At 70.7% G+C, this 46,619-nt stretch carries 40 protein-coding genes and 10 pseudogenes; 22 read left to right on the plus strand and 28 right to left on the minus strand.

The genetic code is table 11. The features are described 5' to 3' along the window. Nucleotides 1–106 precede the first annotated feature (106 nt). Nucleotides 107–509, minus strand: a pseudogene (locus ABTZ58_RS40330) (transposase). Nucleotides 510–546: 37 nt separating this feature from the next. Beyond that, nucleotides 547–1,131, minus strand: coding sequence for a DinB family protein (locus ABTZ58_RS34605; protein WP_351365689.1), 585 nt, complete (start codon nt 1,129–1,131; stop codon nt 547–549). Nucleotides 1,132–1,374: 243 nt separating this feature from the next. Here ABTZ58_RS34605 and ABTZ58_RS34610 point away from each other — a divergent pair, with 243 nt between their 5' ends. The 3 genes and pseudogenes from ABTZ58_RS34610 (at nt 1,375) to ABTZ58_RS34620 (ending at nt 3,723) form a co-directional block, all read left to right on the plus strand. After that, nucleotides 1,375–2,136, plus strand: a complete 762-nt coding sequence (locus tag ABTZ58_RS34610; protein WP_351365802.1) for a class I SAM-dependent methyltransferase — start codon at nt 1,375–1,377, stop codon at nt 2,134–2,136. 319 nt (nt 2,137–2,455) lie between these two features. Continuing rightward, nucleotides 2,456–2,572 (plus strand): annotated as a pseudogene (locus tag ABTZ58_RS34615) (ADP-ribosylglycohydrolase family protein); the annotation flags it as partial. A gap of 299 nt (nt 2,573–2,871) precedes the next feature. Then, complete coding sequence (locus ABTZ58_RS34620; protein WP_351365692.1) at nt 2,872–3,723, plus strand: alpha/beta fold hydrolase; 852 nt, start codon at nt 2,872–2,874, stop codon at nt 3,721–3,723. A gap of 127 nt (nt 3,724–3,850) precedes the next feature. Here ABTZ58_RS34620 and ABTZ58_RS34625 read toward each other — a convergent pair whose 3' ends face one another. From ABTZ58_RS34625 to ABTZ58_RS34695, 15 genes are all read right to left on the minus strand, one after another. Beyond that, nucleotides 3,851–4,429 carry a ScbR family autoregulator-binding transcription factor gene (locus ABTZ58_RS34625; protein ID WP_351365695.1) on the minus strand — a complete coding sequence of 193 codons (579 nt, stop codon included), beginning with the start codon at nt 4,427–4,429 and terminating at the stop codon, nt 3,851–3,853. A gap of 6 nt (nt 4,430–4,435) precedes the next feature. Further along, entirely contained in the window at nt 4,436–5,506 is a 1,071-nt protein-coding gene (locus ABTZ58_RS34630) for a DMT family transporter (protein ID WP_351365698.1), read from the minus strand. Nucleotides 5,507–5,646: 140 nt separating this feature from the next. Beyond that, complete coding sequence (locus ABTZ58_RS34635; protein WP_351365701.1) at nt 5,647–6,675, minus strand: GntG family PLP-dependent aldolase; 1,029 nt, start codon at nt 6,673–6,675, stop codon at nt 5,647–5,649. A gap of 41 nt (nt 6,676–6,716) precedes the next feature. Then, nucleotides 6,717–7,976, minus strand: a complete 1,260-nt coding sequence (locus ABTZ58_RS34640; RefSeq protein ID WP_351365704.1) for an MFS transporter — start codon at nt 7,974–7,976, stop codon at nt 6,717–6,719. A gap of 51 nt (nt 7,977–8,027) precedes the next feature. Next, nucleotides 8,028–9,320 carry an oxamate carbamoyltransferase subunit AllG family protein gene (locus ABTZ58_RS34645; RefSeq protein ID WP_351365707.1) on the minus strand — a complete coding sequence of 431 codons (1,293 nt, stop codon included), beginning with the start codon at nt 9,318–9,320 and terminating at the stop codon, nt 8,028–8,030. Then, a complete protein-coding gene (locus ABTZ58_RS34650) occupies nt 9,317–10,693 on the minus strand; it encodes an ATP-grasp domain-containing protein (protein ID WP_351365710.1) in 1,377 nt (458 codons plus the stop codon). The genes ABTZ58_RS34645 and ABTZ58_RS34650 overlap by 4 nt, the downstream gene beginning before the upstream one ends. A 56-nt stretch (nt 10,694–10,749) precedes the next feature. After that, the gene (locus ABTZ58_RS34655; RefSeq protein WP_351365713.1) at nt 10,750–11,748 is read right to left on the minus strand and encodes an aspartyl/asparaginyl beta-hydroxylase domain-containing protein; all 999 of its coding nucleotides are present in this window, start codon (nt 11,746–11,748) and stop codon (nt 10,750–10,752) included. A 64-nt stretch (nt 11,749–11,812) separates the two neighbouring features. After that, complete coding sequence (gene asnB / locus ABTZ58_RS34660) at nt 11,813–13,615, minus strand: asparagine synthase (glutamine-hydrolyzing) (RefSeq protein WP_351365716.1); 1,803 nt, start codon at nt 13,613–13,615, stop codon at nt 11,813–11,815. Nucleotides 13,616–13,618: 3 nt separating this feature from the next. Continuing rightward, nucleotides 13,619–14,881, minus strand: coding sequence for a phenylacetate--CoA ligase family protein (locus ABTZ58_RS34665; RefSeq protein ID WP_351365719.1), 1,263 nt, complete (start codon nt 14,879–14,881; stop codon nt 13,619–13,621). A 39-nt stretch (nt 14,882–14,920) separates the two neighbouring features. Further along, complete coding sequence (sbnB, locus tag ABTZ58_RS34670; RefSeq protein WP_351365722.1) at nt 14,921–15,928, minus strand: 2,3-diaminopropionate biosynthesis protein SbnB; 1,008 nt, start codon at nt 15,926–15,928, stop codon at nt 14,921–14,923. A gap of 53 nt (nt 15,929–15,981) precedes the next feature. Beyond that, on the minus strand, nt 15,982–16,962 hold the full coding sequence (gene sbnA / locus ABTZ58_RS34675; RefSeq protein ID WP_351365725.1) for a 2,3-diaminopropionate biosynthesis protein SbnA: 981 nt from the start codon (nt 16,960–16,962) through the stop codon (nt 15,982–15,984). Continuing rightward, nucleotides 16,959–18,407: a M20/M25/M40 family metallo-hydrolase gene (locus ABTZ58_RS34680; RefSeq protein ID WP_351365728.1), complete on the minus strand. Its 1,449-nt coding sequence runs from the start codon at nt 18,405–18,407 to the stop codon at nt 16,959–16,961. The genes sbnA and ABTZ58_RS34680 overlap by 4 nt, the downstream gene beginning before the upstream one ends. A gap of 29 nt (nt 18,408–18,436) precedes the next feature. Beyond that, nucleotides 18,437–19,369, minus strand: coding sequence for a hydroxyacid dehydrogenase (locus ABTZ58_RS34685; RefSeq protein ID WP_351365731.1), 933 nt, complete (start codon nt 19,367–19,369; stop codon nt 18,437–18,439). 306 nt (nt 19,370–19,675) lie between these two features. Beyond that, nucleotides 19,676–20,605 (minus strand): NAD-dependent epimerase/dehydratase family protein, encoded by a 930-nt coding sequence (locus ABTZ58_RS34690; protein ID WP_351365734.1) that lies wholly within the window; start codon nt 20,603–20,605, stop codon nt 19,676–19,678. Continuing rightward, nucleotides 20,602–21,612, minus strand: coding sequence for a ScbA/BarX family gamma-butyrolactone biosynthesis protein (locus tag ABTZ58_RS34695; RefSeq protein ID WP_351365737.1), 1,011 nt, complete (start codon nt 21,610–21,612; stop codon nt 20,602–20,604). Before ABTZ58_RS34695 ends, ABTZ58_RS34690 begins: the two co-directional genes overlap by 4 nt. A gap of 175 nt (nt 21,613–21,787) precedes the next feature. On the opposite strand from ABTZ58_RS34695, the gene ABTZ58_RS34700 reads away from it, so the two are divergent. From ABTZ58_RS34700 to ABTZ58_RS34720, 5 genes are all read left to right on the plus strand, one after another. Then, complete coding sequence (locus tag ABTZ58_RS34700; protein ID WP_351365740.1) at nt 21,788–22,423, plus strand: ScbR family autoregulator-binding transcription factor; 636 nt, start codon at nt 21,788–21,790, stop codon at nt 22,421–22,423. Nucleotides 22,424–23,261: 838 nt separating this feature from the next. Further along, nucleotides 23,262–24,308, plus strand: coding sequence for a YihY/virulence factor BrkB family protein (locus tag ABTZ58_RS34705; protein ID WP_351365743.1), 1,047 nt, complete (start codon nt 23,262–23,264; stop codon nt 24,306–24,308). A 61-nt stretch (nt 24,309–24,369) separates the two neighbouring features. Continuing rightward, on the plus strand, nt 24,370–24,681 hold the full coding sequence (locus tag ABTZ58_RS34710) for a hypothetical protein (protein ID WP_351365746.1): 312 nt from the start codon (nt 24,370–24,372) through the stop codon (nt 24,679–24,681). A gap of 878 nt (nt 24,682–25,559) precedes the next feature. Then, on the plus strand, nt 25,560–27,734 hold the full coding sequence (locus ABTZ58_RS34715; protein ID WP_351365749.1) for a DUF3289 family protein: 2,175 nt from the start codon (nt 25,560–25,562) through the stop codon (nt 27,732–27,734). Between the two features lie 13 nt (nt 27,735–27,747). Continuing rightward, nucleotides 27,748–28,320 (plus strand): hypothetical protein, encoded by a 573-nt coding sequence (locus ABTZ58_RS34720; RefSeq protein WP_351365752.1) that lies wholly within the window; start codon nt 27,748–27,750, stop codon nt 28,318–28,320. Between the two features lie 140 nt (nt 28,321–28,460). Here the strand turns inward: ABTZ58_RS34720 and ABTZ58_RS34725 are convergent. The 4 genes and pseudogenes from ABTZ58_RS34725 to ABTZ58_RS34740 form a co-directional block, all read right to left on the minus strand. Beyond that, nucleotides 28,461–28,871 (minus strand): annotated as a pseudogene (locus tag ABTZ58_RS34725) (transposase); the annotation flags it as partial. A 412-nt stretch (nt 28,872–29,283) separates the two neighbouring features. Then, nucleotides 29,284–29,991: pseudogene (locus ABTZ58_RS34730) on the minus strand (transposase); the annotation flags it as partial. Between the two features lie 115 nt (nt 29,992–30,106). Continuing rightward, nucleotides 30,107–30,937, minus strand: coding sequence for a nucleotidyltransferase domain-containing protein (locus ABTZ58_RS34735; protein ID WP_351365755.1), 831 nt, complete (start codon nt 30,935–30,937; stop codon nt 30,107–30,109). A gap of 140 nt (nt 30,938–31,077) precedes the next feature. Next, nucleotides 31,078–31,622: pseudogene (locus ABTZ58_RS34740) on the minus strand (transposase); the annotation flags it as partial. A 206-nt stretch (nt 31,623–31,828) separates the two neighbouring features. Here ABTZ58_RS34740 and ABTZ58_RS34745 point away from each other — a divergent pair. Beyond that, nucleotides 31,829–32,872: a hypothetical protein gene (locus ABTZ58_RS34745; RefSeq protein ID WP_351365758.1), complete on the plus strand. Its 1,044-nt coding sequence runs from the start codon at nt 31,829–31,831 to the stop codon at nt 32,870–32,872. Nucleotides 32,873–33,072: 200 nt separating this feature from the next. On the opposite strand, the pseudogene ABTZ58_RS34750 reads toward ABTZ58_RS34745, so the two are convergent. Continuing rightward, nucleotides 33,073–33,312 (minus strand): annotated as a pseudogene (locus tag ABTZ58_RS34750) (GvpL/GvpF family gas vesicle protein); the annotation flags it as partial. 51 nt (nt 33,313–33,363) lie between these two features. On the opposite strand from ABTZ58_RS34750, the gene ABTZ58_RS34755 reads away from it, so the two are divergent. Then, nucleotides 33,364–33,594, plus strand: a complete 231-nt coding sequence (locus ABTZ58_RS34755; protein WP_351365763.1) for a hypothetical protein — start codon at nt 33,364–33,366, stop codon at nt 33,592–33,594. Nucleotides 33,595–34,414: 820 nt separating this feature from the next. On the opposite strand, the gene ABTZ58_RS34760 is transcribed toward ABTZ58_RS34755, so the two are convergent. Together ABTZ58_RS34760 and ABTZ58_RS34765 are read right to left on the minus strand one after the other, a co-directional pair. Next, the gene (locus ABTZ58_RS34760) at nt 34,415–35,347 is read right to left on the minus strand and encodes an MBL fold metallo-hydrolase (protein WP_351365766.1); all 933 of its coding nucleotides are present in this window, start codon (nt 35,345–35,347) and stop codon (nt 34,415–34,417) included. Nucleotides 35,348–35,580: 233 nt separating this feature from the next. Beyond that, nucleotides 35,581–35,736, minus strand: coding sequence for a hypothetical protein (locus tag ABTZ58_RS34765; protein ID WP_351365769.1), 156 nt, complete (start codon nt 35,734–35,736; stop codon nt 35,581–35,583). 119 nt (nt 35,737–35,855) lie between these two features. On the opposite strand from ABTZ58_RS34765, the gene ABTZ58_RS34770 reads away from it, so the two are divergent. Then, nucleotides 35,856–36,074, plus strand: coding sequence for a hypothetical protein (locus ABTZ58_RS34770; protein WP_351365772.1), 219 nt, complete (start codon nt 35,856–35,858; stop codon nt 36,072–36,074). Next, nucleotides 36,061–37,455, plus strand: coding sequence for an amidase (locus tag ABTZ58_RS34775; protein WP_351365775.1), 1,395 nt, complete (start codon nt 36,061–36,063; stop codon nt 37,453–37,455). The genes ABTZ58_RS34770 and ABTZ58_RS34775 overlap by 14 nt, the downstream gene beginning before the upstream one ends. A 42-nt stretch (nt 37,456–37,497) precedes the next feature. Here ABTZ58_RS34775 and ABTZ58_RS34780 read toward each other — a convergent pair whose 3' ends face one another. After that, nucleotides 37,498–38,283: a creatininase family protein gene (locus tag ABTZ58_RS34780; protein WP_351365778.1), complete on the minus strand. Its 786-nt coding sequence runs from the start codon at nt 38,281–38,283 to the stop codon at nt 37,498–37,500. A 136-nt stretch (nt 38,284–38,419) separates the two neighbouring features. Here ABTZ58_RS34780 and ABTZ58_RS34785 point away from each other — a divergent pair, with 136 nt between their 5' ends. Further along, nucleotides 38,420–38,989, plus strand: coding sequence for a TetR/AcrR family transcriptional regulator (locus tag ABTZ58_RS34785; protein WP_351365781.1), 570 nt, complete (start codon nt 38,420–38,422; stop codon nt 38,987–38,989). 318 nt (nt 38,990–39,307) lie between these two features. On the opposite strand, the pseudogene ABTZ58_RS40335 reads toward ABTZ58_RS34785, so the two are convergent. Further along, nucleotides 39,308–39,568 (minus strand): annotated as a pseudogene (locus ABTZ58_RS40335) (hypothetical protein); the annotation flags it as partial. 235 nt (nt 39,569–39,803) lie between these two features. On the opposite strand from ABTZ58_RS40335, the gene ABTZ58_RS34790 reads away from it, so the two are divergent. Next, entirely contained in the window at nt 39,804–40,775 is a 972-nt protein-coding gene (locus ABTZ58_RS34790; protein ID WP_351365784.1) for an ADP-ribosylglycohydrolase family protein, read from the plus strand. Nucleotides 40,776–40,843: 68 nt separating this feature from the next. On the opposite strand, the gene ABTZ58_RS40340 is transcribed toward ABTZ58_RS34790, so the two are convergent. Together ABTZ58_RS40340 and ABTZ58_RS34800 are read right to left on the minus strand one after the other, a co-directional pair. Then, entirely contained in the window at nt 40,844–41,221 is a 378-nt protein-coding gene (locus ABTZ58_RS40340; protein ID WP_502996177.1) for a DUF6192 family protein, read from the minus strand. Further along, entirely contained in the window at nt 41,175–41,450 is a 276-nt protein-coding gene (locus ABTZ58_RS34800) for a hypothetical protein (RefSeq protein WP_351365787.1), read from the minus strand. The genes ABTZ58_RS40340 and ABTZ58_RS34800 overlap by 47 nt, the downstream gene beginning before the upstream one ends. Nucleotides 41,451–42,007: 557 nt before the next feature. Between ABTZ58_RS34800 and ABTZ58_RS34805 the strand changes: the two are divergent. The 8 genes and pseudogenes from ABTZ58_RS34805 to ABTZ58_RS34840 all read left to right on the plus strand — a co-directional run. Beyond that, a pseudogene (locus ABTZ58_RS34805) lies at nt 42,008–42,189 on the plus strand (IS481 family transposase); the annotation flags it as partial. A gap of 48 nt (nt 42,190–42,237) precedes the next feature. Continuing rightward, a complete protein-coding gene (locus tag ABTZ58_RS34810; protein ID WP_351365805.1) occupies nt 42,238–42,456 on the plus strand; it encodes a hypothetical protein in 219 nt (72 codons plus the stop codon). Between the two features lie 344 nt (nt 42,457–42,800). Further along, on the plus strand, nt 42,801–43,607 hold the full coding sequence (locus ABTZ58_RS34815) for an alpha/beta fold hydrolase (RefSeq protein WP_351365790.1): 807 nt from the start codon (nt 42,801–42,803) through the stop codon (nt 43,605–43,607). Nucleotides 43,608–43,644: 37 nt separating this feature from the next. Beyond that, nucleotides 43,645–44,400 carry an MBL fold metallo-hydrolase gene (locus ABTZ58_RS34820; RefSeq protein ID WP_351365793.1) on the plus strand — a complete coding sequence of 252 codons (756 nt, stop codon included), beginning with the start codon at nt 43,645–43,647 and terminating at the stop codon, nt 44,398–44,400. Nucleotides 44,401–44,520: 120 nt separating this feature from the next. Next, complete coding sequence (locus ABTZ58_RS34825) at nt 44,521–44,943, plus strand: MarR family winged helix-turn-helix transcriptional regulator (protein WP_351365796.1); 423 nt, start codon at nt 44,521–44,523, stop codon at nt 44,941–44,943. Nucleotides 44,944–45,031: 88 nt separating this feature from the next. After that, a pseudogene (locus tag ABTZ58_RS34830) lies at nt 45,032–45,266 on the plus strand (hypothetical protein); the annotation flags it as partial. A gap of 250 nt (nt 45,267–45,516) precedes the next feature. Next, nucleotides 45,517–46,371: an alpha/beta fold hydrolase gene (locus ABTZ58_RS34835; protein ID WP_351365799.1), complete on the plus strand. Its 855-nt coding sequence runs from the start codon at nt 45,517–45,519 to the stop codon at nt 46,369–46,371. A gap of 156 nt (nt 46,372–46,527) precedes the next feature. Continuing rightward, a pseudogene (locus ABTZ58_RS34840) lies at nt 46,528–46,619 on the plus strand (alpha/beta hydrolase); the annotation flags it as partial.

Here is a 46,619-nt window from a genome sequence, read left to right on the forward strand (position 1 = left end):
CGGACGACGAGCACTCACACCCCACCCAACGACCACCAACGCCAGCAGTCACAAAACCATCCCTAACTACCAACTACATAGATCAGATGCCCTCTAAGAGCGTGTCTCACGTGGTGAGTTTGGCGAGTCTCTTGTAGCAGGTGCGGGCTGCGGCGAGGCCGAGGAAGGCGAGGAAGTGGCTGCCTTTTCGCTCGTACCGGACAGTGAGGCGGCGGTAGCCGTTCGTCCCGCACCGCCCGGTGCAGTCTGCGCCACAACCCGGCCTCGGTCCACACGCTGAACCGACGGTGCGCGGTGGCCGGCGATACACTGAACGATTCCGGCAGGTACCGTCACGCACACCCACTCGTCAGTATGTACGCCACAGCCGTGAACACCGCCCGCTCGTCATGCGGAGCGGTCCCGCCGCCTTGCGGTCGAGCCGCGTACGACGGCAGTAGCGGAGCGACCAGCTCTCCGAGCTCATCAGGAACCAGACGCTTCGACAGGTCAGCCCTCAGGGCCGCCATCATGCCGCTTGAACCCCAGGTCACGTGGCACAGACCTCTATGCTCTGGCCGATGCGGCCGATCTGGCGGCCTGCTCGAGCTTCGCGTAGTAGGCGGCGCGGGCCTCCTCATCGATCTGCATCTCATGTTCGGGGCGCATCCCGGTTCGGCCGTCTACGCCTTCGCGCAGGATGTCGGCGTGCCCGGCATGCCGGTTGGTCTCGCCGAGGACGTGGACCATGACGGCGAACAGGTTCGTGTTGGAATGGCGATCCGGCCACCAGGGCACGTGGCCGGGGGCATCGAGGGGAAGCTCGTTGATCGTCGCGTCCGAGTGTTCCCACGTGCGCCGGTAGAACTCGATGATCTGATCGCGGGTCTCGCCCTCCGTCGCCCACAGATCGCTGCCGTCGTGGTCCTGCCACCGGGGCAGCGGTTCCGGGAAAGGGCGGTCGAAGACCTCGCCGAAGTACCTGGCCTCGACGCTGGCCACGTGCTTGACCAGGCCGAGGAGGTTGCTCCCGGTCACTGTCAACGGTCGGCGGGCGTCGTATTCGGACAAGCCGTCGAGCTTCCAGAGCAGCGCCTCGCGGTCCCGCCGCAGTCTCCCGTGCAGGTTGTCCTTCGCGAATTCATCGATCATGCGGCATGAGCCTGCCATGGGCTACTCGCGGCCTCAAGATCCCTTGCGTGGACTGCAACGACCGGAGAGCCGAAGTCTGGCCATGGCCAGTGCCTTGAGCTGCCACAAGAAGCCGAGGAACTTGCCACGTGAGACAACGTCTGAGGACGGCCGCGCGAAAGGCCTGCGGCGTAGGTTGGGTGAGTGACGACTACTGCACCGCAGGAGGCATTTCTGCAGGCGTTCCACGCCAAGCACCCGGCAGTGACCGCAGAGGCGTCCGGCCGTGGCCGTGCTCCAGACGGCCGGTCCAGCTATGAGATCTTGTGCGATCGGGTAGCTGGGAGCATGCGCGTGCTGGACCTCGGCTGCGGCGATGGCCTACTGCTCGAGTTGCTGGCGCAGCCCGACAGACAACTCTCGGGAGTGGACCTGCCCCCGCACTCTCTGGAACTGGCACGACGTCGACCGGCGCTTTTCGAAGCGAAGCTGGAAGAGGGTCGAGCTCAGGAGCTTCCTTTCGCCGACAACAGCTTCGACGCCTGCGTCTCCCACATGGCACTGATGCTGATGAGCGGGATCGAGCAAGTCGCAGCAGAGGTTGCCCGAGTGCTGTCTCCCGGAGGGGTTCTGGCATGCGTGGTGGGAGGCGGGGCCGTAGGCGGCGAGGCTTATGAAGGGTTCCTCACGCTGCTGCGGCGGACGATTGAGGAGACGCCAGCCTCGCAGCGCATCCCGGCGCTGGGGGACAAAAGGACACGGAGTCGCAAGGGTCTCGATGAAGTCCTCGGACCAGCAGGCTTCGCGGCGGTGGAGGACTGGGAGACCGTTCGTATCGATCTGAGCGGACCTGTGGAGCAGGTATGGGCTACTGTTTCCGGCCTTTATGATCTTGGCCCGCTCGATCGCGCGACCGTGGAGCAGTTGCGGCATGCCTTCTTTGCCGAGGTGAGGGATATGACGACGTCAGACGGGCACGTCCCCTGCGCCTTCAAGATCCACATCGCGACGGCACGTCTGCGTTAGGTAGCTCCTTCAATGCAGAGCCTTCTTCGCCCAAACCGGGAGGGAGTTCACTTCGGTCTTCTTCTGGCAGTCATCGGGCAGCGCCTTGAAGGCCTTCTTCAGCTGGGGCGGAGGCGGCAGCGGCCATTCTCGCGCTGCTCGTGGGCCTGCGCCGCTGTAGTACGGTGCGGCTTACGTCCAGGTCGCCGGCCACAGGTCCTTGCGGGTCCGTGATGTGGAACAGGTGGTGCTCGGCTTGTACCAGGGCTGTGCCTGTAAGGGCTGGCACGGGCACGGTGGCCTCGCACTTGAGGGCCTTGCCCGCATCGGTGTTCTGCCGATACGCGCGGCAATCGACCTCGGCGGTGACACGGACACCGTGGCCGCGGTGACCGGAGGCCTCGCGGGGGCGTACTACGGGTTGAACGCAATCCCCGCCCACTGGGCCCAGCCGCTGGCTCGTCAACCGCCTTCGCCTGCGCCGACTCCTGGCCCTCCAAGCGCCCGCCGGACGAGGGCTGCGGCAAGCCCGCACCCAGACGTCCAGGCCCACCCACCCCGTTCGCCAACGCCGGGCCCACCCCTGATCGACGTCCCGTGCCGCAGGGCCCGGCGCCTCGCTCTCCGTCAGCACCACACCTCCGGGAGGCCTTTCGGGCGGCCGGAACGTGCCGTTTCCCCCGCCGGGCCGTCTCGTTGTGGATGCCGTGTGGGCCCGTCCGCGGGCAGAGGGGCTAGTTCGGGAGGTACAGCACCGTGCTCGAGGTGGAACGCGACGGCGTCCGGATCACCCTGACCCGGCGGGACGGCACGGGCAGGCCCCTGCTCATCGTGCCGGGGGTCATGGCCGACGCCGCCGCCTGGCAGCCCGTCGTGGACGCGCTGGAGCCGGCCGGACCGGTCTACGTGCTGAACCGGCGTGGGCGCCGGCCCAGCGGTGAACTCGGCGCGGACTACTCGGTGCGCACCGAGATCGACGACCTGGACCGTGTGCTGGACGAGATCCTCGCCGCCGAGGACGCGGAGCAGGGGCTGGACCTGTTCGGCTGGAGCTTCGGTGGGCTTGTCGCGCTGGAGACGGCGGCGCGGCGCCCCGCGGCCGTGCACTCGCTCATTCTCTACGAACCCGTCGTGCGGCCCTTCGGCCGCCACGTGCTCGGCGCCCTGCGGGAGGCCGACGAGGCCGGCGATCTGGACCGCGCCGTGGAGATCGTGAACCGCGAGGTGTCCGGGTTCTCCCCAGAGTACGTGGCGCGCCTGCGCCGGAGCCCCGCCTGGGAGGTGCTCCGGCGCCTGGCCGCCCCGCTGGCCCGGGAGCTGACGGCCCTGAACCGCCACCGCGCCGACCTGCGGGAGCTGGGCGAGCTCGACCTGCCCGTCACCCTGCTGCTCGGCGCCGAGAACGAGGGCGTCCCGCCCTACGGTGACGCGTTCGCCGCGTTCGCGTCGGCCCTGCCCCGGGCCCGCGTGGTCACCATGCCCGGCCTGGGCCACCTCGCGCACGCGCAGGACCCCGAGAGTCTGGCCCGGCATATCGAGCAGGCCCTCCAGGAGACTCTCCAAGGGGCCGTACACCGGGATGTCGAGACCCGCCTGTCCCAGCCGTAGCCGTAGCCGCAGCCGTGGCAGTGCCCCGGCCCGGTACAGCGCGCCGGGTGCGAACGCGGGCGTGCCGCTGGTCGGGGCCCCTGCGGCACCGCCGGCCGGGAACTCCCCGGCTGCGAGGCATCTGCGGTCAATGGATCAGCCGTGGCAGCGCGGCGTGCCAGAAACGCTCCAGGGCCTTCGAGACCTCCGCATCGGCGTCCGGCTGGCGCGAGAGGATCTGCACGCCGACGGTGACCGCGAGGACGGCGGCGACGACGTCCTCGACCACGACGCCCGGCGCCAGGCTGCCGTCGCGCCGGGCGTCCTCCAGCAGCCCCAGCAGGAGCGCGGTCAGACGCCGGCGTAGGGCTGGAACACCGCCTTCGGCACGGTCGCAGCTGACCTGGAACCCGGCTCGTACGACCACGTCGCGGCTCAGCAGGCGGGCCAGTTCACGGGTCGTCTCCACCATTGCCGTCAGCGCCGGGCCATCCTCGCAGGCACGGGCGGCGGCCAGCTCGTCGAGCGCGCGTGCCGCCTCCGTCTCCAGCGCGGAGGCCAGCGCGTCCTTGTCGGCGAAGTGGAAGTAGACCGCGCCCTTGGACAGGCCGGCCTCGGCACTCACTTTGGCAATCGTCGCGGCCTTCAGGCCGTACCGGTCGATGACGTGCGCCGCGGCCCGCACGATGGCCTCACGGGAGCGGACGGCACGTTGCTGTCGTACCACCGGGGGTCACTTCCCTCTCCCGTCGGACAGGTCCTCGGCCACCGGAGGGGTGAAGGGCCCCGGCCGCTGCCTGTCACCGGCCGGAGCCGCCAGTACGGTCGCGCCGATCAGCAGCATCGCCCCCACCGCGACCGTCCCCTGGTGCGCCGGCGGCTCCCCCAGCAGCGGGCCCAGTGCCAGGGACCCGAGCACCTGCCCGCTGATCATTCCGAGTCCCGCGGCGAGGACCCCGATGCGGCGCACGGTCAGCACGGCGGACAGCACCACCACGCAGCCCAGCAGGCCGCCGGTGTAGTGCCACAGCGGGCCGGACCGGTGCGCGGGCAGTTCGGAGAGGGCCGCAAGTACCGCCAGAGCGGCGGCCATCAGCGCGGTGCCGGTGGCGAAGCTGAAGAGGACCGCCGGGTACGGGTGCTTCCCGGCAGCCTCGTCCACCCTGCCGTTCACCGCCATCTGCCAGGCCAGGGCGCAGCCTGCCAGGAACGGCAGGACGGCGAGCGCGACCGTGCGGTCCGCGTCCGGGGCGGCCAGCACCGGAAAGGCCACCGCGCACACGGCGAGCAGGCCGCCCGCGAGGCGGCGCCGGGTGGCGCGGCGCGGGGCGCCCGGGCCCAGACCGAGATGGTCCACCGCCACCCCGCACAGCGTCTGGCCCGAGACGAGGGCCAGCGTGTAGGGGGCCGGGCCGAGCGCGGCGGCGGTCAGCGCCTGCGTCAGGACCATGCTGCCGCCCGCCAGGCCGCCGAGGCAGTGCCATGGCCGCAATGCCCGGGACCGCAGCGCCTCCGACAGCGCGGCGAACGCCGGCCGCAGGCCGGTCAGGAACAGCGCGGCCGCCGCCGCCACGCACAGACTGAGCGTGTTCGACCAGGCGGCCGCTGACACGGACCCGGTGTGTTCACCGAGCCGGCCGTTGACCACGGACTCCAGGGCCAGTGCGGCGCCTCCGGCGACGGCGCCGGCCAGCGGCAGTGCCCCGGATCTGCCCGGCGGGAGCGCGGTTGCGGCCGACGGACCGGAGGAGATCGCCGGCTCGGCGCGGTGAAGGCGACTGCGCGGTGTACGTGATGACGGCATGGGTGCTCCGGGTGGAGAGGGTCGACAAGGTGGTGCGGGGGCGGCGGCCGGGCCGGCCGCGCACCGGGCCCGGCCGGCACCCGGCGTGGTGTGCGCGGGGCACGTCGGTGCCGAGGGGCCCGTGAACGTGGCGGGGCGGCTCAGTCGGGCGGCGGGAAGGACTCCACGGCCCGCAGGACGTCGCGGCGTGACACGTCACAGTGCGTGATCATGCGTACGCCGGTGTCCGTGGGAACCGTCAGGACGCCGCGCTCGGCGAGCAGGGAGACGGTGTGCGGTGGGTCGTCGACCGGCAGCAGGACGATGTTGGTCTGCGGGGTGTCGGTCTTCCAGCCGCGCTCGGCCAGCCCGGCCGCGAGCAGCCGGGCGTGGTGGTGGTCCTCGGCGAGGCGGTCCACGCGCTCCAGGGCCACCAGGCCGGCTGCCGCCAGTACCCCGCCCTGGCGGATGCCGCCGCCGAGCATCTTGCGGATCCGGCGCGCCTCCCGCACGAACGTGGTGCCGCCCGCCAGCACCGAACCCACCGGCGCACCGAGCCCTTTGCTGAGGCAGACCTGGACGGTGTCCGCGCCGTCGGCCAGGTCCGCGGGCGGCACGCCCAGGGCGACCGCCGCGTTCCACAGGCGGGCGCCGTCGAGATGCACCAGCAGCCCGGCCTCGTGCGCCGCGCCGACCAGTCGGCGGTGGTCCCGCACGGTGGTGACCGTGCCGCCGGCCGCGTTGTGGGTGTTCTCCAGGCACAGCAGCCGGTCGCGCAGCGCGAAGTACGGTCCGCCGCGGGCGACCGCCCGGGTGACGTCGGACGGGCTCGGTGTGCCGGGGCCGGTCGTCCAGGGCAGTGCGCGGGGCAATCCGCCGGCCAGCCAGGCCGCCGTGCCGACCTCCTGGTCCAGGACGTGCGCGCGATCCGGGGCGAGGAAACGGTCGCCGCGTTCGAGGTGCACGCACAGCGCGATCAGGTTGCCCATCGAGCCGGAGGGCACCCACAGGGCGTCCTCGGTGCCGAGGCGGTGCGCGACCGCCTCCTCCAGCTCCCGCATGGTGGGGTCGCCGTCGAGGACGTCGTCGGCGACCTCGGCGCGGGCCATGGCCTCGCGCATCCGCGCGTCGGGGCGGGTGACGGTGTCGGAGCGCAGGTCGACCGGCGGTCCGGCCGGGATCGGGGTCATGGGAGCCTCCGGGAAGGGGATGCCGGACGGTGTGGCAGCGGTCACGGCTGTGCCGGCGGCGCGACGCGGTACCGGGTCATCAGCAGAGCGGCCAGGATGCTGAACCCGGCGCCCAGGAACATCACCGCGGAGGGGCCGGACGCGTCCACGAACCATCCGCCGATCAGCGCGCCCAGCGCGATGGAGATGTTGAACGCGCAGATGTACAGCGACGTCGCGGCCTCCGGAGCCTGCGGGGCGCTGGCGAAGACGAGGGTTTGCAGACAGACCGGCAGGGCCGTGTACGCGATGCCCCACACCAGCAACAGGATCACCGTGCCGGGGTGCCACCGGCCGTTCACCACCAGTGCGACGACGGCCGCTGCAAGCAGGAGGATGCAGGTGAGCGTGGTGGCGCGCAGTGAGCGTGCCGCCGCCGCGCCGCCCGCGAAGTTGCCGACGACCCCGGCCACGCCGTACAGCAGCAGCAGTGCGCTGACCCAGTCCGAGGGGATGCCCGCGTCCTGTTCGAGGAAGGGCGCGACGTAGGTGTACGCGGCGAAGTGGCCGATGACCATGGCGGCCGTGACGAGGGTGGCGATGCGGAGGTTTCCGTCCCGCAGCAGCCGGGGCAGCTCGGCCAGCCGCACCACGGCGCGCGGTGCGAGGGGCGGCAGCAGGAAGGCCGCCGCGGCGAGGATCGCGACGCCGATCGCGGCGATCGCCCAGAACGCGGTGCGCCAGTCGGACAGGCCGCCGATGAAGGTGCCGAACGGCACGCCGACCACGGAGGCGATGGAGATGCCGCTGAAGACGACCGCCGTGGCCCGGACGGCCTGGGCCGGCGGCACCAGGCGGATGGCGATGCTCGCGGCGATCGACCACATCACTCCGTGGGCGAAGCCGGTGAGCAGCCGCGACACCATCAGGACGGCGTAGGAGGAGGACAGCGCGGTGAAGGCGTTGCCCGCGACGAAGACGCCGAGCACCAGCAGGAGCAGCAGCCGGCGGTCGATGCGGCGGGTCGCGACGGTCAGCACGGGGGCGAACAGGCCCGCGATGGCGCCGTACAGGGTCACCGACAGGCCGACGGTGCCCTCGGAGACGTGCAGGTCGCGGCTCATGGCCGGGAGCAGACCGATCGGGACCATCTCGGTGGTGGTGAAGGCGAAGACACCCATGCCCACGGCGACGACGGCCAGCCAGCTGCGGACCGGACCGAGCGGGGCGGGAGAGGCGGCCGGTCGGTCGGCACCGTCCGGGGCGGGGGTGGCGGACACGGTGTCCGTGCCCTGGCGGGGGGAAGGGGGCGAGTGTGTCACGGGGATCTCCGGATGGCGCGGGGGTGGTGGGAACGCGGGCGTGGTGGGCGGCTAGGGCGCGGACAGCAGCTCCGCGGCCGCTTGGAACGGTTCGAGCGGGGGCTGGAAGAGAACGGCTCCGGCGTGACCGCCCTCGCGCAGCGTCGCGCCGAGGTGGATCGCGGGGACGATGCCGGTCTCGGCGACGCGCGCCGCGTCGATGCCGCACGGCACGCCCCGGTAGGCGAGGGCGGGGATGCGGTACTCGGGGTGTTCGCTCAGCGTGATCCGGTACATGCGCTCGGTCAGACGGATCATGTCCTCCGGTGTGCCGGCGGAGTGGTCCTGCAGCGGCATGGCGGCCGCGGCCGCCATGCCGCCGAGCCCGACCGTCTCCGTGATCAGGCTCTCGCCGCCGACGTACGCCAGATCTTCGGTGGTCCGGCCGTCGTACAGCCGGCCGCGCAGTGTGGACACCGGTGGGAGGGGAGCGGTCAGCCAGCGGTCGCCGAGACCGGAGACCCGCAGGCCGAACTGATGCTCGTTGAGGTTCATCGCGGTGACGAGCGTGCTGCCGGGGATGCCGGAGGCGCTGTCGGCCGCGGCCTTGCACGCCGCCATCACCAGGTGCAGGAAGAGGTACTCGGCCGAGCGCAGGTACGCGGCCAGGTCCCTGTGGCGCTCCGCGACCCCGCCGCGCGACAGGTCCAGTACGGCGTCCAGCACCGCGGCCCGCAACAGCGCCCCGGCTGCCTTGTGCCGGCTGTGCAGGTCGTCGCCCATGGCCAGGGCCCGGCGGACGACCGGGGTGAGCGCGAGCCCGCCCAGGTGGTGCAGGACCTCGGCGAGGGCGGGCGAGACGACCTCGCTGACGTGCCGCAGCCGGGCGCCGACTCCGGCGTCCCAGACCCCGAAGGTCAGCGAGGCCCGGTCGGCGCCCTCGTTCATGCGGCAGAACGCGCGCCGACCGGATGTCTCGTCCCGCACCACGACCACCGGCATCGACGCGGTGCACACGCCGGTGAGCGAGCCGACGGTCGCGTGGTCGTGCGAGGGGCGCACCGCGATGGTGCCGTCGGCGAGCAGCGCCTCGGCCTCGTCCTCGTCCCGGGCGAGCCCTTCGTAGAGCGCGGCGCCGATGACGGCCCGGCGCTGGCCACCCGTGTACCGCTCCCACGGCAGGGGCGGTCCGGAGACGAGGATCGTCCGGGGGGTCATGCCGGGGACGACCTCGCCTGCGGGGGCGACGGTCTCCAGGACGGGGCGGGCGGCGGTGAGGCGGGCCACCGCGAGCGCGTTGGCCCGGGCGCGGTCCGCGCGCCCGCTGCCGTGGTGTGCGGTGACGGTGGTGGGACGGCCGGTCATCGCAAGGCCTCCTCGGACGTTTCGGCGGGCGACGGCTGCACGGCGTGGATCGTCACGCGGGCGGTGGCGTCCCGCGTGGTGGTGGCCAGGTCGGAGTCGAGGGGACCGTCCAGGACGACGGAGACCGACCTGCCCTGGGAGTCCGACAGGTCTCCGAGGAGGTCGCCGCGGCCGCGGCTCACCAGGACGGCATGGGCCCGGGCAGGGGCGTCCCGCGCGAGCGGCGGCAGGTCGGGCCACCGGCCCTGCTCGCCGACCCAGTGGACCGGCACGTCCTCGGCGGTCACGTCCGCCAGCAGGCCCCGGGGGTGGTCGAGGTAGACCTGCCGGGCCCTGCGGCGCGGTGGCGCGGTGGACGGCTCGGTGCCGAGCGCGAGGTCCAGCAGGGCGGCGTCCAGGTCCATGCCGGTGGCCAGGCGCCACAGACGGGTGATGGCGTCGCCGGGTGGTCGCGCGGCGGCCTCCATCAGCACCACCCGGTCCTCCGCGGTCAGCCGGAACTCGGCGTGGCTCATGCCGGTGCCGAACCGGACGGCACGCAGGAATTCCGCGTTGGCGTCGAGCAGCAGCTTCTCCTGCGCCGGGGTGAGGTGCGGCGCGGGGGAAGTGTGACCGGTCTCGGTGAAGAAGGACGTGGCCGACTCGTTGGTGTCCTTGGCCGTGATGCCCGCCCAGAGCACCGCACCGTCGCGGATCAGCGTCTCCACGGAGAACTCGCGGCCGGTGATCCGTTCCTCCAGTAGGAGCAGTTCGCCGGGACCGTAGTCGGGCAGCAACGGGGGGACGGCGTCCGCTCCGGCGACCGCGCGCACACCCGAACTGGACATGCGCGAGGCCGGCTTGAGCACGGCGGGGTAGGTGTCCCAGCCGTCCGCAGCCGGGGGGCGGGCCGGGTCCAGCAGCATCCAGCGCGGCGCCAGGGCGGGAGCGGCGAGCCGTTGGAGCAGTTTGTTGCGGCAGACCCGGGCAGCGTGCGCGCCGGGACCGGGCAGCCCGAGGCTCTGGGCCAGGGCACCGGCGGCTTCCACGAACACCTCGCCGACGTTCAGCACCGCGCGCACCGGGCGGTCGCGCAACCAGGGCGCCACGGCGCGCAACAGGGTGTCGAGCGAGGTGTCGGCGACGTGCCGCAGATCCTCGTCGGCAAGCCGGGAGAGCGGATGACGCGGGTCGCGGCGGTGCCGGGCGAGTTCATCGCCGGGCGTCTCGGGTCCGAAGACGAACAGCGGTGTCACCCCGCGCCGTCCGGCCGCGTCCAGCAGGCGCAAGTGCTTGGCGAGGACGACCAGGTCGGTGATGACGATGACGGCGGGCCGGTGGGTGTCGGCGGCGTCCGCTGCGGGCCGCGCGCCACTGTCGCGGAAAGAGGTCATGGCTTCCCTCGGTCGGGTGCGGGGCGCGGGCGTGCCGCGCCCCGCTCGGTGGTGGCTCAGGCGGCGAGGCGCTCGGCGCTCACCGTCAGCTCGTGGACCCGGCTGCCCTCACGGGTCCGCAGGACCACCTTGGGGTCCGGGCCGTCGGGGAAAACCTGGAGCGTGCGCTCCTCGCTCCACCCGGCGAGCCGGTACTCGTTGTCGCCGAGGTGCACCAGCGCGAAGACACGGTCGCCGGGCAGCCGGAGCGTCATCCGGTCGCCGTCCTCGGCCAGCGTCGCCGTGATCTGCGGCAGGTCGGCGGAGAGGGGCGTGTCGTCCTCCCACAGGTGGAAGGTGGCGGGGACGGGGAAGCGCGTGCCCAGCCGGCGCCGTTCGTCCGGGGTCTGCGGGCATTCCTGGCGGTTGAAGAGCACCTCGCCGTCGCGGAAGTACTCCTGCCAGTTCTCCGGGAACAGGGCGGCCAGGCCGGGGGTGACGAGAACGTCGATGACCAGGTGCACGCGGGCCTCGGCCCCGGTGTTCTGCACGCGGTGGAGGCGGCTGAAGTCGCCGAACCAGAACTCCCCGGGCTGCCAGCGGTGCTCCACTCCGTCGAGGACGAGGACGGCGCCGGGGTTGGTCACGACGGGCACGTGCAGCCGGCCCACGCCCCAGCGGGGCCCGTACTTGGGGTCGGTGTGGTCGATGCCGACGGTGTCGGGGCCGAGCGCCATGAACCGCACGGCGTGCAGCGGGGCCGGTATGGAGTCCAGGACCTCACGGACGTAGGGGATGCGGTCGAGCCACACGGTGTCCGCGAAGTCCCGCGGGCCGGGGCCGCCCGGGTCCGTGCGGTCGCCGTCGCCGCCGGGGCTACGCAGGGCCAGGCACCGCCAGTCGACCTCGGTGGCGGCGCCGACGCCGTCCTCGGTGTAGACGCGCTGCTGGTCCCAGGTGTGCTCGCGCACGGAGGTGAGTTCGCGCAGCAGGCGGTCGGCGTCGAAGGAGGGCTTGAGCCGGACGCCTTCGGCCGGCATGGGCGGGGTGCTGACGAGCGAAGTGGAGGATGACATGGATGACGTCCTTCGCGAGTGTCGAGTACGGACGGACGGGTGGTCTGTGGATCCGCCGGAGGGCTCAGGCGTGGGCGACGGCGGCCGCCTCCAGGGCCGTGCTGTCCTCCTGGAGCTGGTGCCAGCGCTCCAGCATGTAGAGCGTCCACAGCGCGTAGCTGTGCTCGGGGCGGAACTCCCGGACCACGGAGCGCAGTGCGTCCGGGCGGAAGTAGCCGCGCTCCAGGGAGGCTTCGGACAGCAGCGTGCCGGTGATGGTGGCGCGCAGTGCGGTGCCGAGCCAGCTCTCCAGGGGGACGGCCAGTTCCTGCTTGCGGCGCTCCAGGATCTGTCGGGGCAGGTACCGGGCGGCCACGCGCTTGAGCGGGGCCTTCTCCTGCGTACCGACGAGCTTGCGGGCCGCGGGGATGCGGGTGACGTAGTCGATGAGCCGGTGGTCGAGCAGCGGGCTGCGTGGTTCGACGGAGTGTGCCATGGACATCCGGTCGATCTTCACCAGCTGCGCGTCGGACAGCCAGAACCCGCTGTCGACGTGCATCACGCGGTCCAGGTCGGGGACCGAGGGGTCCGTGCGGTCGAAGCGGGCCCGCAGGTGGTTGCGCGGGTGCCCGGGGATCCGGGCGGCGAAGCCGGCCGTGTACAGCCGGTCCTTCAGTGCGTGGGGTACGCCGTCCACGAGGACGCGTTCGTAGCGGTCGGCGAGGTCTCCGCCGGCCGGGAGATCGCGCAGGCGCCGGTAGCGGCCGTATCCGCAGAAGATCTCGTCGGAGCCGTCGCCGGTCAGCACCACCGTGACGTGCTGCCTGGCCAGCCGGTACATGCAGGACGCCGCGATCGCGGACGGGAAGGCGTAGGGCTCGCCCATGTGGGTGAGGATGGTGTCGACGGCCTCCTTCGCGTCCCCGGCGCCGATCCGGTACACGTGGTGCCGGGTGCCGCAGTGCTCGGCCACGGCCCGGGCGTGGGCCGACTCGTCGAACGCGGCGTGTTCGAACCCGACGGAGAACGTGTGGATCGGCCGCCCCAGCTGCCGGGTGGCCATGGCGACCACCAGGCTGGAGTCGAGCCCGCCGCTGAGCATCGCGCCGAGCGGCACCTCCGACTCCAGCCGGTCCTGCACGGCCTGCTGGAGCAACGCGTCGATACGGTCGTCGAGCTCGGCCTGCGGCGTATCCGTCAGCTCGGCGGTGAAGGCGAACCGCCAGTAGGTGCGCCGGCGTTCGGGCCGGTCCGCCTCGAAGACGAGGACCGTCGCCGGTTCCAGTTTGCGGACCTGGCGGTAGACGGTGTGCGGTGCGGGGACCACCCGGTAGCTCAGGTACTGGTCGACGGCGACCGGATCGACGTCCCGGCCGATGCCGGGGTGCAGCATCAGCGCGGGCAGCTCCGAGGCGAACGCCACCGTCCCGTCGGCGGGCGTCGCGTAGAACAGCGGTTTCTTGCCGACCCGGTCGGTGGCCAGGACGAGCCGGTCGCGGCGGGTGTCGTACACGGCGACCGCGAACATGCCGTGCAGCCGCTCGACGAAGTCCTCGCCCAATTCCTGGTACAGGTGCGGCAGTACCTGCGCGTCGCTGCCGCCGCGCACGGTGCGGCCGCGGGCGGCCAGGAAGGCGCGCAGCTCCTGGTGGTTGTAGATCTCGCCGTTGAGGACGCACACGACGCTGCCGTCGTCGCTGAAGACGGGCTGGGAGCCGTCGTGCAGGCCGATGACCTTCAGCCGGCACATCGCCAGGGCCGCCCGGGCCGTGACGAAGGACCCGGTCTCGTCGGGGCCGCGGTGCGCCATGGCGGCGCAGGCCGCCGACGCGTAGGGGACGTGGACGGGAGCGTGCCCCAGGGACACCGATCCGGCTATGCCGCACACCGGTCAGCCCTCCTTCAGGTCGAGACGGCGCTTGGCGTGTCCGGACCGCAGCCCGTCCGGGGGGACGGCGGTCACGCGGACCGGTCCGACCAGGCCCGACGCGATCATCTGCGCCACGTCCGGGGCCTGCCGGTCGACGGCCGCGCGGACCGCGGCGAGCTGGTCGTCACCGACGGTGTCGGCGACGACCCGGATGACCAGGCCGTCGTCGTCGGCCGCTTCGAAGGGACGGCCGGGGAAGACCTCGGCCATGATCTGAGCGAGGTCGTGGTTGCTGATGCGTTCGCCGTGCTTGAAGTCGCCGGCCAGGCGCCCGTCGATGCGCTCGAACGCGAACACCTCGCGGCCGTCGTGGCGTATGCGGCGCAGACCGGTGACGGCGTCGCCGGTCACGTAGCGCACGGCGGGGAAGTAGCTCCGGGTGAGGGAGGTGAGCAGCAGCGCTCCGCTGCCCTCCTGTCGGGACGGTACCCGGTCGTTCGCGGTGAGGCGGGCCAGCTCCCGCGCAGGCACGACCTCGGGCAGGATGTGGTCGTGGAAGTGGTAGAGACCCGTCTGCGCGCACGAGTACGCGATGGCGCCGATCTCGATGGAGCCGAACACGTCGAGCACGTCCTCGGGGCGCAGGCCGAACCGTTCGGCCACGTGAGCGCGCCAGGCGGGGGGCGCGACGTCGCCCACGACCATGATCTTCCGTGGCCGGATGTCCAGGCCGGGTCGGGCCTGCAGCAGCCGGTCGAGGATCATCGGCATCGTGAAGAACACGTCGGGGCGCCACGCGTTGAGCTTCGCCACGTGCTCGTCCACGGGCCGGGTGAAGTCGATGTCGTGGGCCGCGAAGCCGAGTTCCAGGAAGACGCGCCTCGCGGAGGCCGCGGCATGGCCGGTGCCGAGGTCGGCGATCGCGACGGCGCCGCGCGGTACGGACCGGGTGAACTCCCCGAAGAGCTGCCGGCGCTGGGCCACATAGGCGTCCTCGTCGGCGGGTGAGTAGAGGATGCGCTTGCGCTGGCCGCCGGAGGTGCCCGAGGTGTGGTAGGCGGAGGCGTCCGGCAGGTGCGGGTGGTCCGCCGTGTAGTAGTGCGCGCTGAGCAGGTCGGTGCCGATGAGAGGGAGGTCGGACAGGTCTCCGGAGCCCAGGGTGCCGCGGCGCAGGAGCAGGTCGCGGTACCAGGGGAAGCGCTGGGTGTGACCGGTCGCGAGCGCGGCGAGCTGCGCCGCGCGGGCGGGGGCGTGGGCCGGGGTGGTGATGGTGGTGTGCGGCATGGGGGGCCTTTCGTCGGGTGGGCGGGGTGTGCGCGGGCGTCAGCTCCAGCGCTGTGTCTCGCCGAAGAACCCCGGCACGGGCACCGCGAGGCCTTTCTCGACGGCCTGCCGGTAGAGGCGCTGTCCCACCGCGAGGTCCAGGACGCCGAGCCCGAAGGGCGAGAAGATCCTCGGCCGGTCGGTGGCGGGCGTGACCGTGCCGCGCAGGACCTGCGCGAGGGTCCCGTCGATGAAGTCCCGGTGGCCGAGCTGCTGTTCGGCCAGGTGCGGCGAGGTGTCGGCGGTCAGGCAGTGGTCGACGTCGTCGAGGATGTTCTGCGCCCCGGCGATGAGCTCCGGACCGAGGTCCCGCAGGGAGATGTTGAGCACGGTCTGGCCGGCGGCGAAGGCGTCGGTGCGGGTGACCCAGGGCTTCGGCGCGGTGGTGGCGAAGACGACGATGTCGGCGTCGGCCGTGGCCCGTTCGAAGGAGTCCTCCTGTTCGGCGCGGTAGCCGAGGCCGGCGACGCGCCGGGTGAGGGCGGCGGCGTAGGACGGCTCCCGGTCGTGGACGACGAAGCGGTTCACGGACCACGACTGGGCGGCGAAGAACTCGGCGATGTTACGTGCGATGACACCGGCGCCCACCAGGGTTATCCGCTCGGCGGCGCGTCCGCCGGTGAGTTCCTGGGCGCCCAGGACGGCGGACGCCGCGGTGCGGGCGGAGCTGATCTGGGACGCCTCCAGGCAGGCGAAGGGGTATCCCGTCTCGTGGTCGTTGAGGAGCAGTGCGGCGGAGGCGCGCGGGATGTTCCGCTCGATGTTGCGGGGGTAGCTCGCGATCCATTTGAGGCCGGAGACGCCGTAGTCGCCGCCGAGGTGGGCGGGCAGCGCGATGATGCGGGCGTCCGGCTTCTCCGGGAAGCGCAGGAAGTAGCTGTTCGGGTTGACCGAGTCGCCGGCGTCGTGGGTGAGGTAGGCGGAGCGGACCGTCTCGACGATGTCGGGGCGGGAGACGTCGATGAGGGTGCGCAGGACGGTGCCGCCCACCACGTGGAAGTCGAACATGCAGGTGTCCCCTTCTTCTCGTTGCGCGTCGGAGCGGGTGGGCCGGGAGCCGGTCATACGGCGACGGGGTGCGTGCCGGAGCCGCCCAGGACGTCGCTGCCGTAGGTGTTGGCCACCCACATGTCGTCGTAGATCGTCTTCACGTAGCGGTCGCCCATGTCCGGGGAGAGCGCCACGACACGCGAGCCCGCGGGGATGCGGTCGGCCATCGACTCCAGGGCCGCGAGAACGGACCCGGTGGAGCCGCCGACCGGCAGTCCGTGTCCCCGGGCCAGACGCCGGCACATGCGGACGGCGTCGGGTTCGTCGACGAGGACCACCTCGTCCACTTGGTCGGGCCGGCACAACTCGGGGCGGCGGCTGGTGCCGAGGCCGGGGATGTGGCGCAGGCCGGGCGGACCGCCGAAGGTGACGGACCCGGTGGTGTCCACCGCCACGATCCTGGTCCAGGGCGAGAAGGCGCGGAAGTGCCGGGTGCAGCCCATGAGGGTGCCGGTGGTGCCCGCGCCGACGACCAGGACGTCGACATGACCGATGTTCTTCAGGATCGACGTGGCGGTCCGGCGCGCGTGCGCCTGGGCGTTTGCGGGGTTGGCGTACTGGTTGAGCCACACCAGGCCGGGATCGGCCTCAATCATCCGGTGGATGTGGGCGATCCGGGTGCCCAGGTAGCCGCCGTTGCGGTCGCGACGGGTGACCTGGACGACCTCGGCTCCCAATGCGCGGATCAGGGCCAGGCTCTGGGTGGAGATGTTGGGGTCGGTCACGCAGGTGAAGTGGTATCCGCGAGCGGCGGCGATGACGGCCAGGGCGATGCCGAGGCTGCCGGAGGAGGACTCCACGATCCGGCCGCCGGGCCAGAGCACTCCCCTGCTTTCGGCGTCCTCCACCATGCCGAGCGCGGACTTGAGTTTCACCGACCCGGCCGGGTTCATCCCCTCCAGTTTCAGGAAGAGGCTGCTGCCGGACAGGACGCCGTTCAGTTCCAGGAAGACGTCGTCGGTGACGATGTCGCAGGCGCGCTGGTAGATCATCGGTCCTCCCGCTGACCGGTGGGCTCAGGGCGGGTGGCGCCGTCGTCGTCCCTGCCGCGCGGATTCGTCCGCAGCGCGGCCAGGCGGCGCAGGAAGAGGGCTTCGGCGTGAGCCAGAGAGGCGATCTCCCGCGGGCTCACGCTCTCGTCGGTGCCGTGGATGTTCGACGGCGGGTCCTCGACGCCGCACAGGATGATCTCGGCGTCGGGGTAGAGCGTGCGGAAGGCGGAGCAAACGGCGATGGAGCCACCGGCACCCACTTCGCGGGCCGGGACACCGAAGGCGTCCCGCATGGCGCCGAGCATCACGGCGTGCGCGGTTCCGCCTGTGTCCGCGCGGAAGGACGGACCACTGGTGACGCGCCGGATGTCCAGGTGCGCGCCCCAGGGAGCCCTCCCCCGCAGATGGCCCTCGAGCGCCTCGTGCACCCGCAGGACGTCCTCCCCGGGCGGGGTCCGAACACTGATCAGTGCCTTCGCCGACGGCAGGAGCGCCGGCACCGCGTCGTCCAGGGGCGGCGACTGCACGGCGAGCACCGTGACGGAAGGTGAAGTCCACAACCGGTCGGTGATGGAGCCGGCGCCGATGAGCTCGACACCGTCCAGAACGCCGGCGTCGGCGCGGAAGTCCGCCTCGGCGTACCCGTCGCGGTCCGCACCGCCCCGGGCCGCGGCCGTCCCAGCGACGTCCGGGCGAGGCACGCAGGGCACGCCCCGGCTGTCGTGCAGGGTGGCCAGCAGACGGATCAGGGCGGTCATCGCGTCGGGGGTGGGTCCGCCGAACTGGCCCGAGTGCAAGGTCTTGGACAGCGTGGTGAGCGTGATCTCCACGACGGCCATGCCGCGCAGGGACGTGGTCAGTGTCGGGACGCCCGGGGCCACGTTCCCGGTGTCGGCGACGATGACGGCGTCCGGAGCGAGGAGGTCGGGGTGGGCGCGTAGCAGCTTCTCCAAGCTGCCGTTCCCGGGTTCCTCGCTGCCGTCGACGAGGACCACCAGGTCGAGGGCCGGACAGGGGTCGTCGGGCAGGGCGGCCTGCAGGGCGCGCAGCGCGGTGAGGTGCATGACGACGTTGCCCTTGCAGTCGGCGCTGCCACGGCCGTACCAGCGTCCGTCCCGCTCGGTCAGTTCGAACGGCGGAGTGCGCCAGGCGGTCTCGTCCTGGGCGGAGACGACGTCGTAGTGGGCGTAGAGCACCACGGAGGGCGCGCCGGGCGGGCCGGGGCGGCGGGCGTAGACCGTCTCTGTGCCCTCGTCGGTGGGAAGCAGTCGGATTTCGGGGAAGCCGGCGTCCGTGAGCAGGGCGGCGATGTGGCGGGCCGCGCGACGGAACTGGTCGGGGGGTGAGACCCCGACGACGGTGCGCAGCGCGACCAGTTCGGCGAGATCGTCGCGTGCCCTGGTCATCGCGGAGCGCACGGTCGCGGCTAAGGGGAGAGCAGACATGGTGGTCTCCGGCATGCGGGTGCGGTCGCTCAGGCGGCGCGAACGGGGGTGAGGAGCGGAGCCAGTTCCTCGAGGACCTTGCGGACGACATCCTGTCCGGCGCGTAGCTGGGCGTCGCGCGTGCTGGCGCCCAGGTGCGGGAGGGCGAGCACGTTGGGCAGGGCCAGCAGCGGTGAGTGTCCCGGGGGTTCGGCGGCGAACACGTCCAGCGCCGCGCCGGCCAGTTCTCCGTCGCGCAGCGCCCGGGCCAGGGCGGCCTCGTCGACGATGCCGCCGCGGGCGGTGTTGACGAGGAGCGCGGTGGGCTTCATCAGGGCCAGTTCGCGGGCGCCGAGGAGTCCCGTGGTCGCGGGGGTCTTCGGCAGGTGGAGGGTGACGACGTCGCTCGCGGCGAGCAGTTCGTCCAGCCTGGTGGCCTGTACGTCGTCGCCGACGGTGTCCGCGTACGGGTCGTGCACCAGGATGCGCATGTCGAAGGCGGCCAGCCGGCGCGCGACCTGCCGGCCAATGCGGCCGTAGCCGACGATGCCCAGGGTCCGGCCGGCCAGTTCCACCCCGGCGAAGTCGGACCGGCGCCATTCGCCGTCCCGCAGGGAACGGGCCGCGGCGGTGATGTGGCGCATCGAGGCGACGATGAGCCCGACGGTGAGTTCGGCGACGCTCACGGTGTTGGAGTCGGGGGCGTTGACCACGGTGATGCCGCGCGCCCGGGCGGTGGTGGTGTCCACGTTGTCGAGACCGACGCCGGCGCGGGCGACGACTCGGAGCCGGGGTGCCCGGTCGAGCACCTCGGCGTCGACCCGTGTGCCGCTGCGGACGATCAGGGCGTCCGCGTCGGACATGGCTGCGAGCAGGGCCGGGCGGTCCCGGCCTTCGACGTGCCGGACGTCGCAGGTGGTCTGGAGGGCGGCGAGGGTGTCACCGGGCAGTGCGTCACTCACGATCACGATCGGTGAGGGCACGGATCTCTCCTTGAGGAGGCGTCGAGGCCATCGGATAAAAAGACAAACGTTTGGTTTGTTTCAGAGAAAACCTAACGTTTGGTTTTGTTTCTGGGAAGCCGCCTTCCGTGTGTCCTGCGTCACTCCGGTCGGCTGCGGTCCAGGCGGGTACCAGCGCGGCGCACGGCGAAGGCCGGGGGCGGACCAGAGCGCGAGCGGGCCGGCTCCGGCCCGGGCGCTCCCGTCGCGCCCGGACCGGATGGGACTGCCATGGCGCGGGCGGGCGCCGAACCCGGGCATACGGGACGGCGCCGCGGCCCGCGCGCGTCAGAACAACTGCTCGCGGTACCAGGCGGCGTGAGCCGCCAGCCCCGCGGGGAGGCCGATGTCCGGCGCGTGGCCGACCGACGTTCGCAGCCGGGTCGCGTCGAACCAGTGATCGACCCCGAATAGATCCAGGAGATGCCCGTCGCACCCGGCGGCGATCAATTCCTGCCTCGCTCGGTCGAACGGCTGGTCGCCTTCCACGAGCGGGAATCCGAGGTGCCGGTGCGCGGCCACGACCAGTTCCCGCAGACTGACCGGTCGGGCCGGACAGGCATGGAGGACGCCGGTCGCACGTCGCGACGGTGGGGTCACGGCCATCCGCGCGAGAGTCGTGGCGAGACTGCCCACTTCCGTGAGCGACAGCAGCGCCGACCCGCCCTCGGGCAGCCCGGAGCGCAGAGCGCGCACCGTCCGCAGCAGAGCCGGCATCACCCACTCGTCGCCCCGGCCGTAGACGAGGTACGGGCGCAGGACCGCGCCGCCCGCCCCGAGCACGAACCGCTCGCCGGCCAGGCGGCTGCGGCTGGTCGGCGAGACGGGGCGCGGCTCCACCGCGTCCTCGGCCGTCCCGCGGAACGGCCCGTTGCCGTACACGGCCGCGGTGCTCAACTGCACGAGCCCGCCCGCCCCCGCCCGGTCGGCCTCGGCCACCAGGTGGCGTGTGCCGTCGACGTTCACCGCCTCGCACCGCTCCTCGTCCTTGCCGATGTACGAGGCGAGGTGCAGCACGCAGTCCACGTCGCGGCAGATGCCGCGCAGGGTGGTGGGGTCGGTGAGGTCGCCTTCCACGACCTCGACCCGCGGTCCCGCCGCCGGGAACCGCAGGTGGGCCAGCACGCGCACCCGCACCCCCGCGGATTGCAGGAGCGGGACGACCGTGCCGCCGATGAACCCGGACCCGCCGGTGACCAGGACCCGCGGCCTGTTCACCGTCCGTCCCTCGAAGAGGCGGGCACGCGGTGGGCGGTGAGCACGCATTCGTAGGCGATGGCGCCGTTCTGTTCGGCGGCCACCTGGACCTCCCTGCTGCCGGTGCCGGTGGTGAGCAGCCGGGCACGCACCAGGCAGGGGCTGTCGAACTCCACGTACTTGTGGAACCGGCTGGCCATCACGGGCGTCAGAACCGTGCCGGGGCCCGCGAGGCGGTGTGCCGCCTGCCGAGCGGCCTCCAGCAGGAGCATCCCGGGGACATGGTCGGTGGGGTGGTCGAAGAGAGTGGGGTGCGCCCAGTTGACACACAGCGGCCAGACGCCCTCGTCGGGATGAGCCTGGCCCTGACCGGCTGGCGGGAGGCCGAGGACCACGTCGGCCTCGGTGGTGCGGCCGACCTGGTGGGGAGGCAGGGGCGTGGGCTGGTCGGGCAGGCCGGCGGGGATCTCGGCGTACGAGCCCCGCAGCCGCCGGTAGACCGAGCGCCGCATGCAGTTGAACGTCATCCGGCCGTGGCCCAGGGCGACGGCGCCCCACGCGAGCCCGACCTCCATCGTCATCCCCGCCAGACGGTCACCGTGCAGCTTCACGTCGGTGCCCTCGACGGTCAGCTCGACGTCGACCGGTCGGGGGCCGATGCGCAGGGCATCGGGGCAGAGGGTGAAACTGAGGTCCGTCATCAGGGTCGGATGCTCCCGGGGCAGGTTGTAGAAGACATGGCTGACCAGGGAGGACGTCTGCCGGATGCTTTCGGCGGCCAGCAGTGGGTCGTGCCAGAAGCCGCCGACCGGGCCGTAGAAGCCGTGGCCGCGCGGCCACTGCGCACCCACCTTGAAGCGGTGCGGGCCGAGGCGTATCCAGTCGGTGAGCAGTACCTCGCCGACGGCCCACCGGTGGACGAGATCGCGCGGTGCCGTCTGTTCGAAGGAGAGGGGGCGTAAGTGTTCGTCGGCGGGCGGGGGGGTGCGAGCGGTGGGGACGGAACGGAGGGGGAGGTCGACCGGCATGTCACACGGCTCCTGTCTGCGCTGCTTCCCGGAAGCCGCCACTCGGCCCTCCGGGCACAAATGATCGCGATACAGCTTGCGGGGTCATACAATACCCAACGTCTGGTTTGTTTTGGCTGTATCTCATCAGGCTCTTCATGAGTCCGACATGACGCGGAAACGAAGGTGTCACGCAATGGCCCGACAGGAACGAGCGATCGAGACGCGGCGGAAACTCCTCGTCGGGGCGGCCCAGGTCTTCGACGAACGGGGCTATGCGGCGGCGAGCATCAACGAGATCCAGGAGCGCAGCGGCGTCACCAAGGGGGCCATGTACTTCCACTTCGCGTCCAAGGAGGAGATCGCGCGCGGGGTGATGGCGGCGCAGACCGAGATTCCGGTCGAGATCCGCAGCCGGTCCGCGTCACCCATGCAGCAGGTCATCGACCTCACCCACGAGTTGGCCCGCCGGCTGCGCACGGATGTCCTGTTCCGGGCGAGCATACGGCTCACGGTGGAGCGGGGGACCTTCCAGGCGAACGACTCCGACCTCTACGACTGGTGGCTGCGCGCCTTCGGACGCGAACTGGCCCGTGCGCAGGGCGCCGGCGAACTGAAGCCGGAGATGGCCCCTGAGGACGTGGCGGCGAGCGTGGTGGGCTCCTTCACCGGCATCCAGATGCTCTCCCACGTCACGTGCGACCGGCGTGACCTTCACGAGCGCCTGGCTCGCTGGTGGGAGCAGATCCTCCCCGGCATCGCGACCCCGGAGGCCGTGCGCACGATGCTGCCGACCGGATCTCCCGGACTCGACCTTCCCGACGGGGCCTGACCGTCCGGCGCGGCCGCCGCTGCCGGGCACTGGCCGGTGTCCGGCCCGGGTGACATCACGCCGGCTTCCTGCTGCGCAACACTCGGGACGCATGTACGGGAGTACCACTGAGGTACTCGGCGTGGACGACGAATCGGCGACGCGCAGCCCCCAGGGACTGCTTGACCAGCAGTCGGCTTTGGGGACGTGTACCGCACTCCCTCCTCGGGTTGGGAGTCGAGGACTGGGGTGTGGAACACGGCGGGTGCCAGGGCGTTGAGGGTGATGCCGGCGCGCGCGTATTCCTTGCCCTGGGCCTTGACCACGCCGATCAGGTCGGTGTGAGCAGCGGGCAGCGCTGGCGGCAGGCGCAGAGACACCCGTGATCACTTCGCGCCCTTCCGGTCATGGCCCGTCTCGCGCACGTCATGCGGCCGTTGCGTGATGCTCACAGCTCTGACACGCGCGTCCTGTGCTGGGCAGGACGGCGGCGGAGACCCGCAGGGTGTCGTCTGCCGGAGGGGGTGCGCGGTGATCGCCGTTGCTGTTCTGCTGCTGCCGTGCTGCTGTACTCGATGGATCGTCTGGAAGACCGGGTGCAGTGCGGGGTGTCGACGGGGCGTCACGCCCGCGGCAGGCACCTGCGGCTCGTTCACAGCGACACCAGCCGCCGGGCCGTTGTGGGGCGCGGCCGCCGGGGTGTGTCTGGCCGGGAGCCGCGTAATGCCCGGTCTGGGCGGCCGTTGAGGGCCGATGGTGCCCGCCCGGGGGCCTGAGGCGGCCAGGCCGGGGTGTGGTGGCAGCCGGTGGTCGCGGCTGCGGGGGCGTGGAGGGGGCGTCGGCGGGCACCCGGTGGGGCATGGCGAAGCTGCATCTTCCAGGGCGTGGGAATGATCACGGCGGTGTACCGCCCGAGCCTGAGGAGGCCGGGCCGGGCCCAGAGGTGGAGCGGGCGGCGCCGGACGGGCCGACGCAGCTGCCGAAACGCTCCTGGGTACAGGTCCTCAAGGGGACGCTGAAGGAGTTCCAGGACGACGAGCTGACCGACCGCGCCGCGGCTCTGACGTACTACGGGGTGCTGTCACTGTTCCCGGCCCTGCTGGTCCTGGTCTCGCTGCTGGGCCTGACCGGCAAGTCGGCCACGGACAAGGTGATGGACAATCTCCAGCAGCTCACCCCCGGCTCGGCCCGCGACATCATGACCCGGGCAGTGGAACAACTGCAGGGCAACGCCGGCACCGGGTCGGTCATGGCGATCGTCGGCCTTGCACTGGCGGTCTGGTCGGCGTCCGGCTACGTCGCGGCGTTCATCCGCACCGCCAACGCCGTCTACGACATGCCCGAGGGCCGACCGGTGTGGAAGGTTCTGCCGGTCCGGCTGGCGGTGACGGTGGTGCTGATGGTCCTCGCCGTGGTCAGCGCGCTGATCGTGGTCTTCACCGGCCCTGTCGCCCAGCAGGCCGGGCAGGCCCTCGGAATCGGGGACAGTGTGGTGACGGTGTGGTCGATCGCGAAGTGGCCGGTGCTGGTGCTCCTGGTCACGGTGATGATCGCGATCCTGTTCTGGGCGTGCCCCAACGCCAAGGTGAAAGGCTTCCGCTGGGTCACACCCGGTAGCTTCCTGGCGCTGGTGATCTGGATGCTGGCCTCCGCCGGGTTCGCGTTCTACGTCGCCAACTTCGCCTCCTACAACAAGACCTACGGCACGATGGCCGGTGTCATCGTGTTCCTGGTGTGGCTGTGGATCAGCAACCTGGCCATCCTGCTGGGCCTGGAGTTCGACGCCGAGACGGTGCGGCAGCGGGCCATCGCCGGTGGGCACCCGCCCGAGGCCGAGCCCTACACCCAGCCCCGCGACACCCGGAAATGGGACGAGCGGGACGTGCGCCGCCTGGAGGAGTCCTGACCGGTCTGCACGGGCGGATGATCACGGTGCGGACGGGCAGATGCCGGGATACCAGTGGCTCATGAGAGTGCTGGCCAAGTTGCGTGATACCGATCGGGTGCTGTCACAGCAGGTCGCCACCCGCATTCCACCTGCTGCCGGCAAGGTGCTGTCGGCGGTGGAGGAGGCCGCGGAGGGCACGAAGCTGTGGTGCGGCGCAGCGGTGGTGATGGCCGCGGTGGGCGGATGGCGCGGCCGGGCGGCGGCAGCCGCGGGAGGAGCGGCCATGGCGCTGGCGCAGCTGATCTCCGACGGAGTGGGCAGCAAACGGGGCGGGTCGCAATACGGCGTCGACGATGGTCGGTCCCTGAGTGCCCGCTGTTCAGCCCGATGACTCTTCGCTTTCAGACTTCGAGGCCCCGTTCAGGGGGACGACGAGACCGCTGCAGGACGGTTGCTGCGGACGGCACTGCCGGGGTCGCTGCAACTACGAAACGAAGGGGCAAGGGCATGCGGTCCACGAGCCATCCTGCAGCGGCCGCGGCCCCAGCTGACCCGGCGTTAGGAGCGGTATCGACCCAGGTACCTGCTTGAGTGCGGGCAGCAGGGCCTACAGACTCGTCGGTGATCAGGTAGGCAGTCGTTATGGCCGGAGAGACGAACAGGCCACCGACTCCTACCCATGCAATGAGCACGTAGGGATACGGCGAAAGCCCAGTCGCAGCCAGAACCAGCGCCAGTGCTGGGGCAAGGAGCGACAACCGCAGCCTGCTTGAGATACGCCACGGGACGACGCCGTGACCAGGCCGCCGACGGCGCTGCCTGCGGACGGAGAGGCCAGAGCCCACGCCACTGCCCCAGGGCGGTGATGCTCCTCGGGGAAGGCAATGACGAGGAGATCCAGGGCGCCCGGGCACATGCCCATACCGGCGGAATCCGCCACCGCAGATCCACCCGCGAGAACCGGCCCGCCACACGGGCGGACACCGACCCCAACTCCCCAGCCCACAGGTCAGCTTCGTCCATCCCCACCATGCCTGGAACAACGAGGCCGACCAGCTCGGGCAACGATCTCTGACTGGAGCACCAGGACTCCGGGGCCGAACAGGGCTTACCAATCTCCCAAACGTCTCGATTTCGCCTCTACTACACCTTGGGAACCAGAACCCACGCATGCTAGCTTCCCCGTTCGATCCCGAACTGCCGTGACACAACGGGAGTTTCGAGACAACAGGCATGTCTTCAGACATGGCTTCAGACATGGGAGGTCCCATGAACAGAAGCGCCGCCGTGCCCCTCGGCGCGGCCTTACTCCTTCTCCTCGGCACGGCCGTGCCCGCCGCCGCGGGAACCCCCAACGACGGCGCGGCCACCGACGGGGCGACGCTCTACCGCGACGACACGGTCGACGTCTCCTACCGCCAGGTCGCCCCCGGCGACGCGGCGTGGAGCCAGGTCCCGGCCGCCCTCCGCGGCGAAGCGAGGGAGGGCTCGTACGTCGCCCGGCTCCAGCTCGAGAACGTTTCCGATCACCCCGTCTCCAAATGGTCGCTGACCTTCGAGCTCTCTGACCGCATCACGGACACCTCCGCCGCGAAGCTCGCCGCCCCCCAGGACGCGCGCACGACGCTCCAGGGCGTCGGCCCCACGAACACCCTTCAGCCGGGCAGGACCGAGACCGTCTGGTACCGCGCCGAGCCCGGTGCCAAGGCCGATACCCCGACCTGGGCGTCCTTCGCCAAGCATGGCATCTCGCCGACGGAGGACACCGACGGCGACCGCCTCCCCGACGACCTGGAGGTGCGCGCCAAGCTCGACCCCAAGTCCGAGGACACCGACGGCGACGGCCTGTCCGACTTCGCCGAGCTCGGCTACCGCTTCAGCACCCCGCTCAAGGCCGACACCGACGGCGACGGCACCAAGGACGGCGCCGAGGACCCGGACAAGGACGGCCTCACGGCCGCCCGCGAGCTCAAGCTCCGCACCACGCCCACCCGCGCCGACACCGACCAGGACGGCCTCGCGGACGCCCGCGAGCTGAAGCTCCGCACGGAGCCCACCAAGGCCGACACCGACGGCGACGGCGTCCAGGACGGCGAGGAGACGAGGCTCAACGCCTCCCCCCGCGCTAAGAACTCCGCCTTCGACGTGACGCGCCGCGCGGACGGCGGCGCCACCGCCGCCGAGGCCACGCTCAAAGGCCTGCGTGCCAGGCAGGTCGGCGGCTTCCAGGTCACCAGGCTCCCTGCCGACCAGCGGGAGTTCCCGGAGTCCACTCCGGGCTACCTCGGCAACGGCTTCCAGGTCTCCGCCCCCGCGGACGGCGCCGCGAGTCTCACCTTCCGCCTCGACCCCGACCGTACGGAGGGCACCGCACCGGCCCTCTACCGCTACGACGACAAGGCCCGCCACCTCGTCAAGCAGTCGGGCCAGCAGCGCAGCGGCAACACGATCACGGCCACCGCCACGGCCGGCGGCTCCGCCAAGTACGTCGTCCTCGACAGCCATGCCTTCGACAAGGCGGGCCCCAAGGCGCCTGGCAAGCGAATCCTCTCCGACACCCCCGGCGACGGCAGAGACCCGGGTGACCCGGGCGACCCGCTCCCGACCGACATGCTGATCCACCAGTCGTCCTTCCGCGAGGGCCGCCGCAAGGCCCCCGACCCCCAGCACCCGCCCGTCCCGGCCGACCCGCGCGTCGCCGACGACCTCACCTTCAACGACTACAACTTCGACGAACTCACCGACCTCGCCTGGGAGTTCTGGGTCGCCCGCATCACGCCCGAGTCCTGGATGTGGGCCGAGTTCAACGACATCATGAACTTCGGCAAGCTCGGCGCCGACGCCGACTACGCCCAGTCCGTCGACGACCTCCGCAACGCCTTCCGCTACGGCCGCGGCGGCCAGAGCGCGGGCACGGTCACCGTCGACGACAACTTCGACCCCGGCCGCTACCTCTACCGCGGCTCCGGCACGGCCCTCTCCCGCGCCGTCGGCGCCTCACCACAGGAGAAGGCGTACACCGACAAGGCCAGCCAGATCATCAAGCAGTCCCTCATCGACAACAAGGGCCGCACCGATCAGCTGAAGGTCCAGGAGGACCTCTCCAAGAACTTCCTCTTCCAGGAGTTCCTCCGCCAGGACGTGAAGTACCCGGTGTACGACTTCTCGCTCTGGGACGCCAACCAGCGCGCCCTCTCCATCGCGATCCACCAGTTCCACGGCCACACGATCGCGCTGAAGGACTACAAGGTCGAGGGCAACTCCTTCTCCGGCAAGCTCGTCTTCCACTCCTACGACCACTTCGGTCTCGACCCGGACGACGAAATCACGGAGTACGGCTTCATCGACTGGTTTACGCTCCAGCACTATGACCGGTTCGACGGGAAGTACCCCCCGCCGATCGCGCAGGCGGACATCGAGATCTCCATCAGCGGCACGTTCTGACCGCGCCGGCCTGATGCCCCACAGGCGCTCGCCGGGCCGGGTCCTGGTCGTCACGCTGCTCGTCGTGACGGCCGGGTTCGCGGCCTGGCGGGTCGCCGTCCTCACGGGCCTGGGGGCCCACTTCGGCAGAGGCTTCGACGAGCAGCGCTTCAACCGGCTGCAGCAGGAGTACGACCGCCGCGAGGACGCCTTCGCCCGGGCCGACGCCCGGATGCGGAAGCTGATCGCACAACACCCCCGCGCCGAACGCATCGACTGGAGCCGGTACCGGACCTGCGTCCGCGAGCCCGGCCGACCCTCCGACACATGCACGACGACACCCTCGCGCGACCAGAAGGTGTACGACGCCCTCTGGGGCGTCAGCGTGATCCTCTACCAGTCCAAGGACGAGGGCCGCACGTTCTACCGCTTCTACCACGAGGACCCCCCGCGCTACACGATCATGCGCGCCCCCGAGGACACCGCGGACGAGGCCGAGGAGTACGCGGACGCCCACGGCTTCCGCTCCACCCGTCCCCTCGGGCCCGGCTGGACGATCCTCGGCCCGATCGACGACATAGGCCGCGAGGAGAAGCAGTTCCCGTAGGAGGGCCCGCGGAACGCTTCGCCGGGAAGCAGCAGGCACCCGGCCTGACCGGCGCGGCCGAGTAGGGCCCGGGCTTCCGATCCAGCGGACGTCCGGACCCTCGCCGTACGTCGTCCCGCTTGGCCCGATCCGGGGTTGCCGACGAGACTCCCGGCGTAGGCGGAGTCTGCCCAGGCGATCTTGATCCCGGGGTGCATCAGGCGAAGGCGGAACAGGACTTCCTTCGCGCTGCGGCGTCGTGCAGGTCGGCGGTGGTGACCATGACCGTGAGGAGCAGGCCGCAGGTGTCGACGACCAGGTAGCGTTTGCTGCCGTTGATCTCTTGCCCGCGTCGTAGCCGCGGGTGGCCCTGGAGACGGTGTCCGCGGCTTTCACGCTTCGGAAGTCGATCACGGTGGCCACCGCCCGGGTCCCTTGCCCATCTCGCGGCGGAACCGCCCGGCGGGAAAGACATGGATCTGGCCGACAACTGCGCGGACTGCGCCGCCTGCGACCGTACGTGCCCATTCCGGGATCACCTCACGCGCGGCAATCCCCCGGGACCCTCTGTCACGCTGCCTGTGGACGGCATCGCCCGATTGTTGGTGAAGCCCTCAGTGGCCTTCACTCCCGGACGGACCCGCGGCCGTGGCGGTCGACCGCGCCACGGAGGGAGGGGGTGCCCCGGCGCGCTGAGAGCGACTGCAGATTGATGTTCAGCTCCCGTAGGACGTCTTGGAGGGAACAGGGCCCCGAACCCCATCGTGCAGTGGGCTCGCCGCTGTCACCGCCTGGTTGTGCGTCATCCATGCCAGGGAGCGTACGAGGGCGTGGAAGCGGTTGCTTTGGAACACGCGCAGTGGCCCGTTGCCACGTGGACAGTTTGTGGTCTGGCAGCGCGGCGCTGTGGGTCCATGGCCCGCGGCCCCTCCACCCCGCGGGCCTACTCCTGGGGCCGCCGCCGCTTAGGCCGTGTACTACGTGGTGGCGCTCGTAGCGAGGGGTCAGGCGTCGGTAGCCATAGAGCCAGGACATCGTCCGCTCGATGCCCCCGCGGCGGCGCCCTCTTCGTTCGCTGGATTCGACGCCTTTGCGGGCGATGCGTACTCCGATTCGCTTCCATCGGAGCCATCTGCGCAGGTCGGCGCGATCGTAGGCTTTGTCTGCGTGTGGGCACTGGGGCTTGAAGTACCGGCCGCGGTGGGGGTCGTGTCTCGTTTGGTGACCCTCGATCATCGGCTTCAGACCCTCGCTGTCGTGGGTGTTGCTGCCAGCCGAGATGCCGTCGAGGAGGGGCAGTCCGTTCGCGTCCGACAGGATGTGCATCTTGGAACCCGGCTTGCCCCGGTCCACGGGGGCTCGGACCTGTGTGTTCGCTCCCCCCTTTTTAGCCCTGACATGAGCGGTGTCGAGGACGACGCGGGTGACGTCGATGAGGCCGGCGTCGTCGAGACGGTGCAGCACGGCTTGGTGCAGGCGGGCCCAGACACCGGCTCTCGACCTCGATATCCCCGAAGGGCGGCAGTTGGCGCCCAGCGCAGTCGCTGACCAATGTTCGCCTCGAGCAGCGTCTCATCAGGAGTGTCCTGCGTTCCGTCCGCCCTGCGGCCGCGCTCTCGACGGTGGGATCAGCGGCTTGGCGATCTCCCACAACCCGTCCGGAACGATCCAACTCCACGTACCCCGCCCCATGACCGAACCAACGACCGCACACGGTCTGAGAGATGATCCCAATTGGCGTTGTGCGGCGGCCGTGGCCGCCAGGCTGGGGCCACCGGATGAGTCCGGTGGCCCCAGCCGATTGGGGTCAGCGAGGGTCGTTCAGGCGGCTGCTGATCTGTTCGTGGAGTTCGTGCGGCAGGTGAATGGCCCAGCGGTCGGCCGCCTCGGCGGCCAGGTCGCGGCTCCACCGCCAGCTGTTGCGTGCCGCCGTGCGCACGTCCTGGTCGCGGGCGGCAGCCGTGGTGGCGACGTAGCGATGACGGTCGGTGTCGGGCAGGTCCTGTTCGAGCGCGCGGCTGGGGGTGAGCCAGTGGGCTGTGCTGTCGCGCAACAGGCGGCAGAGCTGCAGTTGCTGGGGCGCGATGACGGTGTGCAGCAGGGCATGGGCGCGGGCGATCTCGCCGCGGGCCAGTACGTGGGCGAGCATGAGCGTCCAGTTGGTCAGCTCGTCTGTGAGCTGCTGGGCGGTGGTCACCGGCTCGGGCGGCTGGAAGGTGGCCAGCTGTCGGGCGGCCTGGGTGAGCCGGCCGGTGCGGTCGAGCAGGACGGCGTCGTCGGGGCGGGGCAGGTGCACCATCCCTTGCCAGGTGGGGACTTCGTCGATGCCGGGACCGGCGGGGGTGAGATGGAACTCTCCGCGCATCAGGTCGTCGAAGACGACGGCGAGGATGCCGTACATGTTGGTGTAGGAGAGCTTGAGCGGTGCGAGCTGTGCCAGGAAGGCGGGGCCGTCGAAGTCGGCGAGGTGGTCGTCCTGGATGTAGAGGTACGCCTCGATGTCGGAATGGGCGTCGGCCTCCCCCACGGTCCACGAGCCGTAGAGCAGTACGCCCTCCAGCCGGGCGTCGGCGTGGGCGAGCTGTCGCAGGCGTGCGATGCGGTCGTCCAGGGCGGAACGGGCAGAGCGAACGGACATGGTGTGGTCGTGTCTCCTGAGGTGAGCGTGCGGGCACGCTGACGGGGCCCGGCACCTGCCGGGCGGATGTCTGTGGACCGTCGAGGCCCGTTCAGGAGAAGTTGCCCATGATCGAGATAATAGGGGACGGATCGGCCGCCGAGTCGGCGGAAGCAGATCAGGCTGGCCGCGATACCGGCTAAGGCCAGGAAATGCTCGGCCTTGCGCTCGTAGCGGCGGTGCAGGCGGCGGCACCCAGACAGCCACGCCACCGTCCATGGGTGGCGGCCCAGCTTCTGGGAGGACTCGATGTTTTAGTGGGCGAGGAGCGGCCATCGGCGGGGCCCGCGCCGGGAACGGGCGGGAGGTATGTTCCGTGTCAGGGGCTCGATTCCATGGCTGTCGTGCCTGTTCGCGGCGGCGATACCGATCGAGAGGGGCAGATCGGTCCGCTCGCTGACCAAGTGGACCCTTGAACCCCTCTTACCGCGATCTACGGAATTCGGACCCGTCAAGTCCCCCCCTTTTTTGTCGCGCGCATGTTCACCGAGTCGATGGCGCACCGCGACCAGTCCAGCTCGCCCCTGGCGCCGAGCTCGTCCAGAACCAGGTGGTGAAGTTTGCCCCACACACGAGCCTGGCTCCACTCGGTAAAGCGGCGGTGCGCCGTCGACCCAGGGCCGAAGTCGCACCCGCTCGTTGGGACAGCGGATTTCCGGCAATCAGCCAGGGATACGGGGGTACTCGAGCACGTTGAGGTTCCGCCTCAGGCAGCAGGTGCCTGACTGGTACCAGCTGTTGAGCGGCGAACCTTCGTGGGCCCTGAAACGGTCTCCGCCACACCCATACCCGGTCCCTACTGGATCCACTGATCTGCTCAGTTCTAGCCCATGACAGAAGGCAGGGCACGCCATGACAGCGGTGACGACAGATGCGCTTGTCCCGGCGCTTGAGGACGCTCGCGATGCTCACACTGCGATCATCGACCGCTTCCGGGCCGACATCGCCGTCCACGCCACGGGCCCTCGACGGGAGGTTCTGGAACGCCATATAGACGACACCTACGACTATCTCGCCCGCATCGACGGACACATGCGTGAACTTCGCCCCGGCCGTCCGCTGCGGGACACCGCTGACCGGGTCCGCCTCACCGCCCGGGCAACCGTCCGGATGGCCGGGCTGTTGCTCGAGATCGGTGCGGCGATCACAACCGCCATACTGCATCGTCGCAATGGGCCCAGCCCGCGCGAGTGGGTGAGACACACCGAGAACGAATACTCGATCACCGCCCGGGCGCTGGCGGCCTGCCGGGCCGGGGAGAGCATTGCCGAGCAGGCTCATGACCAGGTCGCCGCCGACCTGCTCGCCGCGCTGCGCCGCCAGGACGAGGAACTGCTCGCGACGCTCGAGGACCGCCTCGCTCAGCAGGCCCGGGCTACAGCGGCCATCGGCAGCCACCACGGCACGCGATCAGGTGACGGCAGCCCGCCGGACGCCGCCACAAGCACCGTGCGCTCTGCCGTCCAACGGGTTCGAAAAGCCGCCGAGGGCGGTGCCGGACTGGCTAAGCGCCCAGCCACAGACGCGCTCCACCGAATGCCCGAGGAGGAGGACGACGACGCGGTCACCAGGGAAGAAGAGCCGCCGATCCTCGGATACGAGCACTTCCGCGTCGCCGACATCATCCAGCGCCTGCCCACGCTCTCCCAGGCGCAACTGTCCGCGCTCGACGGCTACGAGCGGGCCCACGCGGGCCGGCCGGAAATCCTGAACGCCATCGAGCGGCTGCGCGGCAGCGAACCGTGGCCCGGGTACGACGCCATGATCCCCGACCAGATCACCGCCCGGCTGCAGACCGCCGCCCCCGCCGAAGCCCGTCAGGTACTGGACTACGAAAGGCGCCACCGCCAGCGACGCACACTCATCGCCATCGCCAAGGTACGCAGCGTCACATAACTGGCCGGCGTTGACTGCCCCAGGGCGCCGAACCCCTCCCAGAAGGCAGCCCGGGCATTCAGCAGTGCGGCATGCTCAGCCTGTCGCGGCAGTGCGCTGGACGAACTCCATGCCCATGCGGCAGTGACGGCGAGTTCGACGAGCTGCTGACGGTAGCCGCCGTCAGCCCGAGCCGGCGGGTGCTCCTGGCGGAGTTAGTAGACCGCGGCCAGGAATCGTTCCGCCGACCCGCGGTCCACCAGGAAGGAGAGGTTGGCCGGCCAGCCGGTGCTCTGCGGCCCGGAGCTGACTGCCTCGGCGAGCGGCTCCAGCGCCTGCCGGAGCAGCTCCACGTCGGTGGCCTCGCGGGCCTGGACAGCGGCGGCGATCATCTCACCGAGCCGGATCTTCTTCTCCTGCGTGCCGCCGCCAGCCTCGCGGTTGGCTTCCGCCAAGACCGGATCTCGGGGTCGGGGCGCGTGAGTCCGTAGACGACGCTACGGGCGCTCGACGTGCGTCATCGCCGGCCCGGAACCCTCCCCAGGCTGGCCCCCTACCTGCACCAGCGCACCGCCGACCGCATCGGCAGCCTCGCCCGCCCCAACCGCCAGGCCGCCATCACGGCCCTCCTCGACGGCACCGAGCGCATCACCAAAACCACCCTCCACGCCATCCGCCTCGATCACCTCGCCGAACAACGCTACCGACCTCACACCCGGCCCCGGAGTACCAACAGCCCGTGAGCCGGACAGACGTCACAGCCCGTGCCCGTGCCCGTGCCCGTGCCACAGCAGGGGCTGGCGTCGCACAGCGCATCGTCGTCGCAGGGGCATGGCTTCGAATCCCGTCAGCCGCACCGGGCGTCTTCCGTGTACGGCGGCTGACCGGCGAAGCGACCGCCTCATACGCCCGACGCCATGCCACGACCTACCAGCTGACACTGCCCCAGCTCCTCGACGGCGCCAACATCACCCCCCATCGCAAGGCACGCCACCAGCGGCCGAACTCCACCTCAACCACAACGCGGCCCCTCACCTCGCCGCCCTGACCCGCACCCCACTCCCCCACCTGACGCGCGCCCTGCCCCGCCTCGCCCTCAAACGACGACGCCCACCACATCGCTGCCACCGTGCGCTGGAAGCGGCTCGAGGCCGAGTAGCAACCCGTCCGCGCTGCTGCACCCGCCCCCGACCCACGACTCACCTCCCCCATCCGCACAGGGGCCGTGCCCGAACTCGCCGCCGAAACTGCGCCCACCAGCGCCTCCTGCCGCACCCGCGTGCCAACACCACCTGGGCCACAGCGCGCGCCAGAAACCATTGCCCTCGCCCGCGCAGTCGCCGCCCTCCCGAACCGGCCACACCGCGACACCGGGCCCGCAACCAAGATCAATCCCACATGACTACTGAACCGCAGGCCAAGCGCCCGAACAACCAAACCGAACGCGACCCCAGGCGACGCCGATCACACCTGGAAGCGGCCACTACCCCAGATCCAACTGCAGCCGGAAGACGGGACAGCCCAGCTCCCTCAAGATCACTGCTCCGTCACAACCGCCTCGGTTCAGCCGCGGGGCGCGGTCACCGGCGGGACCGGATCGAGCCGGTAGGCATCGCCTCGGGCGGTGACGCGACCGGCGGTCGGCGGTGGGAAGTGGGTGCCGAGGACGAGGGTGCCGGTGTCGGCGAGGGAGGCGAGCAGCCGGCGACGGGTGGTCTCGGCGAGGGCCGGGTCGATGTCCACACAGCTACCGATGCCCGGGCGCGCGAACTGCACGGGATGGTGCACGCAGTCACCGGTGACCAACGCCTTGTCCCCGCCGCTGGTCACCTCGACGGCGAGGTGCCCGGGTGTGTGCCCCGGGGTGGGCAGCAGCCGTACCCCCGGCGCCACTTCGATGCCTGTCCCGGGGACGTCCACCAGGTCGAGCAGTCCGGCGTCCTCGACCGGCAGCACGGAGTCGCGGAACATCTGCCGGCGCGGTTCGTCCATGGCGTAGCCGGCCCAGAACTCACGCTCGATGCGGGAGGTGACGTAGCGGGCGCGGGGGAAGGTGGGCACCCACGTATCGGCGTGCCGCCGGGTGTTCCAGCCCACGTGGTCGGTGTGCAGGTGGGTGAGGATCACCAGGTCGACGGTGTCGGGGGTGAAGCCGGCGGCTGCCAGGCGGTCGAGGTAGTCGGTGTGCAGGTCGTTCCAGGCGGGGTTGGCGCGGGGCTTGTCGTTGCCGATGCCGGTGTCGATGAGGACGCGCAGGCCGTGGGTCTCGAGCGCGAAGCTGTGGCTGTCGACGCGTACGACGTGCTCGGCGTCCGCGAAGTCGGGGCGCAGCCAGTCCTCGCGGGCGACGATGTCCGGGGTGGCGTCGGGCAGCAGCCAGGGCCCCGTGGCCGGTGGCAGTCCGGTCTCGTCGATGCGGTGGACGGTGAGGTCGCCGACGGTCCAGGTGGGGGCCGGACCGAGCTGTTGCGGGGCGGTGGCCGTCGAGTTCGTCATGAGTGGTGTCTCCTTCGGTGTGGATCGCGTGACCGGACCGGGCCCGCAGGCTGCGGCCCGCGATCAGGTCGGCGGAGCCGTCGGCCGTCGCCGGCATCAGCATGGCCAGGGATTCGACGGCGAGGGCCCCGACGAGGACGGGGCGGCGGCCCCAGCTGGTCGAAGAGGGCTCCGGTGGTGAGCGGGGCGAGCAGAAGGGCGGGGGCACAGGCGGCGAGGGCGGCGGTGATGGTTTAGCGGGGGCGGGCCCACTGGTGCCGGTGGCGCGAGTACAGCGGGGGTGGGGCGGTGGACGCGGCCGGGAGTGTGACGCGTGCAGAGACGTCCGGGGCGAAGGCGGCACGGGCGACGGGGGCCGGTGCCGGGGCGCCTGGGGCGGTGCTGGACATGGGCTCCTCTTCTCCGGGTCCGTGCTGGTCTGCACGACACTTAAAGCTATTCGTTTGCTTTAAGTCACGGTAGGCCCTATCGCCCCCTAACGCAAACTCTTGGCTTTAGGGAGATCGCGTTGTCCACACCGGACCTCACCCCCCAGGAAGCGGCCCGCTGGGCCGACCGCTGCGGACTGCCCCTGCCCGCCGACCGGCACGCCCCGGTGGCGACCACCGCGCAGTACATCCACTCCGTGGTGGCGCTGCTGCGCGAGCTGGACTTCGGCGACGTGCCGCCCGCCGCCGCGTATCGCGTCCATCACCGCGAGGAGGAGCAGTTCGATGCAGCCGTATGAGATGTCGCTGGCCTCGGCCGCCGAGGAGATCCGCCACGGCCGGCTGTCGCCCGTGGAACTGGTCGACTCGGTACTCGAGCGTCTGGCCCAGGTGGAGCCCGGGCTCGGGGCGTACGTCACCGTCACCGCCGACCGGGCCCGGCAGGCGGCCCGCAAGGCCGAGCGGGTCGTCGCCGAGGGCCGCCCGCACGGTCCGTTGCACGGGATACCGATGGGCCTGAAGGACCTCATCGATGTCGCCGGCGTGGCCACCACCGCCAGTTCCCGGGTGCGGGGCGGCCATCGCGCGCAGTGCGACAGCACGGTCGCGGCTCGGCTCCTGGAGGCGGGGGCGATTTTGATCGGCAAGACGCACACCCATGAGTTCGCCTACGGTCTGACCACCCCGCAGACCCGTAACGCCTGGGATCCGAAGCGCGTCGCCGGCGGTTCCAGCGGCGGTTCCGCCGTCGCCGTCGCGGCCGGGACGGCCACCTTCGCCCTGGGCACCGACACCGGCGGTTCGATCCGCGTCCCCGCTGCCCTGAACGGGGTCGTCGGACTGAAACCGACGTTCGGCCTGGTCCCTCGGCACGGGGTGACGTCCCTGGCCTGGTCGCTGGACCACGTCGGGCCGATCACTCGCACGGTGGAGGACGCCGGGCTCGTCCTGGCCGCGCTCGCCGGCCACGACCCGCGCGACCCGGCCAGCCTCGCGGGCGCGGCATCCCCCGACTACCGGCCCCGCGACGCCACGGACCTGACGGGGGTACGCGTCGGTGTCCCCGCCAACTACTACTTCGAGCACGTCGACCCCGAGGTGGAAACGGCCGTCCGGCAGGCCATCGGGCAACTGGAGGAACTGGGCGCCCGGTCGGTCGGGGTCGAGATCCCGATGACCCGGTACGTCCAGGCCACCCAGTGGGGCCTGATGGTGCCCGAGGCCACGGCCTACCATGAGCGGACCCTTCGTACCGTCCCCGACCTCTACCAAGCGGACGTGCGCATCCTGCTGGAGGCGGGCGAGCTGATGTCGGCCGGGGACTATCTGCGCGCTCAGCGCTCCCGGACGCTGATGCGCCGGCGGTGGGCGCGTGTGCTGGCCGATGTCGACGTGATCGCCGCGCCCACGGTTCCGCTGCCGGCCGCACCCTCCGGACAGGAGACGGTCACCTGGCCGGACGGCACCGTCGAGAGCGTCTCCGACGCGTACGTCCGCCTCTCCGCGCCGGCCAACATCACCGGCGTCCCGTCGCTCTCCGTCCCGGTCGGCCGCAGCCGCGCGGGACTGCCCATCGGTATGCAACTGCTCGGACGGCCCCTCTCCGAGGCCCTCCTGCTGAAGGTGGGGCACGCCTACGAGGCGGCCCGGCCCGCACGGGAGCCGGCCCGGGCGGCCTGACGACCGCTGATCCGGCCCGGCGGGCTCACGCGCCCGGCCGGGTCAGCGGTCTTCAGAGGGGGGCCATATACCGGCTCGGAGCAGGTCCGACAGTGCCCGCGCACACCCGTCGAGCATCCTCTCGCCCTTGGCCGCCGTGGCACCACGCGCGTCACCGGCGGTGCCGTTCGCCGTCACGGTGTCGAACGGCACCGACCGGTACACCGGGGAGGTGTCCTCCGACTGCAACGAGATCACCGGCCCCACGGCCTCGGGCAGTTCCTGCTCGCGGACCAGGGCGGGAAAGGCGGCAAGCGACATGGACGTCTCCCCCTCGCAGGCGTGCATGAGATGGTCCTGCGTCTCCAGGACATCGGCGAGGGCCTGCCGGCCGACGGTGAAGTAGCTCGTCACGGCGAGGGGCGCCGACAGCTCGGAGGTCAGCTCGTCGACCAGAGCTTTGAGGGCGGTCACGTTGCCGCCGTGGCCGTTGACCAGGAGGATGCGGCGAAACCCGGCCCGCAGCACCGACCCGCAGACATCGCGCAGCAGCGCGTGGAGGGTGGGCAGGGACAGGGTCAGCGTGCCGCCGAACGGCATGTGGTGCTCGGCCAGGCCGCACCAGACGGACGGGGCGACCACGACCGGCACGGGATCGGCCAGTGCGGCGGCGCGGCGGCACACCTCGGCGGCGAGGAAGTCGTCCACACCGGTCGGCAAGTGCGCTCCGTGCTGCTCGGTCGAACCGACCGGCAGGAGGACCACCGCGTCCCGCGCCGCCAGGGCGCGCAACTCGGGGGCGGTGAGGTGGTTCCAGCGGTGTTCGCTGATCACAGGAGCGTTCGGCATGTTCGGCATGGCGACGGGACCTTTCGTGACGACCCACATGACGATCTACAGAGAGGCGCTAAAGCTAAATATTAGCCTTTAGGGAGCGTAGGGCGGCGCCCCGCAAGACGCAACATCTTTGCTTTAAGCTGGCCCCATGAGTCCTCGCAAGCCGATGGTCCGCCCGGGCGGGCGCAGCGCACGCGTCCAGGAGTCAGTGCACGACGCCGTACGCGAACTCACCGTCGAGGTGGGCCGGGACGCCCTGACAGTTCCGATGGTCGCCACCCGGGCCGGCGTTACGCCTTCGACCATCTACCGGCGCTGGGGCGACCTCCAGGAGCTCCTCTCCGACGTGGCGGTGGAACGCCTGCGACCGGAGGCCCCTCCCGAGGACCGGGGCGACATCGACAAGGATCTGACCGCCTGGGCCGAGGAGTTCCTCGAGGAGATGTCCTCTCCCCCGGGCCGCGCCTACATCCGGGACGCTCTGCTGGGCGACCCCGACGGAACCAACGCCGGCCAGTGTTCCGCCTATGCCGCCGAGCAGATCGACGTGATTCTTCAGCGGGCGCGGCATCGCGGTCAGGCGGTTCCGGACGTCGAGACGGTCATCGACCGCGTCGTGGCCCCGATGATGTACCGCATCCTCTTCCGTCCCGGCGCTCTGGAATCCTCCTACGCCCGACACCTGGTGCACGGCCTGCTGCGGGCCTCACAGAGCTGACCGAGCCTCCGTGGCGGCCAGACCGACTCCTCTTCCTGGACGAGACCGATACCGGGACCGGGACAGTACGTCCGCTGGTTCGAGAAGATCACTTCGCGATGCCCGCACCGGTGAGGCACCGCTCGACCACCGCGGCGCCGACGGGGCGGGGCGGACAGGGACACCACCCGGGCGCGGGACACCACCCGGGCGCGCGGCAGCCGGAGCTCGCCGCCCCTCCCCCGCTCCCTCCGCTCCCGAGTTCGGTCACCGGTCATTGAGGGGCATCACTGCTACCGCTGATCGCGGTACTGTCGCCCCTCGCGCCCGGTCCAGTCCTCAGCGTCGTCCCCCGCGCCGCGAGTCCGTTCGTCGCGGCTGCCCGAGAACGGGACCTACCCGGCGGCCTCCGGATCGACGGACCGCACGTCTCCCATCTCCACGCGGAAGGGGTATGTCCCGGCTGCGGTGAACGCGTCGTGGATCGGCATGATGAGCGAGGTGAGTCCACGGACGTCGGGTCGCCGATCGGCGTCCACAGCGCCGGCACTGCTCGCCTGTCTCGACCTCGATCCGCTCGCGCGCCGCGATGCCGGCATCGGTGGCGGCGCCATCGGCGTCGAGCCGGCCTCGTGCGGCGAGGCGTGTCGTTGCCGCGGTTGCCGGACGCGACCGCCCTGGACGGCGTCAGGTGACCTGTACGGGTGTCTCAGCCCCAGGGTGTCTCAGGTGGCGCACCTCCGTAGACGAGACGCGCTCGCCGCCGATGGTTCGGGGAACTGAGGAAGGTGATAGGGCCGTGCGGCCGTCGGCACGGCGCGGATAGCCTGCGCGGATGAAGCAGATTCAGCGAGCGGCCGGCGCGGTCCTCGGCTCAGCGGTGGGCGACGCCCTGGGCGCTCCCTTCGAGTTCGGCCCCCCGGGAGCGTTCTCCGCACGGTTTCCCGCGCCCGGTGCCGGTGGCGAGATGTGCGGAGGCGGTGGCTGGGACCCCGGCGAGGCCACTGACGACACGCAGATGGCCGTCCTGGTCGCGGAGTCCCTGCTGGAGCGGGGCGGACTGGATCTGCCGGACATCTTCGCCCGCTTCCAGCGGTGGGCGGCATCAGAACCGAAGGACATCGGTTTGCAGACCGAAGACGTCCTGACCAACGGCATGCCCTGGGACCTCGCCGCCGCGATTCACTTCCAGGTCAACCAACGAGCAGCGGGAAACGGCTCGTTGATGCGGGCATCGACCTCCGCGGTCTACTTCGCCTCCTCCGGCCAGGAAGCCACCATGGACGCGGCCCGCCGGATCGCTGCCCTCACCCACGGTGACCGTGCGGCCTGGGAGGGCACCGCGATCTTCCACGAGCTCATCCGTGTCACGTTCAAGGACATTCACCCCCTCGCCGCGCTCCCGGACGTCCTGGCTCTAGTCCACCCCGACCATCGCGGCCGCTACGCCGCAGTCCTCGCGCCCGGCTGGCACCCCGATCAGGCGACCGAGTTCAACGGTGCGGTCTGGCCCTGCCTAGGCTCAGCCGTCTGGGCCCTGCGCACCACCACCAGCTTCGAGGACGCGATACGCGCGGCGATCGACCTCGGCGGTGACACGGACACCATCGCCGCGGTCACCGGAGGCCTCGCGGGGGCGCACTACGGGCTGGACGCAATCCCCGCCCGCTGGACACAGCCGCTCCATGTCCCCCTCCCAGGCTTCGACGGACGGGTGCTGCACCTGACAGATCTGCTCCACCTCGCACACCGCCTCGAAGAAGGGCTGAATGTCGACCAGGTCTCGCGGGTCGCTCCTGGCTGCTGACCGGCCTCGGTGCATGCTCCAAGTGGGCGACGGGAGCTTTTCAGTACACACCAGTGGGGTTGCCGGGATTACCGGGGCGGCGGAAAGGGCCCGCACGCATCAGCCCGCACGGTCCTCCGGTCGGCGCAGCAGGCCGGTCGCAGTCGTCGCCGCGACCGGCTCGAAGCGGGTGAACTCCTCCACCACCCGGCCTTGTCCTCCGCCGACACTTTCGCCGCGACCTGCGGGCGCTTGAGGAAGTCGGTGGTCACCGCGGCTGCGACTTCCTCGTCGTGGGCCGACGAATGGATCGCGGCGCGGCGGAGTGTTTCATGGGGCTCCGCCGCGGCGCTCACGGCGGTGATCGCCACGGCACCGGCGCAGATCAGCCCCGCCAGCGCGGGGGTCCTGTGCGGCGGCTCATCGGTCGCCGCCGAAGTGGTCGCGGATTGCATCGCTGCAGTCATCCGCGCCGACCGGGGTTCGTGTAAAGGCCAGCACGCCGTCGTCGTTGCCTTCCGCCTTGGCCTTGGCCAGCTTCTTCTCGATGTCCGCGATGTACTCGGCGCACTCAGCGCTGACGGGCTTCTCGGGTTGCGGGTCAGGCGCCGCCGGAGAGGCGTTCAGTGCGGCGGTGGCAGCGAGAGCGGCCACGCACAGCACCGCCCACGTGGCGACCCAGGCGCGGCGGCTCATCCGTAACGGTCTTGACATTCAGGCATCCTACGAGCGTCCGCTGCGGGCTGTCGTCAGCTACACGACTCGGTCAGCCAACAGCACTTGTGCAGGGCCTTGTCCCGCACGGTGCAGCGGCGGGCGAGAGCCGGGCCGCATGCCCGGAGGGCTGACAGGCGCATGTCGCCGGACGACTTCGGTCGGACCGATGTCTCCGAAACTGCCCCCCCGGCCGGGGCCAGTCGGAGCTTGAAAGAGACTGAACCGCCAGCGGCTGGCCGGACCGGCTCATCTATACGCCGTCCCGCGTTGCGTCCTGCGCGGGTCCCCAGCATCGGCCATCGTCGAACTCGCTGCCGGATCTGCAGGCCCCCCGCAGGCCTTGCTCCCCTCGCCAAGGCGGTACGCCGGACGTCTGCCCCACAGCGCGTCACCCGCCGCCGCACCCACACCGCGCCTCGCCGCGCTGTTGCTGACGGCCAACCAGCGCCTCGTCGTCATGCCGTGCGCCAGGCGGACGCCGCCTGGACCCCCGTTTGCTCGCCGCACCCGGTCGCCCGTAGTCGATCGGCTCTCTACGGTATGCGCTGTTCACCCGGAATCTCACTGCGGCCGGCATCACCCACAAGGAGATCCGGCGCTACCGGCCGCAGACCAACGCAAGCGCACACCTCAACCGCACCTGCTCGACGAATGGGCCTACCTGCGGCCCTACACCTCCAACGACGAACGGCCAGCGGCCCTGGCAGACTTCCTCCACGTCCTCCACGTCCTCCACGTCCTCGACGCCCGGGACCGCGTCCTGCTGCTGCGCCACGACGAGAACGGCGGCTTCCGGGCGTCGCCCGGCGGCTCCCCGGAGTGGGGCGAGGACCACGCCACGGTGACGCTCCGTCAACTGCGCGAAGAACTCGGGTCCGATGAACACGCAGCGGAACCGGGAGCGCCGCGATGGGTGGACCTGTACCGCGGTCAGGTCCCGCGCCATTCGCCGCTCCTCACGGCATCCCTCCGACGCCGGCCGTGACCGCTGCAGACCTGCGCACAGCCGCCAAGACCGCAAAACTCGAGTGTGGCGAAGGGCGCAGCCGGGGCCAGGCTCGCCACCGGCCAGCTCACCGGCGTCCGCGCCCGTCGCGTTCAGCCTGCCAAGTCGCCGCCTGTTCTTCTCACTGCGCCCCACCCAGCCGCGACCACCCAGCTCCGGGCCGTGTGCGGGGTGACGCACGCACCGTCCTGCGGACAAAGCCGAGGTGAGTGGCGTGCAACGGCCTCGGACCTCCTCGCGATCCCCGCCCCCTCAATCAGTTGCGTATATAAACAAGCTGATATAAGGTTCCTGATATAAATCCTCGGAAGAAAAGAGAAGCCATGAGCGCACCGATAGCTGCCGGCAGTCTGCGGCCCACCCGCACCAAAACCGCCACGCTCGACGTCGGCTCCATGGGCCCGGTCGACGTGACCTTCCAGGATCGCGACCGCACCCGTCCGTTCCTGCTGCTGCACGGCGGTGGCGGCCCGGCGACCATGGCAGGTTTCGCCGACCTGCTGGCCGAGCGGACCCACTCCCGCGTGCTGCTGCCGACGCACCCCGGCTTCTGCGGCACCCCGAGGAACTCCGCACTCACCAGCGTTTGCGACCTTGCGAAGGCCTATGTGGCGATGCTGGAGACGCTCGACCTGAGCGACGTCACCGTGATCGGAAACTCTTTCGGCGGTTGGCTGGCCGCCGAGATCGCCCTCCAGGGCAGCCCGCGTGTCAGCGGAGGGGTGATCATCAATGGAATCGGCATCGAGGTCGAGGCCGCTCCGACAACTGACGTCAGCGGCCTGACGCCCGCCGAAGTCCTGGCCCACTCCTTCCACGACCCCCGCAGGGCACCCATGCTGTCGAGCACCGGCAGCAAGGGGCCGGGCCCGGACATCCCCGCGCTCATCGGCTACACGGGTCCCACGATGTCCGACCCGACGCTCGCCAAGCGGCTCGGCGACACACACGTGCCGTTCCATGTGCTGTGGGGAGAAAGCGACCGCATCGTCACTCCGGACTACGGCAGGGCCTACGCGGCCGCAATCCCGATGGCGACATTCACGCTGCTGCCCCGCACGGGCCACATGCCACAGGTCGAGACACCCGAGGAACTGCTGGGCACACTGCTCGACCTCGGCAACAAGTGACCACCCACACGCACCCCTCAGCCAAGGAGAACCCCTCATGAGTGTCCCACTGAAGGTGACCCGGATCGACCATGCCTGCCAGCTGATCGAGTTCGGTGAGATCCGTGTACTGACTGACCCCTGGTTCACCCAGACCGCGAACTACTATCCGGGCGAACCGACTCATCTGACCGTCGCGGAACTCGGCCGCGTCGACGCCGTCGTCATCAGTCATGAGCATTACGACCACTGCGACCTCGACTCCCTCGTCGCCGGCGGCTTCGACCTGGACACACCCCTGATCGGGCCCGGTACGGTCGCGTCCATCGCGCGGAGCAAGGGTTTCCGCGACGTCCGGGTCATCGAGGCGTGGGAAGCCACCAGCGTCGGGGACCTTACCGTGACGGCAACCCCGGGCCAGCACGGCGTCCACGAGGTCACCTTCGTCATTCAGGCCCACGGACGCACGGTCTTCTTCGGAGGCGACTCGCTCCGGGTTCCCGAACTCGACCTGATTCCGCAACGGTTCGGCCACATCGACCTGGCCCTCCTGCCGACCAACGGCCTGTGCGTCAGGCCGCTGAACCTTGAGCAGTCCGTCATGAACGCCGAGCAGGCCGCAGGACTGACGGCTGTTCTCAAGCCGACCCTCGCCGTGCCGCACCACTACGCCTTCCACAGCGGTCGGCTGGGTGACCAGATCATCACCAAGACCGACCGGGATCCCCGCCACTACGCCGACGCGGTCGCCCGCATCGCGCCAGAGATCGACGTCCGGATTGTCCTGCCCGGCATCGAGGTGACAGTGCCGTGAAAAGAAGCAGAGGCACTCGGCGTCCTCGGGGACGATGACCGCAGCTCAGTGAGTCCCGCAACTGTCTCACCTCATAGGATGAGGAGCTGCAGCTGAGGATACCGAGAGTGAAGGGCGACCATGAGTGCCGTGACATTGCAGGACGTAGGACTGGCGGTCAAGCGGCTGCAGTGGCACCACCATCGCACGGCGAACACTCACTTGGCCGAGCTCGGTCTGTCGTTGTCACAGTGGGATGTGCTGAGACACCTGCACGCGCAGCCGGATGCTTCCTTGCACGCTCTCGCGGTGCTGACGTTCCAGACGGATCAGTCGATGGGCACGCTGGCGGGCCGGATGATCAATCGAGGGCTCATCGAACGTGTCGACGGGCCGGGTCGCGCCGTACGACACCGCCTCACTGCAGAGGGAGAACGGCTCAGGCTCGAAGGAGCCGCTGTCGTCGACCGCGTCATGAAAGACACTCTCGGCGTACTGACGCCGGAAGAACTGGCAACGCTGCACGGGTTGCTGCTCAAGGCGAACCCGGGCGACACCACCTGAGCGGTGTCGCATCTTGGGGCGGATCGGTGTTCGGCCTGCGTGACCGTGTGGCGAGGGTGAGGTAGTACTCGCTCTCAGTGCGCTTTCGAAGAGGGACCTGACGGGCCCGAATCCGACCGACCGCGGCAAGAACAGATAGAAAAGCACCTGATCGTCGACTGCCGGGGCCTGCCCCTGTCGATCGGCATCTCCGCCACGAACCTCGACCCTGGCTGTCCGGCCGCCGGCGACACCACCGCCGCTACGAACACAAGCCCGAACACCTCTACGCCTTCACCACCATCGCCGCCACCCTCGTGTACCACCGCGGACTCACCCACTGAAACGGCCTCCGAGAAGGCACGAGCCCCGGCCCCAGAGGATGCACAACCCGCCACGTTGACCCCAGGTGAGCCGGGCTCATGGAGATCTCTTTCGAACCGGTCGGGCACTTCCACCGTCGTGTCTGCGACCGGACTTTGCCGGCGCGCCCGCGTGACGTCACCACTACGACCCGTACGAACGGAGTCGCATCAGTGGGACGGCAACTCTGCCATCCCAGGAGTGACGCATCACGCACCTCAAGGAGATCAAGTGAATGTGAAGACAGCCCTACGCCCCTTCCGCAGAAATGCCGCCGCGTTCGCAGCGGTCGCGGGCGTAGCCGCCCTCAGCCTGACAGCCCTGGTCCCGTCCCCCGCGGCCAAGGCCGAGACCGAGGCCACCAGGCGGGGACCGAAGCCCACGGTCGTGCTCGTACACGGAGCCTTCGCCGACTCCTCCAGCTGGAACGGCGTGATCAAGCGTCTGCGGCACGACGGCTATCCGGTCGCCGCTCCCGCCAATCCCCTGCGCGGGCTGGCCAGCGACTCGGACTACCTCGAGAGCTGCCTCAAGAGCGTGCAGGGACCGATCGTGCTGGTCGGCCACTCCTACGGCGGCTCCGTGATCAGCGACGCCGCCGTCGGCAACCCCGAAGTCAAGGCACTGGTCTACATCGCCGCCTTCATACCCGACAAGGACGAAACACCCGCCCAACTCGGCGACCGTTTCCCCGGAGCGACCCTCCCCTCGGCCCTCGAGCCCGTCACCTACCCACTGCCCGGCGGCGGAACCGGCACCGACCTCTACGTCCAAAAGGACAAGTTCCACGACGCGTTCGCCGCCGACCTGCCCAAGTCGGTCACCGATCTCATGGCCATCACCCAGCGCCCGTTGGCCGCGTCGGTCTTCGACGAGAAAGCGACGGAAACGGCCTGGAAGACCATCCCGTCATGGGACCTGGTCACCACCAAGGACAACGCCATCGCACCGGACGAACAGCGCTTCATGGCCAAACGCGCCCATGCACACACGGTGGAGGTCAACTCCTCCCACGCCGTCTCCGTCTCCCATCCCGGCGCGGTCACCCGCCTCATCGAACAGGCCGCCCGAACCACGTCCGAGTAGCCCTTGGGCACCCGTGCCCCGATCATGACCCGCCGTCTCCGGCCGGGGTGAAGTGATCGGCGGGTCCCCCGGAAGGGGCACGGTCGAACGAGAGAGCAGACCAGTCGCACAGGTCTGGACGCCGGAGCCCTGAACATACTTTGGAGGTTGGACGTCATGGGACGTATCAAGGTCGGCACGGAGAACAGCAGCGACATCGAGGTGCAGTACGAGGACAAGGGCTCGGGTCAGCCCGTGGTGCTGATCCA

Origin of the sequence: Streptomyces sp. NPDC094143 (genome assembly GCF_040303825.1) — a bacterium.
Lineage (GTDB): Bacteria > Actinomycetota > Actinomycetes > Streptomycetales > Streptomycetaceae > Streptomyces.

Excerpts from the sequence above, each read along its gene's own strand:
- ABTZ58_RS34605 (WP_351365689.1), bottom strand. The coding sequence starts at position 1,131 with ATGATCGATGAATTCGCGAAGGACAACCTGCACGGGAGACTGCGGCGG.
- ABTZ58_RS34630 (WP_351365698.1), bottom strand. The coding sequence starts at position 5,506 with ATGCCGTCATCACGTACACCGCGCAGTCGCCTTCACCGCGCCGAGCCG.
- ABTZ58_RS34635 (WP_351365701.1), bottom strand. The coding sequence starts at position 6,675 with ATGACCCCGATCCCGGCCGGACCGCCGGTCGACCTGCGCTCCGACACC.
- ABTZ58_RS34645 (WP_351365707.1), bottom strand. The coding sequence starts at position 9,320 with ATGACCGGCCGTCCCACCACCGTCACCGCACACCACGGCAGCGGGCGC.
- ABTZ58_RS34650 (WP_351365710.1), bottom strand. The coding sequence starts at position 10,693 with ATGACCTCTTTCCGCGACAGTGGCGCGCGGCCCGCAGCGGACGCCGCC.
- ABTZ58_RS34655 (WP_351365713.1), bottom strand. The coding sequence starts at position 11,748 with ATGTCATCCTCCACTTCGCTCGTCAGCACCCCGCCCATGCCGGCCGAA.
- ABTZ58_RS34665 (WP_351365719.1), bottom strand. The coding sequence starts at position 14,881 with ATGCCGCACACCACCATCACCACCCCGGCCCACGCCCCCGCCCGCGCG.
- sbnB (WP_351365722.1), bottom strand. The coding sequence starts at position 15,928 with ATGTTCGACTTCCACGTGGTGGGCGGCACCGTCCTGCGCACCCTCATC.
- sbnA (WP_351365725.1), bottom strand. The coding sequence starts at position 16,962 with ATGATCTACCAGCGCGCCTGCGACATCGTCACCGACGACGTCTTCCTG.
- ABTZ58_RS34680 (WP_351365728.1), bottom strand. The coding sequence starts at position 18,407 with ATGTCTGCTCTCCCCTTAGCCGCGACCGTGCGCTCCGCGATGACCAGG.
- ABTZ58_RS34695 (WP_351365737.1), bottom strand. The coding sequence starts at position 21,612 with ATGCCGGTCGACCTCCCCCTCCGTTCCGTCCCCACCGCTCGCACCCCC.
- ABTZ58_RS34700 (WP_351365740.1), top strand. The coding sequence starts at position 21,788 with ATGGCCCGACAGGAACGAGCGATCGAGACGCGGCGGAAACTCCTCGTC.
- ABTZ58_RS34705 (WP_351365743.1), top strand. The coding sequence starts at position 23,262 with ATGGCGAAGCTGCATCTTCCAGGGCGTGGGAATGATCACGGCGGTGTA.
- ABTZ58_RS34710 (WP_351365746.1), top strand. The coding sequence starts at position 24,370 with ATGAGAGTGCTGGCCAAGTTGCGTGATACCGATCGGGTGCTGTCACAG.
- ABTZ58_RS34715 (WP_351365749.1), top strand. The coding sequence starts at position 25,560 with ATGAACAGAAGCGCCGCCGTGCCCCTCGGCGCGGCCTTACTCCTTCTC.
- ABTZ58_RS34720 (WP_351365752.1), top strand. The coding sequence starts at position 27,748 with ATGCCCCACAGGCGCTCGCCGGGCCGGGTCCTGGTCGTCACGCTGCTC.
- ABTZ58_RS34735 (WP_351365755.1), bottom strand. The coding sequence starts at position 30,937 with ATGTCCGTTCGCTCTGCCCGTTCCGCCCTGGACGACCGCATCGCACGC.
- ABTZ58_RS34745 (WP_351365758.1), top strand. The coding sequence starts at position 31,829 with ATGACAGCGGTGACGACAGATGCGCTTGTCCCGGCGCTTGAGGACGCT.
- ABTZ58_RS34760 (WP_351365766.1), bottom strand. The coding sequence starts at position 35,347 with ATGACGAACTCGACGGCCACCGCCCCGCAACAGCTCGGTCCGGCCCCC.
- ABTZ58_RS34765 (WP_351365769.1), bottom strand. The coding sequence starts at position 35,736 with ATGTCCAGCACCGCCCCAGGCGCCCCGGCACCGGCCCCCGTCGCCCGT.
- ABTZ58_RS34775 (WP_351365775.1), top strand. The coding sequence starts at position 36,061 with ATGCAGCCGTATGAGATGTCGCTGGCCTCGGCCGCCGAGGAGATCCGC.
- ABTZ58_RS34780 (WP_351365778.1), bottom strand. The coding sequence starts at position 38,283 with ATGCCGAACGCTCCTGTGATCAGCGAACACCGCTGGAACCACCTCACC.
- ABTZ58_RS34785 (WP_351365781.1), top strand. The coding sequence starts at position 38,420 with ATGAGTCCTCGCAAGCCGATGGTCCGCCCGGGCGGGCGCAGCGCACGC.
- ABTZ58_RS34790 (WP_351365784.1), top strand. The coding sequence starts at position 39,804 with ATGAAGCAGATTCAGCGAGCGGCCGGCGCGGTCCTCGGCTCAGCGGTG.
- ABTZ58_RS40340 (WP_502996177.1), bottom strand. The coding sequence starts at position 41,221 with ATGACTGCAGCGATGCAATCCGCGACCACTTCGGCGGCGACCGATGAG.
- ABTZ58_RS34800 (WP_351365787.1), bottom strand. The coding sequence starts at position 41,450 with ATGAGCCGCCGCGCCTGGGTCGCCACGTGGGCGGTGCTGTGCGTGGCC.
- ABTZ58_RS34815 (WP_351365790.1), top strand. The coding sequence starts at position 42,801 with ATGAGCGCACCGATAGCTGCCGGCAGTCTGCGGCCCACCCGCACCAAA.
- ABTZ58_RS34820 (WP_351365793.1), top strand. The coding sequence starts at position 43,645 with ATGAGTGTCCCACTGAAGGTGACCCGGATCGACCATGCCTGCCAGCTG.
- ABTZ58_RS34825 (WP_351365796.1), top strand. The coding sequence starts at position 44,521 with ATGAGTGCCGTGACATTGCAGGACGTAGGACTGGCGGTCAAGCGGCTG.